The 57,671-nt window shown below is 33.6% G+C and carries 45 protein-coding genes and 1 pseudogene (1 of these 46 running past the window's edge); 28 read left to right on the top strand and 18 right to left on the bottom strand.

Annotated features, from left to right (window positions below; genetic code table 11):
• Positions 1 to 538, top strand: partial view of a hypothetical protein gene (locus C1H87_RS01430; protein WP_102754111.1) — the 3' portion only. 476 nt of this gene lie to the left of the window's left edge; the window shows 538 of its 1,014 coding nt (coding positions 477–1,014); its start codon lies beyond the left edge, outside the window; its stop codon occupies positions 536 to 538.
• 239 nt (positions 539 to 777) lie between these two features.
• On the opposite strand, the gene C1H87_RS01425 is transcribed toward C1H87_RS01430, so the two are convergent.
• Together C1H87_RS01425 and C1H87_RS01420 are read right to left on the bottom strand one after the other, a co-directional pair.
• The gene (locus tag C1H87_RS01425; protein ID WP_102754110.1) at positions 778 to 1,788 is read right to left on the bottom strand and encodes a TlpA family protein disulfide reductase; all 1,011 of its coding nucleotides are present in this window, start codon (positions 1,786 to 1,788) and stop codon (positions 778 to 780) included.
• Positions 1,789 to 1,930: 142 nt separating this feature from the next.
• The gene (locus C1H87_RS01420) at positions 1,931 to 2,533 is read right to left on the bottom strand and encodes a hypothetical protein (protein ID WP_102754109.1); all 603 of its coding nucleotides are present in this window, start codon (positions 2,531 to 2,533) and stop codon (positions 1,931 to 1,933) included.
• Positions 2,534 to 2,718: 185 nt separating this feature from the next.
• Here C1H87_RS01420 and C1H87_RS01415 point away from each other — a divergent pair, with 185 nt between their 5' ends.
• On the top strand, positions 2,719 to 3,027 hold the full coding sequence (locus C1H87_RS01415) for a DUF6520 family protein (protein ID WP_102754108.1): 309 nt from the start codon (positions 2,719 to 2,721) through the stop codon (positions 3,025 to 3,027).
• A gap of 67 nt (positions 3,028 to 3,094) precedes the next feature.
• On the opposite strand, the gene C1H87_RS01410 is transcribed toward C1H87_RS01415, so the two are convergent.
• A complete protein-coding gene (locus C1H87_RS01410) occupies positions 3,095 to 3,649 on the bottom strand; it encodes a hypothetical protein (protein ID WP_102754107.1) in 555 nt (184 codons plus the stop codon).
• Positions 3,650 to 3,870: 221 nt separating this feature from the next.
• The gene (locus tag C1H87_RS01405) at positions 3,871 to 4,473 is read right to left on the bottom strand and encodes a DUF4468 domain-containing protein (RefSeq protein ID WP_102754106.1); all 603 of its coding nucleotides are present in this window, start codon (positions 4,471 to 4,473) and stop codon (positions 3,871 to 3,873) included.
• 236 nt (positions 4,474 to 4,709) lie between these two features.
• Between C1H87_RS01405 and C1H87_RS01400 the strand changes: the two genes are divergently transcribed.
• Positions 4,710 to 5,135: a hypothetical protein gene (locus C1H87_RS01400; protein WP_102754105.1), complete on the top strand. Its 426-nt coding sequence runs from the start codon at positions 4,710 to 4,712 to the stop codon at positions 5,133 to 5,135.
• A gap of 4 nt (positions 5,136 to 5,139) precedes the next feature.
• Complete coding sequence (locus C1H87_RS01395; protein ID WP_102754104.1) at positions 5,140 to 5,931, top strand: hypothetical protein; 792 nt, start codon at positions 5,140 to 5,142, stop codon at positions 5,929 to 5,931.
• A 224-nt stretch (positions 5,932 to 6,155) separates the two neighbouring features.
• On the opposite strand, the gene C1H87_RS01390 is transcribed toward C1H87_RS01395, so the two are convergent.
• The 5 genes from C1H87_RS01390 to C1H87_RS01370 form a co-directional block, all read right to left on the bottom strand.
• Positions 6,156 to 7,010, bottom strand: a complete 855-nt coding sequence (locus tag C1H87_RS01390; protein WP_102754103.1) for a substrate-binding domain-containing protein — start codon at positions 7,008 to 7,010, stop codon at positions 6,156 to 6,158.
• A gap of 212 nt (positions 7,011 to 7,222) precedes the next feature.
• On the bottom strand, positions 7,223 to 8,092 hold the full coding sequence (locus C1H87_RS01385) for a nucleoside phosphorylase (RefSeq protein ID WP_102754102.1): 870 nt from the start codon (positions 8,090 to 8,092) through the stop codon (positions 7,223 to 7,225).
• 1 nt (position 8,093) lies between these two features.
• Positions 8,094 to 9,023: a DUF1835 domain-containing protein gene (locus tag C1H87_RS01380; protein WP_102754101.1), complete on the bottom strand. Its 930-nt coding sequence runs from the start codon at positions 9,021 to 9,023 to the stop codon at positions 8,094 to 8,096.
• Positions 9,024 to 9,026: 3 nt separating this feature from the next.
• A complete protein-coding gene (locus tag C1H87_RS01375) occupies positions 9,027 to 9,359 on the bottom strand; it encodes a translation initiation factor (protein ID WP_102754100.1) in 333 nt (110 codons plus the stop codon).
• Between the two features lie 108 nt (positions 9,360 to 9,467).
• Positions 9,468 to 10,421 carry an isopenicillin N synthase family dioxygenase gene (locus C1H87_RS01370; protein WP_102754099.1) on the bottom strand — a complete coding sequence of 318 codons (954 nt, stop codon included), beginning with the start codon at positions 10,419 to 10,421 and terminating at the stop codon, positions 9,468 to 9,470.
• 160 nt (positions 10,422 to 10,581) lie between these two features.
• Here C1H87_RS01370 and C1H87_RS01365 point away from each other — a divergent pair, with 160 nt between their 5' ends.
• The 7 genes from C1H87_RS01365 to C1H87_RS01335 all read left to right on the top strand — a co-directional run bounded on the left by C1H87_RS01365 (position 10,582) and on the right by C1H87_RS01335 (position 20,838).
• On the top strand, positions 10,582 to 12,558 hold the full coding sequence (locus C1H87_RS01365) for an alpha-ketoacid dehydrogenase subunit alpha/beta (protein ID WP_233783444.1): 1,977 nt from the start codon (positions 10,582 to 10,584) through the stop codon (positions 12,556 to 12,558).
• Between the two features lie 290 nt (positions 12,559 to 12,848).
• Entirely contained in the window at positions 12,849 to 16,106 is a 3,258-nt protein-coding gene (locus C1H87_RS01360; protein ID WP_102754097.1) for a VPS10 domain-containing protein, read from the top strand.
• A 254-nt stretch (positions 16,107 to 16,360) separates the two neighbouring features.
• A complete protein-coding gene (locus tag C1H87_RS01355; RefSeq protein WP_102754096.1) occupies positions 16,361 to 17,581 on the top strand; it encodes a sulfite oxidase in 1,221 nt (406 codons plus the stop codon).
• On the top strand, positions 17,578 to 18,048 hold the full coding sequence (locus C1H87_RS01350) for a monoheme cytochrome C (RefSeq protein ID WP_102754095.1): 471 nt from the start codon (positions 17,578 to 17,580) through the stop codon (positions 18,046 to 18,048). Before C1H87_RS01355 ends, C1H87_RS01350 begins: the two co-directional genes overlap by 4 nt.
• Positions 18,032 to 18,994 carry a sulfurtransferase gene (locus C1H87_RS01345; RefSeq protein WP_102754094.1) on the top strand — a complete coding sequence of 321 codons (963 nt, stop codon included), beginning with the start codon at positions 18,032 to 18,034 and terminating at the stop codon, positions 18,992 to 18,994. The genes C1H87_RS01350 and C1H87_RS01345 overlap by 17 nt, the downstream gene beginning before the upstream one ends.
• 4 nt (positions 18,995 to 18,998) lie before the next feature.
• Complete coding sequence (locus C1H87_RS01340; RefSeq protein ID WP_102754093.1) at positions 18,999 to 19,874, top strand: sterol desaturase family protein; 876 nt, start codon at positions 18,999 to 19,001, stop codon at positions 19,872 to 19,874.
• Positions 19,875 to 20,418: 544 nt separating this feature from the next.
• Positions 20,419 to 20,838, top strand: a complete 420-nt coding sequence (locus C1H87_RS01335; RefSeq protein ID WP_199769321.1) for a 3D domain-containing protein — start codon at positions 20,419 to 20,421, stop codon at positions 20,836 to 20,838.
• Positions 20,839 to 20,908: 70 nt separating this feature from the next.
• Here the strand turns inward: C1H87_RS01335 and C1H87_RS01330 are convergent, their stop codons facing one another.
• On the bottom strand, positions 20,909 to 21,463 hold the full coding sequence (locus C1H87_RS01330) for an ExbD/TolR family protein (protein WP_102754092.1): 555 nt from the start codon (positions 21,461 to 21,463) through the stop codon (positions 20,909 to 20,911).
• Positions 21,464 to 21,637: 174 nt separating this feature from the next.
• On the opposite strand from C1H87_RS01330, the gene C1H87_RS01325 reads away from it, so the two are divergent.
• From C1H87_RS01325 to C1H87_RS01275, 11 genes and pseudogenes are all read left to right on the top strand, one after another.
• A complete protein-coding gene (locus tag C1H87_RS01325) occupies positions 21,638 to 24,922 on the top strand; it encodes a glycosyl hydrolase (RefSeq protein ID WP_102754091.1) in 3,285 nt (1,094 codons plus the stop codon).
• 239 nt (positions 24,923 to 25,161) lie between these two features.
• On the top strand, positions 25,162 to 28,182 hold the full coding sequence (locus tag C1H87_RS01320) for a SpvB/TcaC N-terminal domain-containing protein (RefSeq protein ID WP_102754090.1): 3,021 nt from the start codon (positions 25,162 to 25,164) through the stop codon (positions 28,180 to 28,182).
• A gap of 17 nt (positions 28,183 to 28,199) precedes the next feature.
• Positions 28,200 to 28,652, top strand: a complete 453-nt coding sequence (locus C1H87_RS01315; RefSeq protein ID WP_158655092.1) for a lipocalin family protein — start codon at positions 28,200 to 28,202, stop codon at positions 28,650 to 28,652.
• A gap of 2 nt (positions 28,653 to 28,654) precedes the next feature.
• Entirely contained in the window at positions 28,655 to 33,196 is a 4,542-nt protein-coding gene (locus C1H87_RS01310) for a DUF6443 domain-containing protein (protein WP_102754088.1), read from the top strand.
• A gap of 1 nt (position 33,197) precedes the next feature.
• Positions 33,198 to 33,932 carry a hypothetical protein gene (locus tag C1H87_RS01305; RefSeq protein WP_158655091.1) on the top strand — a complete coding sequence of 245 codons (735 nt, stop codon included), beginning with the start codon at positions 33,198 to 33,200 and terminating at the stop codon, positions 33,930 to 33,932.
• A 69-nt stretch (positions 33,933 to 34,001) separates the two neighbouring features.
• Positions 34,002 to 34,214, top strand: a complete 213-nt coding sequence (locus tag C1H87_RS01300; protein ID WP_102754086.1) for a hypothetical protein — start codon at positions 34,002 to 34,004, stop codon at positions 34,212 to 34,214.
• Between the two features lie 13 nt (positions 34,215 to 34,227).
• A complete protein-coding gene (locus C1H87_RS01295) occupies positions 34,228 to 34,659 on the top strand; it encodes a hypothetical protein (protein ID WP_102754085.1) in 432 nt (143 codons plus the stop codon).
• Positions 34,580 to 35,089 carry a hypothetical protein gene (locus C1H87_RS01290; protein ID WP_158655090.1) on the top strand — a complete coding sequence of 170 codons (510 nt, stop codon included), beginning with the start codon at positions 34,580 to 34,582 and terminating at the stop codon, positions 35,087 to 35,089. Before C1H87_RS01295 ends, C1H87_RS01290 begins: the two co-directional genes overlap by 80 nt.
• A gap of 129 nt (positions 35,090 to 35,218) precedes the next feature.
• Positions 35,219 to 35,776: pseudogene (locus C1H87_RS01285) on the top strand (REP-associated tyrosine transposase).
• Between the two features lie 610 nt (positions 35,777 to 36,386).
• On the top strand, positions 36,387 to 37,268 hold the full coding sequence (locus C1H87_RS01280; protein ID WP_158655089.1) for a hypothetical protein: 882 nt from the start codon (positions 36,387 to 36,389) through the stop codon (positions 37,266 to 37,268).
• Positions 37,265 to 38,236: a hypothetical protein gene (locus tag C1H87_RS01275; protein WP_102754082.1), complete on the top strand. Its 972-nt coding sequence runs from the start codon at positions 37,265 to 37,267 to the stop codon at positions 38,234 to 38,236. The genes C1H87_RS01280 and C1H87_RS01275 overlap by 4 nt, the downstream gene beginning before the upstream one ends.
• Before the next feature lie 154 nt (positions 38,237 to 38,390).
• Here C1H87_RS01275 and C1H87_RS01270 read toward each other — a convergent pair whose 3' ends face one another.
• From C1H87_RS01270 to C1H87_RS23635, 5 genes are all read right to left on the bottom strand, one after another.
• Entirely contained in the window at positions 38,391 to 39,983 is a 1,593-nt protein-coding gene (locus C1H87_RS01270; RefSeq protein ID WP_158655088.1) for a RagB/SusD family nutrient uptake outer membrane protein, read from the bottom strand.
• Between the two features lie 19 nt (positions 39,984 to 40,002).
• Positions 40,003 to 43,533, bottom strand: coding sequence for a TonB-dependent receptor (locus tag C1H87_RS01265; protein WP_102754080.1), 3,531 nt, complete (start codon positions 43,531 to 43,533; stop codon positions 40,003 to 40,005).
• A 145-nt stretch (positions 43,534 to 43,678) separates the two neighbouring features.
• Positions 43,679 to 44,719, bottom strand: coding sequence for a FecR family protein (locus tag C1H87_RS01260; protein WP_102754079.1), 1,041 nt, complete (start codon positions 44,717 to 44,719; stop codon positions 43,679 to 43,681).
• Between the two features lie 294 nt (positions 44,720 to 45,013).
• Positions 45,014 to 45,595 (bottom strand): RNA polymerase sigma factor, encoded by a 582-nt coding sequence (locus C1H87_RS01255; protein WP_102754078.1) that lies wholly within the window; start codon positions 45,593 to 45,595, stop codon positions 45,014 to 45,016.
• Between the two features lie 446 nt (positions 45,596 to 46,041).
• Positions 46,042 to 46,176 carry a hypothetical protein gene (locus tag C1H87_RS23635; RefSeq protein ID WP_262497886.1) on the bottom strand — a complete coding sequence of 45 codons (135 nt, stop codon included), beginning with the start codon at positions 46,174 to 46,176 and terminating at the stop codon, positions 46,042 to 46,044.
• Positions 46,177 to 46,958: 782 nt separating this feature from the next.
• Between C1H87_RS23635 and C1H87_RS01245 the strand changes: the two genes are divergently transcribed.
• A complete protein-coding gene (locus C1H87_RS01245) occupies positions 46,959 to 47,633 on the top strand; it encodes a hypothetical protein (RefSeq protein WP_158655087.1) in 675 nt (224 codons plus the stop codon).
• Positions 47,634 to 47,680: 47 nt separating this feature from the next.
• Positions 47,681 to 48,409, top strand: a complete 729-nt coding sequence (locus tag C1H87_RS01240; RefSeq protein WP_102754075.1) for a T9SS type A sorting domain-containing protein — start codon at positions 47,681 to 47,683, stop codon at positions 48,407 to 48,409.
• 13 nt (positions 48,410 to 48,422) lie between these two features.
• Here the strand turns inward: C1H87_RS01240 and mgrA are convergent, their stop codons facing one another.
• The 3 genes from mgrA to C1H87_RS01225 form a co-directional block, all read right to left on the bottom strand.
• Positions 48,423 to 49,436: an L-glyceraldehyde 3-phosphate reductase gene (gene mgrA / locus C1H87_RS01235; RefSeq protein ID WP_102754074.1), complete on the bottom strand. Its 1,014-nt coding sequence runs from the start codon at positions 49,434 to 49,436 to the stop codon at positions 48,423 to 48,425.
• Between the two features lie 192 nt (positions 49,437 to 49,628).
• Positions 49,629 to 51,935, bottom strand: a complete 2,307-nt coding sequence (locus C1H87_RS01230; RefSeq protein ID WP_102754073.1) for a S9 family peptidase — start codon at positions 51,933 to 51,935, stop codon at positions 49,629 to 49,631.
• 261 nt (positions 51,936 to 52,196) lie between these two features.
• Positions 52,197 to 53,504: a sulfatase-like hydrolase/transferase gene (locus C1H87_RS01225; RefSeq protein ID WP_233783289.1), complete on the bottom strand. Its 1,308-nt coding sequence runs from the start codon at positions 53,502 to 53,504 to the stop codon at positions 52,197 to 52,199.
• 196 nt (positions 53,505 to 53,700) lie between these two features.
• Between C1H87_RS01225 and C1H87_RS01220 the strand changes: the two genes are divergently transcribed.
• The 4 genes from C1H87_RS01220 to C1H87_RS01205 all read left to right on the top strand — a co-directional run bounded on the left by C1H87_RS01220 (position 53,701) and on the right by C1H87_RS01205 (position 57,651).
• Positions 53,701 to 55,254, top strand: a complete 1,554-nt coding sequence (locus tag C1H87_RS01220) for a DEAD/DEAH box helicase (RefSeq protein WP_102754072.1) — start codon at positions 53,701 to 53,703, stop codon at positions 55,252 to 55,254.
• A gap of 130 nt (positions 55,255 to 55,384) precedes the next feature.
• Entirely contained in the window at positions 55,385 to 55,837 is a 453-nt protein-coding gene (locus C1H87_RS01215; RefSeq protein ID WP_102754071.1) for a cold-shock protein, read from the top strand.
• A 61-nt stretch (positions 55,838 to 55,898) separates the two neighbouring features.
• Entirely contained in the window at positions 55,899 to 56,813 is a 915-nt protein-coding gene (locus tag C1H87_RS01210) for an EamA family transporter (RefSeq protein ID WP_102754070.1), read from the top strand.
• 16 nt (positions 56,814 to 56,829) lie between these two features.
• On the top strand, positions 56,830 to 57,651 hold the full coding sequence (locus C1H87_RS01205; protein ID WP_102758132.1) for a DMT family transporter: 822 nt from the start codon (positions 56,830 to 56,832) through the stop codon (positions 57,649 to 57,651).
• The last annotated feature ends 20 nt before the right edge of the window (positions 57,652 to 57,671 follow it).

Below are 57,671 nucleotides of genomic sequence, written 5' to 3'. Positions count from 1 at the left end.
TGATGTTAATTTCAATTGCTCGGGACTAATTAGATATTTCGTACCAGACGGATTGGAACACATCTATATAAGTAAAAATGGAATACCTATTAGTGAAGGTATATGGGCCGTAAAAAATGCTCTGTCAGCATATAATGAGATAAACAATACTGAGTTTACTATGGATCAATTAAGAATTAATCAGGTAAGATTTACATCACCGGGCGGAACCTCTTCTTTTGCATATGGAGCTAACGAAATTAAGAATTATTTTGAAAACTGTGCTTTAAAAGGGGGATATGGCGACTGTATTAATTTTAAATACCCTTTTACAGCAAATAGGGTAAATATTCAAACAGATGAAATTGTACTTGTTACTGTTGCAAATGACGCAGATCTGGATGAATTAACCAATAATGTGGATAATACTACACTTAATTTTCCGATTACTCTGGTTACTTTGAACGATGAAGAAATAGTAGTGGAATCTTATGAAAAACTTGAAGAGGTCTTAAGGAACACAGCGTCTTATTGCAAGAATATCAACGATGATTGGTAAAAACAACACCTATGAAAAAGAAAAATTAGTAAGTAAGTTGGTTATTCATTAATTTGTTTACTAAAAAAAGAGGCTGACTGAAAAGTAGTGTCATTCAGAACGAAGTGAACCTGCCTGCCGGCCGGCAGGGAATCTCTGTTTATTAAGATATTGAGATTTTTCGGCTGAACTCAAAATGACAATTCTAAAACTTTTTAGTCAATCTCTCTTTTGTTTTATAATAGCTTCTTTTACTTAGATTATATCTCTAAAGAAGTAAATAATTCAATTAACTTCGGACTAGAAGGTCTTGGTGCATCTGCATTAACAATGTTTCCAGCCGGATCTATAAGAATAAAACGAGGAATCCCTTGAATTTTATAGTCTTGTACAAATTGCGATTTCCAGTTGTTATCGGCAAATAATTGTACGCCCCCTAAGGCTTTATCGTTAACCATTTCTTTCCATTTACCATGGTCTTTTGGAGTATCTATAGAAATACTAACAAACTCGATGTTTTTTCCGTGGTATTGCTTTTCAACCTTTTTTAGCGAAGGAATTTCCTTTTTACAAGGTCCGCACCAAGTGGCCCATACATCAATATAAACGTATTTTCCTTTTAAGTCTGCCAACGATGTTGTGCCTCCTTTATGGTTTTCGTAATCAACAAATTCAGGAGAAGGCTTACCTATAAACTCAGACATTTGAGTAGTACGCTGTTTTTGTTGGCTATAAGCTCCTAAAAGACCTTCGTTAAGTTTTTCCAAGCCTGCTTTTTCACTAGCATAAATTGCAGAATCGATAGTTTTATTGGCTTCTATAAACTCAGATAGTTTTGTTTCAATTTCAGTCACTTTGTTTTTAAATGCTTCTTCTTCCAAATCGAATAAAGCAGATGTAAACATTTCTTCCTGCATTAAAGCCTTTTTTGCCAGATAATTACTTGTTTCGGCACCAACACCAGTATATTTAACAGTTTCATCAAATCTCTTAGTATCTAAAGTAATATTGATGTCAAATCCGTTTTTAAGAAACATATTAGTAGCTTCTGTTCCATCATAAATATTATACACACCCGCAGCTACTTTTAAGGTATCGCTAAAGGTACCATCTTCATTAACTTTAATGGTTTTTGAATATGTACGTGTTCTAACTACTAAGGAATCACTGTTTTTATCAGTAATTTTACCAGATAAAGTTGCATAGTCCTTAGGGGCGTCCTCACAAGCTATAAAAGCTGTAGTAAGAGCTAAAAAGAGTATTTTTTTCATGTTTTTGGTTTATTATTAATTCAAAATTAAGCTTTTATATAGAAGGTTGATAATTATTAACATTTTGTTAGGTATTCTAGGGCTATATAAAGCTAAGGAATAATGGAATCTAAGCAAGTGGGAATTTCCACAAAAGGTGGTTTTACTTATTCAATCCCACATTGATTGCTGCTAATATTAAAACTATAATAATGGATAGTAAAGATGGACCAATTATTTTTAAGTATTTTTTAGAAATCATACAAAGGAAAATAAAAAATAAAAAAAATGACATTAATTGAAACCAATCAACCCAACTCCAAGGATTAGATTCTCCATTTTTAATTTCAAGAGTTGAATTTAGGGGAGCGAATGCTATACCAAATGCGAATATGATATACATTAAATCATCTGAAGTAAAATCTTTTTCTAATTTATATTTTTTTCTATAGACTTTTCTATAACTGTTTGAAAACCTAAGTATTGGTAAAGTCCAAATGAGTATCGTAGCTGTTATAAAATCAATTGAATTCTGAGAATATATCAAATCAATTGATCTAAAAACTCTTCTCAAAGGAGATGATATGTGTATTCTATAAAAATCTAAACCGTCCTTGATAAACCCCTTCCATTCAAATATAGTATCAGATAAAGAAGTAATAGAGCTAGCTGATATAAATAGCGAAGTACCAAGTACGATTTTTAGCCATAAAGGATACTTTTTAAAATCAGCTATAAATTCATCGAAATCGTTTTTTAAACTCATAGCTAATCTAGTTGTGTAGTCAGGGAGAATATCTGTATAATTATAAACACAAACTTTAAAAATGGGTGGTAACTATCATTAATTCTGTCACTCCAATAAATCCGTTTTGTATGCTTATTAATCCCTCAGATATAATTTTTGTTTCATAATTTAATTAGCTACTGTTAACTTTAAATATTTATATTATGAAAACGAAAATTTTTAAAATCGCTTTACCTTTTTTGGCTTTGATAATGGCTGCTTCTGGTTCGCTGGGTTTTGATTCAAACGGCGTACATCCATATAATGTTGGCTTTTTTGCCAAGTGTCCCAATATAGACTGTATGGCGGTAGTTCCTGATCCAGATACAGAAGAAAATTGTAAACCCTACAATGAAGGCCCTGTTTGCACGATTCGTATATTAGAAAGGAATTGTGACCTTTATTGTGAAGACCCTAATGATAATACTCCTGGTGAGAAGTGTGACTTATTGTTAAAGAGACCTCTTGAATAAGGCTTGAAATTATTAGAAAAAGCGTTCTCAAGTCGGATGCTTTTTTATGACTGATGCTCTATAGTCCCTAATTAACTATAGCTGCTTTTGATGGCTTATCTTTTTTTTGAAATTCTATATTGTCAAGTAACTTGTTTATGATTAAAGTAGAAATGTCTGATGTTGGATGACCTGGCAATGGGTTTTTTACTTTTTTGTTCGTACCTAGGAATGTGTTATTCGTATCAAATAGAAAAGCATTTTCGGTAAGAGACTTTCTAACCTCAGTTTGATACCCTGTCTCAGTGTTGTTTCCTGCAACTCGTATACGTAAAAACCCAATATGGAGATGTTCATATTTTGCAGTTTCTTTCAAATGGAATCGATAAATTGACATTAGTACCCCAAAAACCATCATTACAAACCCTGCAGCTATATATAGCCAAGAAGAATCTAATACTATTTGGATATCTATACCAGAAAATACAATCAAAACATAGTTTGTAGCAATCAATAATATTAAGAATGAAGACACAGAATACAATATTAATTTACTTTGGGATCTATGATTTAGGACTATCTCTTTACATTCCTTAATAGCATTATCTAAACTGTTCGCTTTTTCATCGTTTTTTCTTTCCATGTAATTCTAATTTAAGTCCAACGAAGGGATATGGTACTGATAAATTTAAATGTATTACGTTTATTAAAATAGGTTAGATTAATTAGGAAAGAGAGCGTTAATGTAATAAATAAACCAATTATACCCAACCAAGTAGCAACATACACGGCATTTTCACTCTGGAATAGCTCTACTATAAATGATTCGCTTATTGTGGGGAGGAGGTGCATTAAAACTTGATTTTACCAGTCGTCTTGTTCACTGTTAAATGTATTACCTTCTTTTAGTGCTTTTTCTATAGCCAATAGTGTAGCCTCGGCTCTTTTATGGGATTTGTAAAATGCTTGTGCAAACTGGTTTTTTGTATGGCCTTTTTGTGTAACGGGATAATTTGAGCTTATAGGAATTGTATTCTTTACATCTGGAGTGCTACCACCCGAAACAGTATAATTATAATTTGTTAAACTCAGTAGAATGCGTGCTCTATTTTCTTTAATGTCAATCCTTAAAACATGCCATGTGTCGAATATATAAGTTACCAAAGAAATCCCAACATGTGCTTTTTCATATAACCCTTTAGCTACTATAGTTCCTTTTTCTTTATCTTGAACTTGAACCACAGAATCACCATCACCGTAATTATATGTAAAGTAAGCTAATGCCCTAGTGTAAATCTCATCTTTAGACAAGTTGATACCTTCTATAATTTTGGTGTAAGTTACATTGTTGTTATCATCAAGTTTCCAGAGACCTACTATCTCTTGTATTAATTTTTTATTTTTTTTTGATTGAGAGAAAGTTGCTGCTGTGCAAACCAACAAAAGTAATATCACAAATTTTTTCATAAAGTGTTGAAATTGTGTTCTTAGGAGGAACCAAATATCCAAAACATAAAAGGTTTCTTCTTACTGAATACCATATCTACAGGTATTTTTGAATAAGTCAAGTTATATTTTTGGGAAGGGTTCAAATGTAGAAAATAAATCACGCATCAAATCTGAATAATCTTACCTTTTGTCGAATAGTTCAGATATATAGGGGTGAAGTCTCTATTTTCGGGGGTGATAATGAATTGACTTATATGGAATTAGGTAAAATATTGGATTTTAGAGATATTGGATCAGAAGAATATGGAATAAGATATCAAATTACAATTATTGAAAAAGATGGTAGCGAGATACTATTCCAATTGAATAAAGAAGATTTTGTTGGACTTGAAAGTGAAACTATTAATCCAGGGGATACAGTATTTTACGAAAACCCAAGTAAAAATGTCTATCGTGTAATAGCACTAAACTCCTTAAAAGCTCAATACAGCGATTCCTTAGATATAGCTGATAAACTTACAGGAAAGGAATATTTAGAGGTACATATTGATCCAGGAACGGCAACTTCAGAAGAAATAGCCTCATATTTAATTGAATTAAAAAAGTTATATATGATGATGGGAGGGTCTGGCATCACATATAACCCTGATAATGTTAAAGTATTAGAAAAAAGTTATTAAGGTTATGTCAGGAGAAAAAGAACAATCACAATATACAGGTAATTTTGATGCTACGCCTGAAAATCGAGATAAACCCAATGAATCACTATTTTGGAGAATTTTTAATACAGTTGTTAAACAGAAAATACCATTTTTGTATAACGGTCTAAAGAAATTCGGTAAGAACATCTATACTGCAAACAATGAGGTTATAAAAGCGGAAGCTGATATAAAAAGAGCCAAGGCACAGAAAAAACTTGCTGAGGCAGCTATATTAGCGAACCAAGCTAAAGGAGTTGATATAGATAATTTAAAGAAAATGAATGATAATATTGTGAATATTCATTCAAATGAAAAATTACCAGATGATATTAAGACACTCTTAACAATCGCATCTATTTCAAAAGATCCAGCTATTTTGGAACAAATCCAAAAACTCAATGACATGGGCAATGTATTAGGAGCGGTTCGATTTACTTCTATTAATTTGAAAATTAAAGAGGATAATAACATTGAAGAGATTAAAAGCGAACAGATAGAACCCCTTTCTCTTGATGATTTTAAGTTTCCAGATACTTATGAGGAGTTTTTGAAGCTTCGTGTCAGTGAATTACCATATAGTAAAAAAAGGGAAAAATCAATTTTTGATCATTGGGATACTGTGGATAGATTAATAGAATTAATAAATATAATCATAATTAGAGGGGAATCTATTTCGGCATTACTAAGAGATGAATATTACTCTATTGTTAAAGCGGCGGAAAAGGTTTATCAGGTTAAGATATTAAAAGATTTCAATAATCCGGATTCAGAATAAATATAACACTAACACACTTTCTTATTAGAACATTCAAAAATAGCGCTTTCTACTTTGTAGCATACTTTAATTGGACTGCTTTCTAAAATCTATGATTCCTTTGAGAAATTTTTTAAGAAATTAATCAAGGATATTGTCAAGGACGTCTTAAAAGAGAAGAATAAAAAGAAAGGTAAAAGTAAAATTTTTTAAATAACTTTCGCTTACAGATTTTTTTTTAGACTTTATAACCTATAAATCAAATTCTCATAACCAACCACCTCAGGTATAATATCCAAAGCAAACAATTGCTTTTGCACATTAACAATCGTAGGCTTATCAATTAAACTTTGAGACCATTCGGTAAGGCTTAACCATTCCTGTACATCTTCAAGTTGTTGTTCGTAACGATTGGCAATAGTTTTGTCGATACTTGGTATCTCTTTAAACTGGCAGGTGGCATTATTAATAATGTTCAAGATAGTTTCTAAATCGTCTTTATTAGATGCGATAAAATCTTCACGTACCGCAATGACAAAACAAGGCCATGGTGACGGACAATTCCCTATACGTCTAAACGTACCATCATCCACCAATGGTTTTGTGGTAAACTTTTCCCATAAAAAATAATCGGCTTTACCATTAGTTAGTCCTTCTACAGCGCCATCCAGATTTTTTATAATTTCAAAATCCAGATCTTTTTCCAGGTCCCATTTATGGTTCTCAGCATTAATATAAGCCATTAAATGTGAGCCGGAGCCATACCTACTTATGGCAGCTTTGGTGCCTTTTAAATCTTCAATGGTTTGGTAAGGTGAATCATGGGCGACATGAATACCCCAGATTAAAGGTGTTTGCACAAAAGTTTGTACAATTTTACTCGGGTTACCATTTATGATATCCCTAATAATCCCTTCGGTAAGAATAACGGCGATGTCGATTTCCTTATTTCGAAGTGCTTTGCACATAGCACCAGTTCCGCCATAGTAATCATGCCATCTTAAATTAATCTGTTCTTTTTTGTAGTCGCCATTTTTTAGGGTAAGATACCAAGCCAAATTAAAATGCTCCGGTACGCCACCAATATTTACTTTCTTCATTAAATCAATGGGTTGTTAATCTAAATAATTCCCCGATGGCTCTGCCTCGGGGTCTCCGATTTCACCTCTCCTTTGAGGAGGTCGGAATTGTTTTTTTCAATTCCGGGTGGGGCAAAATACAAAATTTCGGTTACAGACCCTAAAGTCATAATCTATTGCTCAGATCAAAGTAGAAGGTTTTACCTTGGGCATAGCTTGTTTGCAGAAATTTTTTATTGAGTAATTTTGTCGAGTGTATAAGTTATAAGTTTTTCAATAGTCAAAGCAGGGTTTTTACTAAAAGTTCCAGAAGCTCTATTCGCAATGATAGCGTTTAGGGATACGGCATGATGTCCCAGTAATTTAGCCAATCCGTATATAGCCGATGTTTCCATTTCGAAATTGGTAATAGTAGTTCCTTTAAAATTAAAGTTGTCCATTTTATGGTTTAAATCGGCATCCTGAACGGGTAAACGCAAAACACGTCCCTGAGGACCGTAAAACCCACCTGCGGTTGCCGTTAATCCTTTATGTGTTTTATCACTTTCTAATCGCGCTTCAAGCACAGGACTATTTTCTATAACAATAGGCCTAGCTTTATAGTCGTGCCAATTGGTATGCGCTATAAAAGCTTCTTCTATGCCCGGGTTATTAATACCATTTATTTGATAAGCGTGTAGCATACCATTAAGATCTAAACCATGAGTACTTAAAACAAATGCGTCTACAGGGATGTCTTCTTGTAAAGAGCCAGAGGTGCCAATCCTAATAAAATTGAGTGGGGTAATAGTCTGTTTGGGTATTTTGGTGCTTAAATCTATATTAAAAAGTGCATCCAGTTCGTTAAGTACAATGTCTATATTGTCCGGACCAATTCCGGTAGAAAGCACTGTAAGTCGCTTGCCTTTATAAAGTCCGGTATGGGTTTTAAATTCACGTTTTTGAGTTGAAAATTCAATACTGTCAAAATGCTTCGATACTTTTTCAACACGGTTTTGATCACCTACTAAAATAATGGTATCCGAAACGTTTTCGGGTTTCAAGTTTAAATGATACACACTACCATCTGGATTCAATATTAATTCCGATTCTTTAATAGGCATCTTATACGGTTTTTACAAGTTTGTTTTGTTTCTTGTTGAATTGATAATCGAGTCTTTTAACACCTCCATAAACCATATTATTATCAATTTTGGTCGCTAAGTTATACTGGCCTAATAGTGCTTCATGGCCTTTTCTGTTAAGCGCCAAGAATTGGTCTTCCTCTGTAAAGAATATATTGAGTTTTTCTATAACCCTTGAAATTTGAAGATCTCCAAACCCATAATAGCCTTGATAATTAAGCGCATAGCCCAATAAATGATGTTTGGATTTTATAGTGTTGTTTTTAACGATCTCTAGTATATTCTTTTCCATCACATTTAAGCCATATACCGAATCTGGAAAACGCTCTAAATGCGCTTTTAAACAATTGCTTAAATACTTAAATGAAGATTCTTTTGTAACATATGGCTTTAGTAGGTTGTGGTCTTTGCCACAATAAATATTCCAGATGGTTTTAGCCAGATCTAAATCTTCTGAGTTTAACGTTACCCTTTTTTTATAATGATCGATTAATTGCTCCGGGTTTAATTCTGCTAACCCCTTCAAGGTTTTACTACCTTCAATTCTACCGCTACAAACAAGAGAAATTGGAAGCTCGATTTTCTTTTGTGAAATCAATTGGATCACAGCAATCATATTAATGTGACAAAATAAATCGTATTCAAACCATAGTATAATTTCAGAATACTTTTCGAAATCATCCAGCTTATTTAACTCCGATTTAATTTTGTGAACATCTAAATCAATATCATAATACGAGCTTAAAAATGCTTTTCTGGTATCTAAAAATGTTTCAGAACCAATCTCCACAACAGTAGAGCCTTCACAAAGCATTTCCTGCCAGGTAAGTGTTTCACCAATAATGTCTAATTCACTCAGATAGTTGGTTAGTACATCTCCATTGGTAATATTGAGAGGTTGTTTGCTCATGGGTTATCCTCCAACACGTTTTGCATTAAAGCCTTTGTCTTCGAGCATTTTCATTATTTTATCACGATAATCCCCTTGAATAATAATCTTGTCATCTTTAAAACTGCCACCAACACTTAGTTTGGTTTTAATGTCTTTGGCTAAAGCCTTAAAGTCTTCGTTAGCACCCGTATAACCTTCTAATATGGTAATGGGTTTGCCTTTACGTTTTTCGTATTTGCAAATAATAGGATCGTCCTGCATCCATATTTTCGAACCTTCGGTTTTGTTTTCAACAGGATCTTCTGTTGGTACATGATCTGGAAACAGGTTTTTTAATTGGTCTTGTAAATCCATTTGTTCTGTAATTCAGTGTTCAGTTGGCGATGATCAGTATTCAGTGTTCAGTCGGCAGTAAAAAAGAGTAGAGTAAGAATCTGCAAACTGAACACTGGTCACTGGATATTATTTTTTCTTAATTAAACCTAGTTCAATGAGTCTTTCGTTTAAAAACTCTCCGGCGGTAATGTCATCAAACGATTTAGGGTTTTTATCGTCTATACAATTTTCCAATACATCTAATTTCATATCACTTATAGGGTGCATAAAAAACGGAATAGAGTAGCGCGATGTGCCCCAAAGCTCTTTAGGCGGGTTTATAACGCGGTGTATTGTAGATTTCAATTTGTTATTAGTATGTCTAGAAAGCATGTCTCCAACATTAATCATAAGCTCATCAGGTTGCGCAATGGCATCAATCCATTCACCTTTATGATTCTGCACTTGTAAGCCACGGCCTTGCGCTCCCATTAATAATGTGATTAGGTTAATATCGCCATGTGCGGCAGCACGAATGGCTTCTTTAGGTTCTGTGGTAATAGGCGGGTAATGAATGGGTCTTAAAATAGAATTTCCATTATGAATAAAAGCATCAAAATACGTTTCTTCCAATCCTAAATGTAAAGCTAGTGCGCGTAACACGTATTGCGCTGTTTTTTCCAGCATCTTGTAAGCTTCCTTACCTGTGGTATTAAAATCAGGAAGTTCATCAACAATAACATTTTCAGGGTATTCAGCTTTAAGTTCTGCATTGTCTTCAACATACTGTCCAAAATGCCAAAATTCTTTTAAGTCGCCTTCCTTTTTACCTTTGGCGCTTTCTTTTCCGAAGGATACATAACCACGTTGTCCGCCAATTTCCGGATCTTCATAACGTTGTTTCGTTTCAATAGGTAAATCGAAAAAATTCTTAACTTCTTTATATAACTTCTCTACCAGAGCATCATCTAAAAAATGACCTTTTAAGGCCACAAAACCAATTTCTTCGTATGCTTTTCCAATAGCATCGACAAATTTTTGTTTTGTAGCAGGATTATCAGAAATAAAATCATTTAAATCTACACTCGGTATACTAGTCATGAGTTATTGTGTTAATGTGGATGTATTACAAATGTACAAAAACATTGGAAAGTTTGACGCACTACGTTTTATTTAACTTTTATATAATTTATGTCTTTTTATGGTATATTTGATGAAGTAAAATACACATTTTATGACTAAGGAAATCACTTCGATAGCTATGGAATATCATATTGAAAATCTTGATAAAGATCTATTAATACAGCTATATAAAGGCATATTAAAGCCAAGAATGATAGAAGAGAAGATGCTTATTCTGTTGCGTCAAGGAAAAATTAGCAAATGGTTTTCTGGAATAGGACAAGAGGCCATAGCAGTTGGCGTGACCATGGCTTTAAATAAGGAAGAGTATATTTTACCAATGCACAGAAATTTAGGAGTGTTTACTACGCGTGAGATTCCGTTACATAGGTTGTTCGGACAATGGCAAGGTAAGGCTTCCGGTTTTACAAAAGGACGAGATAGATCGTTTCATTTTGGAACCCAAGATTATAAAATAGTTGGCATGATTTCTCATTTAGGGCCGCAATTGGGTGTAGCAGATGGTATTGCACTAGCTTCTAAGTTAAAAAACAAAAATGAGGTTACGGCTGTTTTTACAGGAGAAGGCGGTACGAGCGAAGGCGATTTTCATGAAGCATTAAATGTGGCATCCGTTTGGCAATTACCCGTACTGTTTTGTGTTGAAAACAATGGCTACGGATTGTCTACCCCAACGAAAGAGCAATACAATTGCGAAAATATTGCCGATAGAGGTTTGGGATATGGTATGGAGTCGCATATTATAGACGGCAATAACATTGTTGAAGTTTATAAAAAAGTTGATGAATTAGCGCAAAGTGTACGTGAAAATCCAAGACCCATTTTATTAGAATTTAAAACTTTTAGAATGCGTGGTCATGAAGAGGCGAGTGGTGTAAAATATGTTCCGAAGGAACTTATGGAAGCTTGGGCTGTAAAAGATCCGGTTTTAAACTTTGAAACCTTTTTAATAGAAAATGATCTATTGAGCAATTCTGAAAACACGACGATTAAAGCTGAAATTATAACAGAAATTAACAAAGGTTTGGATATAGCTTTTGCTGAAGAACCTGTAATTCCTGATGAAACAAATGAATTAAATGATGTGTATCAAGAATTTGAATATGAGGGTGTTGATGGTTTGGAAAAATATGATGATATTCGTTTTGTTGATGCCGTATCCGACGCTATAAAGCAAAGTATGCAACAACACGACGACCTGGTTATTATGGGACAGGATATTGCAGAATATGGTGGTGCGTTTAAGATAACAAAAGGGTTTGTTGAGCAGTTTGGAAAAGATCGTGTGCGTAATACACCCATTTGTGAATCTGCTATAGTTGAGGCTGCCATGGGATTATCGATAGCTGGAATAAAAAGCATTGTAGAAATGCAGTTTGCAGATTTTGTAACTTCAGGATTTAACCCGGTTGTTAATTATTTGGCAAAGTCACATTACAGATGGGGACAGCAAGCCGATGTGGTTATTAGAATGCCTTGTGGAGGCGGTGTGGCTGCCGGACCTTTTCACTCACAAACTAATGAAGCCTGGTTTACAAAAACCCCTGGTTTAAAGGTTGTTTATCCTGCGTTTCCTTACGATGCTAAAGGGTTACTAACGACTGCAATTAACGATCCGAATCCTGTTTTGTTTTTTGAGCACAAGGGTTTGTACAGAAGTATTCGGCAAGAAGTACCCGCAGATTATTTTACTTTACCTTTTGGAAAAGCTTCTGTGATTAGGGAAGGACAAGATGTCACCATTATTAGTTACGGCGCTGCTGTGCATTGGGCTTTAGAAACATTAAATAACAACACCGAAATTTCGGCAGATTTAATAGATTTAAGGACACTTCAACCCCTGGATGTAGAAACCATATACCAATCGGTTAGAAAAACAGGAAAAGCCATTGTTTTACAAGAAGATTCCTTATTTGGCGGTATTGCCAGCGATATTTCTGCATTAATCATGGAACATTGTTTTGAATCTCTTGATGCTCCGGTAAAACGTGTTGCCAGTATGGAAACCCCTATACCGTTTGCAAGTCAGTTAGAAGAACAATACTTATCTAAAAATAGATTTGAAACTGTGTTGAAGGAGCTTTTGGAGTATTGATCGTAAACTAGTGATCTGTATTTAGTTTTTAGGCATAAGGGGTAAGTCATAAGTTATTAGTATTCAGTCGCAGTCCTTGTTTCTTTGCGTCCTCGAGCCTCAGCGAGCATTAACTTTAATCTTTAGCGAGAACCAATTTAATCACATTTATTTGTAAACAGTATTTACTAATTAGTAAAACCTATTCAATTAGTATTGTGCTTTTTTCACATTTATTTGTGATTTTTAATGATTTATTTTTTTGGGAAATTGATTAACTTGCTTTAAACAGTGACTAAATTCAAAAATAAATGATTAATTTAACTAAAATTGTATGGACCTGGCTATGCCTTGTCTGTATGTTATCCTCAGCATCTGCTCAAAAAAAAATCACTAAAGATTCTTTACTTAACGGACTTAAATTTAGAAGTATAGGTCCAGCATTTAATTCAGGACGCATTGCCGATATAGCGATACATCCGGAAAATGAAAATATCTGGTATGTAGGCGTGGGATCCGGTGGCGTATGGAAAACCATAAACTCGGGTACGACTTGGACTCCGATATTTGACGAACAAACCAGTTATTCTATAGGATGTATAACTATAGATCCCAATAATTCCCATACCATTTGGGTAGGCACGGGAGAAAATGTTGGAGGCCGACATGTTGGCTTTGGAGATGGTATTTATGTAAGTTATGATGATGGTAAAACTTGGGAGAATAAAGGATTGAAGAAATCTGAACACATTTCAAAAATCATTATTCATCCAGAAGACCCTAATACCATTTGGGTAGCCGCTCAAGGACCTTTATGGAAAGATGGGGGAGAGCGTGGCGTTTATAAATCCACCGATGGAGGAAGCTCATGGGTTAAAACTTTGGGTGATAACCAATGGACAGGAGCAACCGATTTAATTATTGATCCGGAAAATGCTAATACGCTATATGCTGCAACCTGGCAAAGACATAGAACTGTGGCTGCCTATTTGGGAGGCGGACCAGGTTCTGGAATCCATAAAAGTACAGATGGCGGATTAACCTGGAAAAAACTAACAACAGGAATCCCTAAATCGAATCTCGGAAAAATAGGGCTAGCTTTATCGCCATTTAATTCCGATGTCGTTTATGCAGCCATCGAAATGGATAGGCGTAAAGGAGGCGTGTTTATGTCTTCAAACAAAGGAGAATCGTGGGTAAAACAGTCTGATGCTGTCTCTGGTGGTACGGGACCTCATTACTATCAGGAATTGTACGCTTCACCACATCAAGAAGGAAAACTTTATTTAATGAGCAATTATGTTCAGGAATCCGACGATCATGGGAAGACGTTTAAATCGATGAACGAAAAGAAGAAACACGTCGATAGTCATGCCTTGGTATTTAAGAAAAGTGATGAAAACTATTTAATGTTTGGAACCGATGGCGGGCTTTATGAAACGTTCGATAAAACCAAAACCTGGAGGTTTATAAATAACTTACCTATAACACAGTACTACAAACTTGCGGTAGACGATACGGCACCGTTTTACAATATTTATGGTGGTACTCAAGATAACGGATCGCATGGAGGACCATCCAGAACTTTAAGTAGTCAAGGTATAACCAGTGCAGATTGGTGGAATACTTTAGGTGCTGATGGGCATCAATCGGCCATAGAACCGGGGAACCCAAACATTACTTATGGTGAGTATCAAGAAGGCTGGTTGTTTAGAATTGACCAAACAACAGGAGAAACTGTTTTTATACAGCCACAACCCAAAGAAGGTGAACCTTATGAACGGTTTAATTGGGATTCACCAATATTGGTAAGTCCGCATAAACCAACGCGATTGTATTTTGCATCACAACGTGTGTGGAAATCGGAAAATAGAGGAGATGAATGGACGCCAATTTCTACAGACCTTACTAGAAACCAAAACCGAATCGAGCTTCCAATTATGGGTAAACAACAGAGTTGGGATAATGCTTGGGACGTGTTAGCAATGTCTAATTATAACACCATTACATCTTTGGCGGAATCGCCTAAACAAGAAGGACTTATTTATGCCGGAACAGACGATGGTATTATTCAAATAACAGAAAATGGAGGCGAAACGTGGCGTAAATTGGAATTAGGTTCTATAAAAGGGATTCCAAGCACTGCTTTTGTAAATGATGTTCGTGCAGATTTATTTGACGCATCTACGGTGTATGTAGCACTCGATAATCATAAATATGGAGATTTTAAACCGTATTTAGTTAAGAGTACCGATAAAGGAAAAACATGGCGTTCTATTACCGGAGATTTGCCAGGCAGACTCGTTACATGGCGCTTGGTGCAAGACCATGTTAAAAAAGAACTTTTGTTCGTGGCTACAGAGTTTGGGGTTTATTTTACTTCCAATGGTGGTGCGAATTGGGTTAAACTTAGTAATGGCATTCCAACAATTTCTGTTAGAGATATTACCATTCAAAGACGAGAAGATGACTTGGTAGCAGCTACATTTGGTCGTGGGTTTTATATTTTAGATGATATAAGCGCATTAAGGTCGTTTAATACCAATACGAAAAAAGCAGAAGCCTCTTTATTTAAAGTAAAACCAGCTTATTGGTATATTCAAAAGCAAGGGATGTATGGACAAGGGAATTCACATTATGTGGCAGACAATCCACCGTTTGGAGCTGTGTTTACATATTATTTGCCAGAAAAAACAAAGACCTTAAAAGCCAAACGTAAAACAAATGAAAAGCTAAAGGATAAAGAAAATGAAGGTATTGATTTCCCAGGTTGGGAGGCTTTGGAAAAAGAAAAACAACAGGAAAAACCAGTTATACTTTTAACTGTAAAAGATAGCGAAGGGAATTTAATAAAAACCATTAAAGGCACTAATTCAAAAGGATTTAATCGAGCGAGTTGGGATTTAAGTTACCCAGATCGCAAAGGTGAAAAGTTAAAGCCTGTAAAAAAAGAGCATTCTTGGGGTAATAATAAAGTTTTAGTTGCGCCCGGTAACTATACCGTAACACTTTATAAAAGAGTAGATGGCAAAACAGATCAAATTGGTGCTCCTCAGGAGTTTAAAGTCGTTCAACTAAAAGAAGGTACGCTTAAAGGAGCTTCCCACGATAAAATAAAAGCTTTCTCTGAAGATTTTCAAGTCTTTCAAAAAGACCTTAACGTTACAAGTTTAGTTTTGTCTAAGCAATTGTTGTTAATAGGAGCTATGAAGCGTGCTGCAGATAAAGCTATAAACCCATCTAACACCCTGGTAAGTAAAATTAATAGTACCAGACTAAAGTTATTAAATCTGGATAAGCAACTTTCTGGAGATAAAACTAAAGATGAAATAGGCGAGAAATTTAATCCAACACCTAAAGATGGTGAAACGATTGGCTTATTTGTGGCAAAAACAACTTATGGTCCTACTGCTACGCATATTGCAGCTATTAACCGAGCTAAAAGCCAGTTGAAACAAATTAAATCTAAATTGAATTCAATTATTCAAGATGATTTAAGCCAGATTGAAAAGGATTTGAAAAATGCTGGAGCACCTTGGCTTGAAGGACAAGGGCTGATTAATGATTAATGAAGCAACAGCTTATTAATTTCCTTGATATATAACAAAGCACCACATGAATTATTCTCATGTGGTGTTTTGTTTTAACAAGGTTATTTTGGTTTTCCGTTTTTTTAACAAGAAGAGCGAATACCCAAATTGAAACTGGGGAAAATTATTATCTAAATCTTCTAATGTGTTGATTTAAAATAGTATAATGTAACTTTTGTTACAATCATTGAAAGTTATTAATTGTAATTTTTACAAAAATTAATAACCCTTTCATGAAAAGACGGAAGTTTATCAGGAATACATTTCTGGGTGCCGCCGCATCAGTCATAGGTACAGAAATCGTGTTTTCTTCTTCAATGCCTAAAAACTATACTTTAATTGGATTGCAAGATCCAGACCCTTATATGCTATTCAGCAAGCATAAGGAGATGACTGTATTAAATGATAAGCCTTGGAATATAGAAGCGAAAGCTCATTTACTAGATGATAAAATTACACCAAATAAATGCATGTTTATTAGGAATAATGGCATCATACCTCAAAATATAGATATCGCAAGTTGGAAATTAACTATTGATGGAGAATCTGTTTCTAAACCAAAAACATACACGCTTCAGGATTTAAAAAGTAAGTTTAAAAACTACACCTATCAGTTAACATTAGAGTGCGGGGGTAATGGTAGAAGTGAATTTAATCCACCGGCCAAAGGCAATCAATGGACTGTAGGGGCTGTTTCCTGTGCAGAATGGACAGGTGTTAGATTAAAAGATGTGCTTGAAGATGTGGGTATTAAAAATGATGCTGTTTACATTGGTTATCACGGAGCTGATACGCATTTAAGTGGTGATCCGGAAAAGGAACCCATATCAAGAGGGGTTCCAATACATAAAGCACTTCAGGAAGAAACATTACTGGCTTTTAAAATGAATGGTAAGGACATCCCCATAGCGCATGGTTATCCGTTACGATTAGTTGCAGGCGGCTGGCCTGCGTCTGCATCCGGGAAATGGATACATGGCATAAGTGTTAGAAATAAAGTGCATGATGGTACAAAAATGAAAGCGCCAGCATATAGGGTACCATGTAAACCAGTAGCACCGGGAGAAAAGGTAAAAGAAGAAAATATGTGTATCATCGAGAGTATGCCTGTAAAATCTTTAATTACATACCCCAAATCCGGAGCTATGCTTGATGAAGGGGAAACTCTAAAGATTAGAGGACATGCATGGGCCGGAGAGTTACAAGTTGAAAAGATGGAGTATTCTATAGATTTTGGGGCGACATGGCATAATTGTCAACTGGAAAAACCTATAAACCGTTTGGCTTGGCAACATTTTAAGACATCAATTAAATTCCCGAAAAAAGGTTATTATGAAATTTGGGCAAGAGCTACAGATAATACCGGAGTTAGTCAACCTATGCTATTACCAGGTTGGAACCCAAAAGGATATTTAAATAATGCCAGTCATAGAATAGCCATTAAAGTTAAATGATGAACGATCAGGAATTTAGAAATACTGTAAGGCGTATTTATTTAGGAGTAGTACTCTTTTTTGGATTAATACTTATGGGGGCAGGAGCATTAACTTATAAGTTGATAAACCCTTCATTTCTTGTATTTGATAAAGAAGACACAACAGAAACTTATGTTGAAGCAGACGATTTCGATAAAATAGAAAACGGTATTCATCTAGCTACAGGTTTTAAAAATGATGAAGGGCTTCAAATCGTTATAGCAAGTTGCACACCTTGTCATTCAGCAAAATTAGTAACCCAAAACAGGGCAAATAAAGAAGGCTGGGTAAGTATTATTCGGTGGATGCAGGAAACTCAAAACCTTTGGGATTTAGGAAAAAATGAGGCTATTATAGTTGACTACTTAGCTAAAAACTATGCATCGGAAGAAACTGGAAGACGTACAAACCTGGAAAACATAGAATGGTATGACTTGGAGAATTAAGATGCTATCCCTACTAATTTGCTTCGTGTCCTGCAAAAAAAGAACCAAACCTCATTACGATGTTTTAAAAAAGCCCGTAACTACACCACTAGGTTATTACAGCACAAAACATCTCATAGAAAGTGAGGACTTAAAAGTTTTAAATACATCTTCAAATATTAAAATAATAGATTTTAGAAAACCCGAAGCGTTTTTAAAAGCGCATTTGGATCATGCTATAAATATTTGGAGAACTGATATTGAAGATGATACGTTCCCATATAAAGGCATCATGGCCAGCAGAGCTAAAATTGAGGCGCTTTTTAGTAAATTAGGAATTAAAAATGAAGATGAGCTTATTATTTATGATGAGAATGGCGCTTGTGATGCATCTCGTTTATGGTGGATTTTGAAAAACTATGGCTTCGATAATGTCAAAATTTTGAATGGTGGATTAACTGCATGGGAACATAAGGGAGGCGCATTGACTTCCGATATTATGAGTTATAACACTTCAAGTTTTAGACTTCCATCCAACGAGAACATGTCTTTATATGCTGATTTAAAGGATATAAAATCCCTTGTCGTGGACGATAATACTATTCTTTTGGATACAAGAACAGGCAATGAGTTTTCAGGCAAACGTCAAAAAAGAGGAGCAAGTAGAGGAGGACGTATTCCCAATAGCGTATTGTTGGATTGGGCTGAAGCTATAGAATTTAACACAACTAAAAAGTTTAAGTCTTATAAAGACTTGTTAGATTTGTACGAATCTAAAGGAATTACAAAGGAAAAGAAGGTTTATGTCTATTGTCATTCCGGTGTACGATCGGCTCATACAACGTTTGTGTTAACAGAGTTGTTGGGATATAAAAACGTAAAAAACTATGATGGATCCTGGATAGAGTGGAGTTATAATAAAGATTTACCTATTGAGCAGGACACTATAACAACCTTATTTAAATAAAACTATGAATACTTATATAGAAGCTTTTATAAATGCATTTTTAGGAACTCTGGATTGGACATGGAAATCTATATGTTTCGAGGTACCTTGGTATACTAATTATTTCTGGGGTTTGGTAGCAATATCTCTGGCCGTATGGCTTTTAGAAATCGTATTTCCATGGCGAAAAGAACAGGCTATATTTCGAAAGGATTTTTGGATAGATGCTGTTTATATGTTTTTCAATTTTTTTGTCTTCACAATTGTTATCAGTGGTATCTATGCCATTCTGGAACGGTTGTTTTTAGGCATTGGAATTTCCATGGATTCTATAGCACTGGTAAATCTAAAAGGACTTCCGGTATGGAGTCAATTATTAATATTCTTTTTATTGTCGGATTTTGTGCAATGGTTTACCCATGTATTGTTGCATAGGTTTAACTTTTTGTGGCGGTTTCACAAAGTACACCATTCGGTAAAAGAAATGGGGTTTGCAGCCCATTTACGTTACCATTGGATGGAAAATATTTTGTACAAACCTCTTAAGATATTCGCTGTTATGCTTCTAGGTGGTTTTGAGCCAGAACAAGCGTTTATTGTTCATTTTATAGCTATAACCATAGGGCATTTAAATCATGCTAACGTTAGGCTTACCTATGGTCCTTTAAAATATATTTTTAACAATCCGGTTATGCATCTGTATCATCATGCCTATGCTTTGCCTGAAGATCGTAGGTATGGGGTTAATTTTGGGATTAGCTTAAGCCTTTGGGATTATATTTTTAAAACAAACTATATCCCTGAAACTAGCGGAACATTAACATTGGGGTATTCAGGAGATACTAAAATGCCCAAAAACTTCTTTGCACAATTGCTTTATGGGTTTAGAGGTAAAGATTAGTTTATAAATAATTAAATCGAGTTTACTTTATATTATATATCGATCATTTTATTTAAAAGTAACATTACTATTTTATTCGTGAAAATTGGTGCTATTCTTGTCATTCCGAATGAGGCACGAAGAGCCTGCCTGTCGACAGACAGGGAATCTTAACTCCCTGCCTTTCGGCAGCTACGGTGTATCCACATCTTTTTAATCAAGCCACGAATTACACAGATTTACACGAATAAAACCTCAATATGATGGATAGCTCTCTATACTATTCATAATCACGAATCAGACTTTCAGTTTGTTTTTACAATCTAAACCCGATTTAATTCTATTATATTTCCGTACTTTAACTTATAAATAAGTAAACTAATTTTACTTATTTGTAAATAATTTATATTTAGAACCATTTGTGATAATTCGTGAAATTAAAGTGTTATTTCCCTGTTTTGATTTATCCAGAGCTCATATCAATTAAATAGGTTCAATAGGTGAAATGATAACTTTTTTAAAATCTTTACGTTAACATTATATAATTAACCTACACATATGTTTTATGATCAACAACGGATTTTTAATACCAATCCTTTTTATTATCTTTTTAAACTGTAAGGAAAGGAACATTAAGGAAAAAGATACTGATGTTTACAAATGGCATACCATAGAGGTAACGGCATCTGCTTATAATTCATTAAAATATCAAACAAATTCCAATCCAAGTATAGCGGCTTTCGGAGATACTTTAAAGCCCGGAATGTATTGTATTGCTGTTTCCAGAGATTTACTTAAACTAGGAATTAAACACAATACTCCCATTAAAATTGAAGGTTTTGATAGCATTTATTTAGTGAAAGACAAAATGAATGCACGTTGGGAAAAACATATAGATATTTATATGGGAACCGACATAAAAGCGGCAAGAAATTGGGGCAGAAAAAAGGTGACTATTAGTTATGGGCTTCTTAAGGAAAAATAGGAGTTATTTTTAAAAAGCCACGAATAATACAAACCATCAATAATTTGCATTATTCGTACCTAATCTTGTTTTATTTAGTTTCAGCTTCAGAAATAATAAAAGGGTAGGCATCCTTAACTTGCTTTAGCTCTTCTTTCGTTAGCTTATCAGCAGGTTTTTTGAGTACATTCAAACTATAGGTGTTTCTTAATTCGTAATACGATTTTGTCAGCTCATTTTGCACAGCTATAAATTGTTTATAAGAAGTATGTCTACCATTCTGTAATGATACTACTGCCTTTTTAGGATTATCGGAGGCATTAGCACTTTTAACACCATTACAATAATGGCAAGAACCATCACCATTATTATCTAAAAAGGTTTTGGCGATCTCTTTTAGCTCGGTAATAGCAACCACATTATTATTGACCATGATTTTGTCATCGTTGTTTATTAAAATACGAAGTATGTTGCGTTCATAAATGGGGCTTGTACAATCATTAGTAGGGCAATCTTTTGGGAGTAACCTGTTTATACCTTCATCTGAAGATATGGTGGCTGTTACAAGAAAAAAGATAAGTAATAAAAATGCAATGTCTGCCATGGAACCTGCATTTACTTCAGGCATAAATTTAGATCGTCTCATAATTATAGTTTTAAATGTTAATATGTTAACGAAATCACAAAAACAATACCACATTATTGCATATAGCCTAACAGACTAAGCTTTTACAGATTGTTAAATAAATGTTATTAAAAAGTGTGTTCTTTCCATAATTTATAACCTTGCAATCGATTTATAACTATAACCAATACTCTAATGAAAAAAATCTACATTATTGCTGTTTTTTTGTTTGCATTGTTCGCTACAAACTTCAGTAATGCACAAAGAAAAAGTAAAGAAGAGAAGCAACCTTTAGATGAAATAAGTTTACAGGGATTAAAATGGCGTAATATTGGACCGGCCGTTAATTCCGGAAGAATATCTGAAATAGCTGTAAACCCAAATAACCCATTTGAATACTATGTTGCTACGGCATCTGGTGGTGTTTGGAAAACAACCAATGCCGGAGTAGATTACCAACCTATTTTCGATAGCCAAGGCGCATACTCTATAGGTTTTATAACTATAGATCCTAATAACTCTAATGTTATTTGGGTTGGAACAGGAGAAAATAACGGCCAACGTTCTGTAGCTTACGGAGATGGTGTTTATAAGTCTATAGATGGTGGAGCGAGCTGGAAAAATGTAGGTTTAAAAAACTCTGAGCATATAGGGAAAATTATTGTAGACCCTAATAATTCAGATATTGTTTATGTAGCAGCTATCGGTCCTTTATGGAATAAGGGAGGCGAAAGAGGATTATACAAGACAACAGATGGCGGAAACACTTGGAACCGTGTTTTACATGTTGATGAACATACAGGAGTTAGTGATATTATAATGGATCCTAGAGATTCTAATGTTATCTATGCAGCAACGCACCAAAGAAGACGACATGTTTACACCTATGTAAGTGGTGGACCCGGTTCTGGAATACAGAAGAGTGTAGATGGTGGTGCTACTTGGGAAAAGATAAATAAAGGATTACCAGATGTAGAACTGGGAAGAATAGGTTTGTCTATATCTCAATCCAACCCCGAAGTACTTTACGCAATAGTGGAAGCTTCAAATAAAAAAGGAGGCTTTTTCAGATCTACAAACCGCGGTGCCAGTTGGGAAAAGAGAAGTAGTTATGTAACTAGCGGAAACTATTATCAGGAAATCATGACAGACCCATTAGATTCTGAAACGGTTTTTGCCATGGATACTTGGCTACATGTAAGTCGTGATGGCGGAAAGACCTTTAAGAAAACAGGCGAGGTCTATAAACATGTAGATAATCATTCCATATGGATTGATCCTAGAAATACAGATCACTGGTTAGTGGGAACAGACGGTGGTATTTTTGAAACGTTTGATGCTGCAAAACACTGGGATTTTAAAGAAAACCTACCGATAACACAGTTTTATAAAGTATCTGTAGACAATGAAGCGCCTTTTTACAATGTATATGGCGGAACACAAGACAATTCAACATTAGGAGGACCTTCTCGCGTTATTACCAACCACGGTATAACCAATCAAGATTGGATCATTACTACAGGGGGAGATGGTTTTGAAACTCAGGTAGATCCATCTAATCCTAACATAGTATACTCGCAGTCTCAGCATGGTGGTTTGGTAAGATATGACAAGGTTAGCGGTGAGCGTGTTGGAATTAAACCCGTAGAACGAGAAAATGAAAATAAATATACATGGAACTGGGATTCGCCGTTGGTAATTAGCAGACATAGTAAAAGATTATATTTTGCTGCCAATAAGGTTTTTAAATCTGATGATTACGGAAACAGTTGGGAGGTTATTAGCGATGATTTAACTCGACAATTAGACAGAAATAAGCTTAAGGTTTACGATCGTGTAGTGAGTATAGATGCAGTAGCAAAAAATGCGTCAACGTCTATTTACGGATCTGTAGTAGCGTTATCGGAATCTCCAATTAATGAAAATTTATTAATAGCTGGTACCGACGATGGATTAATCCAAATAACAAACAATGGAGGTGAGTCCTGGAGAACAATCGATAACATTCCTGGAGCTCCAAAACAGTCATATGTTAATAGCGTTTACTTATCTCAACATGATGAGAATGTGATTTATGTGGCGTTTAACCATCACAAATATGGCGATTTTAAACCTTATATTTTCAAGTCTAGCGATCAAGGGAAAACATGGAAATCTATTAGTAATAACTTACCAGTAAGAGGAAGTGTTTATTCTATTGAAGAGGATCATGTAGATAAAGATTTGATCTTTTGCGGTACGGAATTCGGTGTTTATTTTTCTCCAAATTCGGGAACTCGTTGGAAAAAATTGGCAAATGGTTTACCAACTATCGCAGTAAGGGATATTGCTATTCAAAGAAGAGAAAACGATTTGGTTTTAGGAACTTTTGGTAGAGGCTTTTATATTTTAGATGATTACTCGTCGTTACGACAAATTGAAAACGCTAAACCAGCAGAAACTGCGGTAATATATCCAATACGAGATGCTTTAATGTGGGAAGAAAGTAATCCTTTAGGACTTACAGAGAAATCGTTTATGGGACATAACTTTTTTAGTGCAGAAAATCTAGGTCCGGTATTAACACTTACTTATTTTTATAATGATACTTATAAATCTTTAAAAGATAAGCGTCAGGAAAAAGAAAAAGAATTAATTAAAGATTTTAAAGACACTCCATATCCGAGTTATGAGGTTTTGAAAGCAGAGGAAAACGAAATAGCTCCTAAATTGGTTTTTGTTATAAAAGATGTTGCAGGGAAAACAGTGAAAAAAATATTTAAGACTCCAAAAGAAGGGGTGCAACGTTTAAGCTGGAACTTACGCTATGATTATGACAAACCAGTTCGTTTGAATAAATCAAAAGAGTATAACCCATGGGCAGGAAAAGAAATAGCTACTTTGGTTAATCTGGGTACATACTCTGTAGAAATGCATTTGTTGGTTAATGGGGATATGAGTTTATTGGTTGCGCCACAAAACTTTAAAATAAAAGCATTAAACAATACAATAATGCCTGCAGAAGATAGAGCAGCTAAAGTTGCTTTTCAAAGAGAAGTGAATGCATTGCATACCGAATTGACTATAAGCGGCAACAAAATAAGTCAAATAGAAAATAAGTTAAAGCACATAAAAGAAGCTATTAAAATAGCAGATTACCCTATTGATGAATTAACCAAATCTGTTTTAGATATTGAAAATCAATTAAAAGCGGTGCGTGTTTTACTTTACGGCGATCCACTTAAAAACCGTTTGGATATAGATCAAAAGTTACCAACCTCAAGCCGATTAGGATCTATCGCTTATCAACAAAAGTATTCAACGGCTTCGCCAACCAAAACACATTTAAATAGTTTTAAAATAGCGAAGTCTCAGTTTGAAGGCATAAAGCCAAAGGTGGATAAGCTTTACGAAGTTGATATTAAAGCATTGGAAAAACTATTAAAAGAAATAGGAGCTCCTTATACTCCGGGACGTTTAATGGAAATGCCTAAGGAATAACATATAGGTTATAATCAAACTATTGTAAAAGGGATGTAATTTTATTACATCCCTTTTTTTATGTAAAAACTAAGGTTTTCCCTTATTGAAAGTAAGGAGTAATGGTTGAAAATACTCAATGCTAGCAGTTTAGCCTTAGAAAAAAAAGTGTTTTCCCTTACTAATCCTAAGGCAAACCTTAGCAGGATTTAGAGTTTCCTTGATAATTTTATACGAAAGAAAACTTTAATTATCTTCTTATGAAAAAACGATCTGTTTATTTAGTATTCTCTTTTGTGTTTTTGAGCATTTTAATAGCGCAGGCACAACTGTCTAACCCAGCAACTATTCCGCCTTCACCACAGTCAGAGGCCTTTATGAAATACGGTGAGTATAGTATCAATTACTCAACAGGTGTTCCCGATATTTCTGTACCGCTTCATGAAATTGATCATCATGGGTTTAAAATACCAGTATCTCTAAGCTATTATTACCAAGGAGTAAAACCAGGCTATAATATTGATGTTTTTGGTTTAGGTTGGGGGGTAAACCCAACAGGTAAAATTTCAAGAGAAATTAGATATATGGCAGATGAAAAAAATGACTTTGTTGTAGATGTTCGTGATCCTTTTCTCTATACACATATAATGAATACTGATTTTTATAATGAACCGAGATCATTTAACCATTCGGCAGATTTGTTTCACGTATCCTTGCCTACAGGTTTATCTTTTGATTTTACAATTGTTAAGTCAACAAGTGGGGACTATAATGTATATATATCCAATAAAGAGCCAGCCATTATAAAACATACAACTTTTGGGGTTAATAATGAATTGTCATGGGAAATAATAGATAAAAATGGTATAAAGTATACCTTTTCAGGAGACGATGGGGAAAAAGTTTTATATGGTGGTAATAATGATGTAATAACAACATGGAATTTAAGTAGCATTAAGCTTCCAAATAGCAATGAGCTTATAACATATAACTATAGAGAAGGAATTTTAAATGGATTTACAGAAGACAACGTAACAGCATCGGTAACTAATTTATTCGATGCTAATCACTGTAATGATATACCAAAACCATTAGAGTATCAAACAGATTTGTTGGATCGTATAGAGTATGGTAACACTTACATAAACTTTACTTATAATACTAATCTTAGCCACCAATATGTAGATCACAATTTTATTAAATCTATAAGCATTGGTGAAACGGGAGGAAAGCTAATTAAAAAGATTACATTCAATATGTCAGATCAAGGCAATAAAATCCCCCTCTATTCTATTCCTCTGATGCGACTAAATTCTATCGCTATTTCTGGTTCGCCACAAATTACACCAATTTTACCTCCAAAAATTTATAATTTTTCATATGGACCTATGACAACTTTTAGCACAAGAAATACAGACCATTGGGGCTATTTAAATAATGAAGGTAATTCCCCCTCTGGAAGTAATTTCCCCGAATTTTCTATATACCTATTTGGAGTAAATACGTCATGTTATACTGGTGCAACCGAAATAACTCCTGGCCACCATGATCCCAACATAAAAGAATATAAACTAGGAGACGCTATAAAACAATCTGGTGGTCAGCATGGTACGCTAAACAAGATTATCTATCCAACAGGAGGATATACAGAGTTTACTTTTGAAAAAAATTACTTTGGGTGGAGAACGCCGTCAGATTTTACTTCTCTAAATTCTAATCATCAAGGCGCAGGTTTTAGAATAGCACAAATAGCCAATTACGATTCGGGAGATACACTTTTGTCAAACAAAATATATAAATATGGAGCATTAGTAAACCCAGATTCGTTTTTTGACCCAATACATACAGATATGGGTGTTGCCCCAGTAGAACCTAATGCTCTTAGTTATTTAAACTATAAAACTTTTGAATTTGATTATACATCACATCATAAATTTTTAAAAGAATGGCCGCAAACTGGAAGCCCCACGACACATATTAGTGTATTACTAGGACCTGGCGATTTTGAACATATTTTTAATAATTCGGTGTTTAAATCTATTCTTAATGGAAGGCCGTCGGTTGTATATCCTGAAGTTACAGTTTATACTGGAGAATTTGGAAGTGCGACTTTGGATAAAACACTTGGTAAAACGGTATACAAATACGATTATTTTGACGAACAAGGAGATTTTATTGAACCTTGGGTTTTATTAAAAGATGGTCAGTCTTACTATATCCCTAAAACGCATCGCTATAATAAGCTATTGGAACAAATTGATTATAAACGAGAGGATATAACCACAGGGAATCCAACCCATCCAATACGATCAGTGTATACACCCGTGAGAAAAATAGAGAATAAATGGATAGAGTTGCCGGGAGATATTTTTATAGTAAATAAGTTTTTAAAAGTTGTACCAAATATGGTTCCACATGATCCTGGTTATACCAATCCCTATTTTTATTCAAATCATACTATTTATAAAGAGTTGTATTTTACTAACCTTAGTGAAACGATAACTACTAATTATATAAGTAGCACAGACTCAATTCAGACGAAAGAAAAAATGACTTATTCGGGAAATTTTTTAATTCGTCGAGAAACAACGAACAGTGATAATAAAAAAAACATACAGAGTTATAGATATGTTGCTCATGAAGTAAGCCCTCCTGTTATTGAAACCATGCGTAGTGATGCAATTCATATGATTTCACCAATAATTGAGAGTATTACTCGCTTAAAAGAAGGAACTAATGCTGAAATATTAATTTCTGGAACAAAAACAGATTATAAAGAATTTACCGTAGGAGGTAACCCTCTTTTTGTGCCAGAAAAACAAGTCCTTATAGATAAATCTAATGTAGAAACCACCGAATTGACCATACTTAGCTATACCGCAAATGGTAAACCCAAAGAAGTACAGGGAAAAGATGGTATAATTACAAGTTATCTCTGGGGCTATAATGACAGATACCCTGTAGCTAAGGTAGAAAATGCAACAATATCTACTGTAGAAGGGCAACTAACTGCTACTGAACTGGCTGGTGTTAAAAACGGCACCTATGATCGTGCTAATATGGTCAGTACTTTGAATAAAATTAGAACAGGATTAGGTTTAGGTAACTTTTATATGGTAACCACTTACACCTACGACCCTTTAATAGGAATGACAAGCATGACCGATCCCAAAGGAGAAACTATTTATTATGACTATGACCATTTTGGAAGATTGAAAGATGTTAAAGATGCTGCTGGAAAAATATTGAGTCATACAAATTACCATTATAAAAACCAATAATAAAAGAAAACATACCTATGAAACCACAATATTATATCATTGTATTGATTACTATCATATTTAGTTTACCAGTGCGGTCGCAAACACTAGCAATAAGTTCGAAACAGCTTACAGGGAGTTGGGTGTTTGATTATAATACCTCATTAGCGAAAATGAGCACTAACTCCAAAAGAAATTTTGATGCTATGAACCCAGAAAACAAGACTAGGTTTAAGACGATTTATAGAGGAAGAAAACTCACTTTTAAAACTAACGGCACCTTTTTACAAGAGTTATCAAACGGAAAAAACACTTTAGGTATTTGGAGTTTGGAAAACAACAACCTTGTTCTTAAGCCCGAAAAAGGCAGTGTATGGATCTTTAAAATATATAAGTTGTCCGATACACGGTTGATCTTGAAACTCGAAAACAAAGGAAGCAACATCACGATCATGCCAAAATGGATTTTTACAAAATTTAAACATAATTAGTCATGAGTAAATATAATCTCAATAATTTAACCTACCTTTTTTCAATCGTGTTAACTATGATGGTTGGTATAATTGATGGAAATTCACAAAACGTGTCCATTGTAGGATTGCCTACGGCAAACTTTGGAGAAACAAAGCACTACACTTTAAACGACCCGAACTCACAGATAGATATGGCCTTCCCGCCCAAGTGGACTACTAACGGTACCCTAATGAGCCAAAGTCAGGATGTTTTATATGCAGATGTTTTATGGAATACTGTATCAGGCTCAAATAGTGAAGTTGAATTTAAGTATTACGATTCAATGGATGTTTTATGGAGTACCAAATTTACAGTGAATGTCTCAAACTTACCATCCACTCCAGTACCAACACTTAGTGCAGTTATGCAACCTACTTGTTCAACAGCTTTAGGAAGTTTTACTATTACTAATTATGATGCTTCTTATAGCTATACAGCAACCCCATCTTTAGGAGTGACTTTTACAGGTGCTGTGGTTACGGCTCCCGAAGGTAGTTATACTATAACGGCAACCTCAGGAGGGGTTAGTTCTCCTGTATCAGAAACCAGAGTGATAAATGGGCAACCATCTTGCTTGGGGCTTAGTAACGAAAACTATGTACATACAATAGCGCCTAGAATAAGAACAACAGATATTGCTTCTTTAACCACTATCCAAAAAACAGAATCTGTAAACTATTTTGATGGACTTGGAAGACCCATACAAAGCATAGGCATAAACGCAGGAGGCAACGAAGAAGATATTATTACACATATTGATTATGATGAATATGGTAGGCAAGATAAAGAGTATTTGCCCTACGCTTTAAACGGTAATAAAGGCTTGTACCGGACTGATGCTCTAATATCAACAAGTAATTTTTATAATACAGCTAAATATGAAAATACGCCCAATCCATACTCAGAAAAACATTTTGAAAACTCTCCTCTTAGCCGTGTTTTTGAGCAGGGAGCCCCAGGAGTAGATTGGGGCTTAGATAAGGTGAATGATACAGATCACACCATTAAGTTTGACTACCTTACTAATACAGATGCTGATTATGTACGTAATTTTGCAGTATCATTTGTTGGAGGTAACACAGAAGCCCCCCAATTAAAAGACAATGGTCTTTATCCAGCTTCAGTATTGTATAAAACGATCATAAAAGACGAAAACTGGCAGCCAAACCAAATAAATCCATCAGACCATACTACAGAGGAGTATAAGGATAAACAAGGAAGAGTTCTTTTAAAACGGACATATAATAAAGGTTTATGGCACGATACATATTATGTATATGATGATTATGGAAACCTTACTTATGTACTGCCTCCAAAAGTTAGAAATTATGGATCTATTGTGCAGGCATACAAAGATTTAAAGGTTAATATGAAAGTTGTAGATAATCCAAATCTTGGCTATTATTATTCGAATAATATGCAAGGTGAAGGTTTTTTTAATGCTTCTACATATAATGGAACCGTGTTAAATATTTTTATAGGGGAAACTAATGCCCCTAACTCGGCTTTAAAAACTGGTAAAGTTTTAGATTTAGACTTTATCACACCACAGTTACCGGACATGTCTTTAGGTAATGTTTATTACGATGAGTTTGTTAACCAATCCCCAGTAATAGTAGGTACAGCGCATATATTAAACGGTGGTTTGTATTTCAATTCAAATGGCACAGTTCTGTCTAACTATGGCGATTTATATTGTTCAGGAAATCTTACGCAATCTACATTTCCCCTCAATACAGTATCACAGTCTGATTTAGATAACTTATGCTATCAATACAAGTATGATAATAGAAATAGGCTGATAAAAAAGAAAATACCGGGCAAAGACTGGGAATATATAGTTTATGATAATTTAGACAGACCTGTTATGACCCAGGATGCTAATTTAAGAGCAGCTAACAATTCCAATCTTACAACAGATCAATGGTTGTATACAAAATATGATACATTTGGCAGGATCGCCTACACAGGGATTTATACAAGTAACGAGACGCAAGCACAGTTACAGGCCATTTTTAATAATAAGTTGCCTCACCGAAATTATGAAGATATAGATATGGCCGGAGTTAACAATTTATTTTATGAAGATGTCGATTTTCCCAATACCAATACAGAGGTTCTAACGGTCAACTATTATGACAATTATAATGCCCAATTTGCTACACACCAAAGTCCCGTGTCCTTTGGTGTAACAAGTATCGATTACCCAAAAGGCTTATTAACACATAATAGAGTGAAAATACTAGGAGCCGCCAACGATTGGATAACTACACATACCTATTATGATGACAAAGGACGTATCATATATGTAAAAAGCATAAACGATTACTTGGGAACTACAGATATTGTAGAGAATGAACTTGATTTTGTAGGTAAGCCTCTTAAAACCAAAAAAAGCCACACTCGAAATAGTACAACCATTACAACCTTGGAAAATTATACCTACGATCATGTTGGACGCTTAATAACACAAACTCAATGTATAGGAGATGAGACCATGGGCTATGTATGCCCTAGTAGTAGTGCTACTGTTGCAAATTTAGCTCTAACAGGTACTATTAACACCGATCAGGTGGCAAGTAATAGCATTACTATAACCAACGGAACAATTTTGCCAAATACAAGATTATGGATTAGCCCAGAACAGCAAGAAATGATTGTTAATAATACTTATGATGATTTAGGCCAACTTGAAAGCAAAGGGGTCGGTGGCAAAATGTCAAACAGCAATAGATTGCAAATAGTCGATTATACTTATAATATAAGAGGCTGGTTAAAGCAAATAAACAATCCAACAACATTAGGAACCGACCTGTTTGCATTTAAAATAGGCTATAATGAAGGTACTAATGCTCTATATAATGGTAATATAGCATTAACCCAATGGAAAACAGCTAATACAGATAGTGGATTAAAAAACTATAACTATCAATATGATGCTCTAAATAGAATCACAACGGCAAATAGTCATAATGGATATTTTACACTTAGTAATATTGTTTACGATAAGAATGGAAATATACTAGGTTTGAGACGAACGGGAAAAAATCATGCTACTAATAATACCTATGGGAATATTGATAATTTAACATATGGTTATGAAACTAATAGTAATAAACTTAAGAGTGTTACAGATTCCTATGGACTTTCTTATGCTGGATCTGAAGGTTTTAAAGATGGAAACACTTTAGGAGACGATTATCGATACGACAAAAACGGTAATATGGTCATGGATTTAAATAAGGGTATCGGAACCACTACTACAGATGGTATTACCTACAACCATTTAAACCTCCCAACTTTGGTAAATATTAACGATGGTGGAAGTAATAACGGAACAATTTCTTATATTTACGATGCCACTGGTGTAAAACTTAAAAAGGTAGTAAGCACAGGTACAACAACAGAGTATGCAGGTAATTATGTGTATGAAAACAGTTCTTTGAAATTCTTTAATCACCCTGAGGGATATGTCGATGTGAATGGTAGCAGCTATAATTATGTATATCAATACAAAGATCATTTAGGAAATGTGAGGTTATCATATATGGATAGTAACAATAGTGGCAATGTTACTTCTTCTGAAATACTGGAGGAGAACAATTACTATCCTTTTGGGTTGAAACATAAAGGGTATAATACGGTGGTCAATTCTACCAATCCAGCACTTAAGTATAAGTACAATGGCAAGGAACTAAATGAAGAGTTTGGGTTGGATTTGTATGATTATGGTGCTAGGAATTATGATGCTGTTTTAGGGAGATTTATGAACATAGACCCATTAGCTGAAATTTCTTTCGAGTATTCTCCTTTTAATTATGTAAAGAATAACCCACTAAATCTAGTTGACCCTACAGGGATGATTTGGAAAGACCCAAAAGAAGCTGAAAAGTTAAAAGATAAAGCTAGGGATAGAAAAAAATCTATTGCAAAGAGTAAGGTTAGAGACCAAGAAAGATTAAAAGACATTAGTATTTCTGATAGAAAAAAGAATAGAATAGAAAAAAGAATTAAGGATTATGACTCCAGAACTAAAAGTTTAAATAATACCATTAAAAACATTGATGCTTTAGGGGCAGATAAAGATCATACTTTTGATTTGGTAAGTGGTAGTGACGGAAAGAATCACGTTGTTATGGGAGAAGATGGAGTTATAAATATTCAAGGGCCAAACGATGCCTTGAAAATACATGAACTAACACACGCTGCTGTTTCGCTAAAAAACCCTAAAGGATTGAGATTTGATAAGAATGGAAAGCTTCTGGCAAATTATCCAGGAGGGCTACTCGACGAAATATTAGGATATTCTGCTCAGTATGGTTTTGACCCTTCTTCTTTACCTTCAAGCGCTAGTTCAATGGATGAAATTGACATGGTGTTTTTAGCATCAATTAAGGATGACAATAACAGGCCTGTGTACAAAGTGCTTTATAATAAGTATAGAGAGCAAATAAATGCTAGAAGAAAGAAACAGAGAGAAGAGAAGAGACAGGTTAGACAAGAAAAGAACAAAACTAACTAGTATGAAAAAAGCAATAGTGTTTTTAGTTTTAATAATTAATTCATTTCATTTTTCATGTAAGTCAGCTAAGAACAACTTTAATAGTTTAAGCGGGGATTTTATAAATTCCAAAGATAATTTAAAGCTGACTCTAATTAATAATAATTATTTTTTGCAAAATATTAGTAGTGAATCAGATATTGCTAACTATAAATGTTGCGACACTATTTCATATGGATATTATTCTTTTGATACAAAAACGAGGTTTGTTACACTTAACAGTTCTAGAGATTTTGACGTTAATGATTTGAATTTTAATGTTAAGGAATCAATTAATAAAAATCAAGATTCTTTAGTGTTCAAATTTTTAAATCCAATTGAAAATCATTACATAAAATTTAAGGAAAAATCTAGAGAAATTAATTATTCTATACAAATTTTGGGAAGTAAACCGCTCTATATTTCTTCCGATAAAAACCCATTAGTAGTGAATAATATTGAAAGAATTGATGAAGTTCAATTTTTTATTCGCCCTAAAAATGATATTCCTCTTAAAAATTTAGGGATGAATGAATTAGTAACCCAATCATATAGGCTTGTTAATCCAAATTCAAATCAGTTTGATATTGATTTTCCTGGTTTAGATTATGAATTTATCAATTTTAAGAGGTTGAATCATGAGTACATCAAAGTTGTAAATGAGAATCTATTGATATGGGATGGGATTGAATATTATAAGAAAAACAAAACTCTCTGAGCATAATGTATGTTAGTTCCCAAGCTAGTTCCCTAGCTAGCGCTCGTTTGTAACGAGTGCGCTACAGGAATGGAAGGAAACTATAGTGGGTACTCAGCAGGTCTTGGTGTTTCTGGAGAATACCAGTGGTCTAATGAAGATAATGCTAGAGGAGAATTATATCCTGGTCAAAAAAGTACAACAAGCTGGGAAACAAATACTGTTGGTTCAGGTTATGGAGGAGGAGAGGTAGGAGCCAAAATATTTTGGGGAAAATCAAAAATTTTAAAGCAATTAAATTAATTATTTGTACAAAGTGAAAAATAATAAATTGTATAAGTACCGGTATTTACTGGTACTTATATTTTTGTTTGGAAGTTTTTTAATTTTAAAGGAGATTAAAAAAAGGAATAATGTAAAACTAAAAATAAACGAAATTAAAGAGAAGTTTGAAGGAGTTATAGTTGAGAAATTTTCAGTTAGAAATACACCTCCGACACATTTAAGAATTAAAAACGAGTATGGTTTTATTGAAATCAGTCCAAATCAAGAAATTGTTTTAAAAGCTAATACTGGTGATAGTATTATCAAGATGGAAAATGAAAACTTTGTTTATTTAATCACAAAACAAGGTGCGAAAACTAAATATTTTTATACAAGATTATCAAATGAGACAAGAAACAGTAAATATTTCCCAAAAGAATGGAAAAAACTATGGTATGAATCAAGTAAATGGGATAATGACTAGTTTTATTAAAATATCATTATCAATTGTAATTTTCTTATTTACTTTTAGTACACAAGCTCAGAAATTTAAAAGAGGTACAATTACCGAAATAATTGATACAAATAGATTTATGATAGAAAATTTAGCCGATGGAGTAGTTTTTTTAGCTTGTATGCATGAAACTAAATCTATTGACAATAATAGTGAAAATTATGTTTCCGCTATTAAATATCTAAAGGAGAAGATACTAAATAAAAATATATTTTATGTTATTGAAAATGATGATTCAAATGTAAATGAAGTTTCTATTATTTATGATTGCGTTCCTAACGATAACAAATTACTCGAAAGTGATATGCCATGTTTAAGTGCTAGTTATTTAAATATTGAATTTATTAAAAACAAATACGTTATATATACTGGGAATAATAAAGTTTTGAAGAAGCTTTAAAACAGCCCCCGCTCGGGTACAGTATGTCCCTAGCTAGCGCTCGTTTGTAACGAGTGCCGTTAAGAGTATAAATTATAAAACAAAAAGCTGTTCTAAAGTAATAGATCAGCTTTTTGTATTTTGTAAAACATGAGTAGAAAATATAAGTTTTATAATAAATCAGGGCTATATTTTGTGTCTTTTGCTACCGTATATTGGTTGGATGTATTTACTAGGCAAATATATTATGACATATTAACAGAAAGTATTGATTATTGTAGAGCAGAAAAGGGAATGGAACTATATGCCTATTGTTTTATGCCAAGTCATATTCACTTTATATTTAGATAGAGCGATGAAAAACCAATGGAATTGATACAATCCTTTAAAAAACATACAGCTAAAAAAGTAATTAAAGCAATAGAGAATAATCCTCAAGAGAGTAGAAAAGAGTGGCTGTTATGGATGTTTGAAAGAGCTGGTAAAAAACAGAGCAACATTTCTAAACATCAATTTTGGCAACATCACAATAAACCAATTGAGTTGTGGACTGAGAAAGTAATCAAACAGAAAATAGATTATATTCACAACAATCCGGTAGAAGCAGGTTTTGTAACCGATCCAATTGACTGGAAATATTCTAGTGCGAGAAACTTTCAGGAAGACAATACTGTTTTAGAGATTGATTCTGCAGGGTTTTTGGGGTAGGGTTATACAAGTGCGGCGCTCGTTACAAACGAGCGCTAGCGGGGGTAGGGTTATACAAGTACGGCACTCGTTACAAACGAGCGCTAGCGAGGAGAGTAGCATTGTTTTTTCTCGATACTAATAAAGTAATACAGAATATTTATGACTTAGATTTTAATTTGGATTAACATAACCGTCAAAACTAGTTGATAATCAGGTAATATTTAATAAAATAATTTAAAGAAATGATATTCTTTCTAGCGAATTAAGTAAATAAACAAAAGCTATTTTAAAAAATTACCCGCTCCCGCTAAACTATCCGTAGTAAGCAAATAAAATTGATAAATAATAAATTAAAAAGCTTTTGCAATCATGCAGAAGCTTTTTTGCATTTTTATGTTTATGAGTTCTAACCGATTTATCAAACTAAGGTTTTTCCTTATTTAGAATAAGGAAAAATAGTTTAAAATCTATAAAAGTTTTAATTATCCCTTATTAAAAAAAGTGGTTTGCCTTACCAATTATAAGGGAAACCTTAACAAGGTTTTCAAGAACATATCCTAATTTTAATGTCAGCACATTGTGGTTATTTTATGTGTTAAAAAAATCAAACTATTTTAAAAACCTTATCATGAATAAAAAAATCAAAATAAATGCTAGAGAAATTTTCCTCTTTTTAATTGTATCATTTTCAAGTTTTAGTGTGTTTTCTCAAAGCTTTACCTTACCGAGTGATGGCAAATGGTATTTAATAGCAACTATAGGAGGGAGGCATGCTTATATAGATTATGTATATGACCATACAACGGCACATAATCCTTCAATAGCAAAAGGCGAAATTCAATTTATTAATGCCAAAACATATATAATTCAAAGGCATCAAACCATGGGGTATGGATCACATAATCAGCCACAATTTGCTGTAATAAACAAAGGAGGTACTTCAGAATTATGGATCAAATCTACTGTAGGGACGAACGCTGGCACTTTTCAGGTAATTAACTCAAAATATGCAACATTAAATTTAGGAGCTACTAGTGACTTAGATTTATCCGACAATGGAGGTTATCTTAAAATATATGATAAATTGCCCAACTATAGTCACCTTTATACTGGAAATTTAAATGTTCTGGATGGTAATATTGGAATAGGAACAACTAATTCAGGCTCATGGAAACTAGCTGTTAATGGGAAAATTAGAGCTAAAGAAATAAAAGTAGAAACAGGTTGGTCGGATTTTGTTTTCTATGACGATTATAAATTACCAACTCTTCAAGAAGTAGAAAATCATATTAAAGAAAAAGGACATTTAAAAGATATTCCAAGCGCAGAAGAAGTGGAAGAAAATGGCATTTTTCTAGGAGAAATGGATTCGAAATTGCTTCAAAAAATAGAAGAATTAACACTTTATACCATTCAACAGGAAAAAGAAATTCAAAAGTTGAAAAAGCAAGAAAGAGAGATCTCTGAATTGAAGATATTGGTTGAAGAATTATTAAAATCTAAAAAATGAAAAAAATAGCACTATTAATTACGATCACATTTATTTTTAACTTATCATCATTTGCACAATGGAATGATAATGGAACTAATTTAACGACTACTGATAATGTTGGTATAGGAATTACTTATCCTTCAGAAAAGCTAGATATAGATGGGGCAATAAGAGTTAGAAATGGCTCAGATTCATGGAGATTTGTTACTAATTCATCAGGGAGTTTTTCTATAAAAGAAACAGGTTTTTCAGGGGCGCTTAATATTTATAAATCTGGCTCAGTAAATACAAATTTGTTAAACTTATTAAATGGAAACGTAGGAATAGGTACAGTTTCTCCAAAAGCAAAACTGGATATAGAAGGTGGAGATTTTTATTTAGGAGAGGAAGTCTCTAAAAATGGTGAGAGAAGACAAATACGAGTATATGGTTATGATAATAGCAGTCAATTTTATGGAAGTATCCATTCGAATTGGGAAGATGCTAAAAGAACTTTTGATATTTATACGAGTAGTTTGACAAATCAACTCAAAATTGATGCATCTGCTAACTCAAGTGGAAGAATAGTTATTCTACCTGGTGAAAATACAGGAGTAGGAATAGGAACAATAAACCCTGGTTCTTGGAAATTAGCAGTAAATGGAAAGATTAGAGCTAAAGAAATCAAAGTAGAAACTAGTTGGTCGGATTTTGTTTTCTATAACGATTACAAATTACCAACCCTTCAAGAAGTGGAAAACCATATTAAAGAAAAGGGACATTTAAAAGATATTCCAAGTGCAGAAGAAGTGGGTGAAAATGGAATTTTCCTTGGAGAAATGGATTCGAAATTACTTCAAAAAATAGAAGAGTTAACACTTTACACCATCCAACAGGAAAAAGAAATTCAAAAATTGAAAACGCAGAATACTCGAATAGATAAACAAGAAAAGGAAATTTTTAAATTGAAGTTGTTGGTCAAAAAGTTACTTAAATCTAAAAAGTAAGTTTGTATTAATTGACTAATAGCAAAGGCATAATACATAAACAGAGTAATACCAAAATAAAATCCCTCAACAAAATATGGTTTGTTGAGGGGTTTAATAATTTAATCCTAAATAAAAGCTGTAACGGTTACTTTAGGACTAATCAATCTAAATATTATCTCGGATATCCAGGATTTTGCTCTAAATTAGGGTTAGATTCCAAATCTCTTTGTGGATAAGGGAATAATAGCCTATGTGGTTCAATATCTTGAATGTCGAAAGAATTTGGATAATTGTTTTGATTAGGGTTATAAAAGCCTACTAGTTTTGACTTTGTATACTCTAAACCTCTTCTACGCATATCAAATAACATATTATGTTCAAAAGTAAGCTCTAAATCTCGCTCTAAAAACACGGCATCTCTAAAATCCTCTTTAGACAATCCTCCTAAAAGTGGTAAGCCAGCTCTTTCTCTAACGGCATTAATTCCTGAATAGTCTGGAGTATCTAACTCATTAGTAACTTCAGAATGTAATAATAAAATGTCTGCATATCGTAATACTGGAAAGTTATTCGGGTTATTGAAATTCCCTGTAAGTTCAGCTCCTCGAGCTCTCCATTTTCCTACATGTCCTTGTGCATCAGGCCCTGCATCGTATCTAAGTATTTCACCAGCGTTAAATCCGTTTATATCTTCTTGTAAAACATATTCAGTAACAATACTCCATTGGAATCTTGGTCCAGAATCATGAGAAGCATACCAATCTACAAATTCTGGAGGTACGCCATCAAGACCAGCTCCTTTGGAAAATTTGTCACCCTCTCCGCTAGTCCATATTCCAGAAGTAGCATGTTTAGGTGTGAAATATCCAAATATTCCTCTATAATTTTGGGATGGGCCTTCTTTCTGGATGGCATATAAAAACTCTTCGTTATTGTCGTTTTGCCAATCAAAAAGTAACTCATAAGGGTTTGATGCTCCTACACCAACCAAGCTATACTCACCTGAGTTGATTACTTCTTCCAATAACGTCCTTGCTTCTGTTAAATTAGAATTATCTTCTAATGGTTTCCCAGCCATCGTTATGTAAGCTTTAGCCAAAGTGCCTTTGGCAGCTCCTTTAGTTATATGCCCCAAAGGAATGCCTCTAGAAATATATTCACTTCTAGTAGGTAAATCAACAATAGCTTCCTTTAAATCTTTAGTTAAGAACGCATAGGTCTCTGTGGTAGTGGCTCTTTTGGGGTACAAATCGTCGCTAAGTCCTTGTGGTTTGTCTATAATGGGCATGCCACCCCAAAGTCTAACCGCATAAAAGTAACACATAGCTCTTATAAATTTAGCTTCAGCAATAATTTCTGCTTGCCTTTTGGTGTCTTTCATTTCAATATCGGGAACTTTGTCAATTATTTCGTTTGAAGACCTGACTGCATCCCACATAAATTCTAATATATCAAAATAAGCAGGGTCTGTTCGGGTTGTATTCCATGTCCATGATGACAGGTTGTTTCTTTGATGTACCTGGCGGTACCTGTAATGTAAAGATGGTGTAGGAAACCCAACAGCCCAATGCATCCAATTGGCATTTAATACGGCTTTACCTATATCACTGTGTGCTGTATTTAATATCGTTTCAACTGTTGCCTCTGTTGGAAAATTTCCTTCTCCATACGTATCGTGAAGTTCTTCTTCTAAGTAGCTATCGCAACCAACTATTGGGAGAACAACTATAAGCATTAAAAAAAGGTTATAAATATATTTTTTCATTTCTCTTAAGATTTTTTTGTTAAAAATTAGCATTTAAACCAAAAGTAAATGTCTTAGCTTTTGGATATACTCCTGTGTCAAAACCTTGACTAAATGGTACTGTACCACCAGAACTTACATCGGGATCATATCCTTTATATCCTGTAATTGTAAATAAATTAGATATATTCATGTATAGGTTAAGACCGCTTAAAAAACTAATGGATTTAGTTGGAACTGTATACCCCAATCGTACATTTTTTAAACGCAGGTAGTTTCCGTTTTGCACATCTCTACTATGAAATCTATTGTGTCTAAAGCCATTATCACCTCTTCTTGCTACTTGCGCATCTTGATTTTCTGGTGTCCAAAAATCTGAATAAAATGGATCATCTGAATCACCTGGATAAAACATGACAACTTTTCCTCCTGTGGTTCCTTGAAAAAATAGTGATAAATCTAAAGCTTTATATTTAAGACGATGGGTAAAACCAAAAATCATTTTTGGCTGGCCAGTACCTAGAGATTGTTGATCGTCATCTGTAATAATACCATCTCCATTAATGTCTTTATATATCCAATATCCTGCTTTATTATTATTTCTATTAGAATCCATATCTACCGGCCAATTATCTGCTTGTTCTTGATTATCAAAAACACCTTCGGTAACGAAACCATAAATTTGTCCTGCAGGTTTTCCTTCATAAAGTCTTAATCCACCTCTTCTTTGCCATTCTGAAACTTCAATATATGGCTCATTAGTATTTGGATCTATAGTAGTACCTTCTCCTACATCTGTAGCCTCACTACTCATAAATGTTGCATTGGCGTTTACATCCCAACTAAAATTTTTGCTCCTAAATACAGCATAATCTGCAGCAAGTTCAACTCCTGAATTTCTTAGTGCTCCAAGATTTTGCCTTGATGACTTAAAACCTGAACTTTTAGGTATAACTACATCCAATATTAAATCATCTGTGTCCTTTAAATAATAATCAAAAGTAAGCCCTAGTTTACCATTAAGAAATCTGGCATCAAAACCAATATTATATTGAGTTGTTGTTTCCCATTTTAAGTTGTCATTTTGAATACGAGACAAACTTGCCCCATTTACTAACTCTCCGTTGCCATAACTATATCTATTGGGACCAATTGACCATACTCCTAATGAACTATATGCATCTATATTTCCATTACCAGTCTGACCAATACTTCCTCTTATTTTAAAATCTGAAATAACATTCTGATTTTGTAGAAAATTTTCTTTTGTAGGTTTCCATGCTAATGCAAGTGATGGGAAAAATGCCCACTTATTATTTTTTCCAAATACCGAGGATCCATCATATCTTGCGTTAAGACTTATATAATATTTACCTTGATAATCGTAATTTAAACGCCCAAAATACCCTTCTGTTTGCCATTGGCGCTTACCATTACTTGCTCCAAGAAGCTCAGAATTTCCACCTCCAATATTATCTGTTCTTAAGTCATCTGCTAAAAAATCGGATATAGAAACATTTAAAAACTCATTAACCTGTTTAACTCTTTCTACACCAACAATTCCATTTAAATTATGCTCACCAAAAGATTGATTGTAAGTTAGGTAGGTATTGGCATTAGTTCTAGTAGATATAACATTATTAATTCTAGCAGTACCATTGTTATTAGGGGTTCCTGAGAATGTTAATGTTCTATCAATATAAGTATCTCTTGTAGCATTTGAATAATCTATACCATAACTTCCTGTTAACTTCAATGTTTTATGAAGTTTTAAGTCCATTTGAACATTTCCCAAAAGACGATTGGTTGCAATCTCATCGTGTATTCCTTCAATTATCCTAAGGGGGTTGGTATAAACATTTGGCCCAGATGTTTTTGGATCTGTGTACCAAAGCCCAGCAGCATCATTAAACCAATCTGGGTTAATGGCTGGAGAAAAACTTAAAGCTTCTCTAACTACATTATAATTGAATCCTGCTCCTGCGGGAACTCTATTATTAATATTGTGACTCACCAAAAAGTTACTCTTTAGGTTAAGAAAACCTACTTCTTGATCTAGGTTGAATCTCGCTTGCATGTCCTCATAGTTAGACCCTACCATGATACCTTCAGCATCATAATATTTTCCAGATAAAAAATATTTGGTTTTATCTGTTCCTCCAGAAAAAGTCACTGAAACATCTTGTATTAATGCTGTTCTATATAAAATGTCTTGCCAATTATGGGTTTCGGCATTTTGTGCTAATGGATGAAACTCGTCAGAACCGTTATACCTTACATCTGCAGGAGCTATATTGTTGTTAATTTCTGCCTCTGTTAATCCTGCTACCCAAGCTGGTCCATCTAATGTGGTAATTTTTTTAATAACAGTTTGGGCACCTGTAGAATAATTAACGCTTACTTTTGTTTTACCAATAGCGCCTCCTTTAGTAGTAATAAGTACAACACCATTAGACCCCCTGCTACCATAAATAGCTGTGGCTGCGGCGTCTTTTAATATTTCAATGGATTCTATATCGGCAGGGTTTATAAAAGATAATGCATTTGCACGTACTTTATTATCATCTCCTCCTTCATTAAAACCACCACCTACATAAAGGTCATCGTTATCACTATTAACAGGAAATCCATCTATTATATACAAAGGTTCTGTAGATCCAGTGATGGTACTATTTCCCCTAATTCTAATATTGATTCCTCCTCCGGGTGCTCCATCACCAGTGGTTACTTGTACTCCTGCGGCTCTACCTTGTAGCAAATTACTAATCGTATTCGTTGGGATCTCCTGAATGTCTTTTTGAGTTACAGATGAAACGGAACCTGTTAAATCACTCCTTTTAACACCTCCATAACCCACAACAACAATTTCTTCTAATTTTGCTATGTCTTCAATTAAAGAGATATTTACTAATGTTTTATTGGCAATTTCTACTTCTTGCGTCTTAAAACCTAAATAAGAAAAAACCAATATAGTAGAATCACTAGGCACATTTAAAGAGTAATCTCCATCAAAGTCAGTTTGTGCTCCTATACTGGTTCCCTTTACTATAACATTAACACCTGGAAGTGCCACACCATTGGCATCTGTGACCTTACCTCTAATTTTATTTTGAACAGTTTTTATGTTTACAAGAGATGTTTCTAAATTCACAGAAAGGTCACTAGTTGTTACCCCTTGATTAGTAACACCTTTCATTTTTTGAAGCTCACGTTTTATGAAAACAATCTGCTTATCCTGAATGACGTATTCAATTTTGTTCTTATTTAATAATAGATCTAAAATATTGCTTATTTTAGTCTTTGTTACATTAATGCTAACAATGCTGTTTTCGTCGATAAGGTCTTTATTGATAAGAAAATAAAATTCACTCTTTTCTTCAATAGCATCTAGTACAGATCCCAGTTTTACATTCGTCATGTTTAAGGTCATTTTTTTATTCTGGGAATAAGAACCATTTGCAAAAACACTTGTAACTGTAACTAAAAACAGGAATACCGATATTTTCATAATTCTCAAGATATTTCTAATACGGCGCGATTGTAGATCACACCGCTCTGCTTTTTTTTTCATATTTTTGTTATTTAGTAGTTTTTTAATTTGTTAATTCTGCTAATAATTTTTAACAGGGATGTATTGCAACTACATTCCTGTTCTTTTTTATCTCAAATTCACATAGGCATATATTTATATTTAGTTAGTTGTTTTTGTATATTTTTCATTCAACTTTAATTACTATTTTACGTTTACTGAATTGATTATTTTCGTCTTTCTCTCTCGATTCTATTTTATAATCAATAGGGAAGCTCATCTTTAATAAACGTAGCACTTCTTCAATATCTTCATCTACAAATGTTGCTCTTAACCGTAAATCTTTATCATTTTTATTCTCGATATCAACCGATACATTGTACCACCTACTTAATCTTTTTGCGACTTCATTAATGGGGTCGTTTCTAAAAATAAGTTTACCTTCTTTCCAACTAGAATACTTATAGGCTTCTTCTAGTTTTGTTTTATCTACGCTATTATCTTCGGTATTTATTACAACTCTATCTTGTGGATCCATTTCCAACTCTTCACTAGTATTTAGCTGTTTTAACTTCACTTTTCCAGTTTCTAAAACAACATCTACTTTTTCATTTTGATAGGCTGAAACATTGAATTGCGTTCCTAAAACAGAGATGTTAACATTAGAGGCATATACATTAAAAGGTTTGCTCGCATTTTTTTTAACATCAAACCAAGCCTCACCAGTTAATTCAACATCTCTGGTTTTACCAAACTTTGCCGGGTATTTAATTTTAGAACCACTATTTAACCAACCCATACTACTATCTGGAAGTGTGAATTGAACCCTAGAACCTAAAGGCGCGCTAACTTCTACATAAGAATCTTCATTTGTATATTCTTCTTGTACTACATTAAAATAAATCATGCACATAAATGCTATAGGTAGTATTAATATAGCGGCTATGCGAGCATAAGCTTTCCATACTTTAATGAAGATATTTTTTTGTGAGTTACTTTGCTCTTTTTGATTTATTTCCTCATAAAGTCTAAGTAATATATGATCTAAGTCGTGGTCTGGTATATCATATTGGTTATGAGATTCATTCCAATTTTGCTCAAGAAATGCTTTCAATTCTTCTTCTACTTCTGTATTTGAAAACAATTTTTCTATATATAAACTATCTTTTTGGTCATAATTGCCAGAGAAATAGTTTTTTATTCTTTTCCTATCAATGTTTTGTTTCATCAAAAAAATGTTATTTATGAGGGCAAACAAAATGCTTGGTGGTAATATCCTTAAACTAAAGAGTTCCCCTACTAACCTAAATAAGTTTATTATGTTAATTAAGACGCATTGACCTTACGGTAATAGGACTGACACTCATTTTAAGGCTGAAAGTTTGTAAAGAGAAATACCGAAATATAAAAGACTAGAGATTGTAAAACTTAATTAGTACGAATTCATATAATTCGAGCCAAATGTTTTTAGAAGTTTAAAGTGAAATGTACTAAAGTAAATAGTTTTTGATACTAATAAGCTCTATACTATTTGTGCTTTTTCTTGAGGTTCGTTAAAATCCCAATTGAGCTTGATAAACCTTAGGGCAGAAGTAATTTGGTTTTCTACAGTTTTAGGGCTAACATTCATTTCTTTAGCTATTTCTTTTACAGACAGTCCATCAAAACGGCTTTTTATAAATGTTTCTCGCCTGCGATCCGGCATTTTAGAAACCAATTCCATAACTCGTTTCATCATAAAATTATAATCAATTTGACTTAAAGTGGATTGATCAAAATCAATGACCTTTTCTTTTGAATTTAAATAGGTTCGAATTTTATTTCTTTTAATAAATATTTTTTTTATCAAGTTTAATGCTATGGTAAAAATGTAAGATTTGAAACTATGTTCTGGTTTTAAATCAGCTCTTTTTTCCCAAACTTTTGAAAAGACATCCTGCACAACACCTTCTGCTTCTACAGGAGACTTTAAATATCCTAAAGCAAAACCATATAGGTTCTTACTATATTTATTAAATAACTTTTCAAATGCTTTTATTTTTCCTTCTTTAAGACTTTCCACTAAAGCTCTATCACTATTTAGAATAAACAAGTCTTTTTTCATAAAAGGGCTTTACTTTAAGTTAATTTTGAATGACTTTTAGTCGTGGGGGCAATCAAAATTAGTCAATAAACCAAGGAAGTAAAGTGGGTAAATTATTCAAAATGGTTAATGAATTGTTCGAACAACTTAGTTTTTCAAATACTTTAAATGTGAGTGTAGCAGTAAGCCTTACAAAATTATAACTACTTGTATTTCTAAAAGTTATACGAATTGATCTCGTTAGGCTATAGTATGCTGCTACTGTTCGTTTTTTAAGAGTCTCTAAAAGACATAATAAAAAGAAAACTAGCTAATCTAGGCTATAATTAGTGAATAAAATAAGAGTAATTCATTTTGTCATTTAAAGCCTTTCGACTTTAGTTGATGCTGAGCTTAATAGAAGTACTTAAGATAAGCTAAAGCGAAGAGCCTTATTAACTTGTAAATTAAAAGGTTATAAAGTTAATTTAGTAAGCATAGTGTTTTAACCGTCTCCAGTCATCTTCATACGAATAGCTAAGATTTGGTACGATTCTATTGGTCAGTAAATTTTCTTGAGTGATAGTATTTATGTATTTAGATATTTTGACTGTTGATTTCATTTTTGATTGATTTTTGATAGTGAAATGCTGAAACAAGTTCTGTACGGGCGAGTTCGGCATAGATTGATTGATGAATTTTTTTGTCTTAAAGACGTTACTTATCTGTAACGTCTTTTACTATTCCAGTTGTAGCTTTTTGTATGGGGTAGGGTATTGGTTAATTGATTAGTGTTTAATGTTCTCATGATTTCTGTTTGATTTTTGATTGATTAGTGGGGATTGAGCATAGTCGAAATCCCTGAAGTCATTTTTGATTTTCAATTATCTAAAACGTCTTTTTTTATTCCATTGGCTACTTTTAGTACCAATTAAAGTTCCACTTATTTGATTGTCGTTTAATGTTCTCATAATTTCTGTTTGATTTTTGATTGATTAGTGGGGATTGAGCATAGTCTAAATCCCTGAAGTCATTTTTGATTTTCAATTATCTAAAACGTCTTTTTTTATTCCATTGGTTACTTTTAGTACCAGTTAAAGTTCCACTTATTTGATTGTTGTTTAAAGTTCTCATAATAGTTATTTAATTTGATTATACTAGATAGACGACAATAAATGTAAATTGTTACAGTACTATGTATAACAAAGTAATAAATTAACATATTTTAACTATTTTGGTAGGGTATTGGTAAGTAATAACTCATTTTTTAGACCTTTTAAGCCTTTTAGGAATGATTATTGTGTTAAATGAATACAAAAAATTGCATCGGAGTGAGTATGTTTTTAGATAAAAAAATATCTTTGGATCGTATTATGCCCATAAACTCAATGAATAAGTAAAACAAATGAGACTTTATATTTCATTTTTTATTCTTTTCCTTTTCTCGTTATCAACGTATGCCCAGGTTGATTCGAAAAAGAAATCTATAGCTATTCCTGCTATAAAAAGTAATAAGGACTCGTTAGATTCTAAATCCTTACTGCCATCCAAACCCATTAATAACAATACAGGTATAAATAATATAAATACACCTCGTACATATAAGAATCTTAATATGCCAAAAAAGAAGTTTTCCATGTTTCCGCAAGAAGAGTTTGGCAATCCGGGAGAACTCTATGAAGAACAAATAAAGAGAAAGGTTAATGCTATTAAAGAAGAGCAGGGGCTAGGTACAAAAGGAAGTAAGGTAGATTTGTATTTTGGAGATATTAAAACAAAATCTAAATATGTTTATGTTCAATACAGGGATTATGGTCAAGTTGATGGCGATTTAATTCGAGTTTCAGTAAATGACGAAATTGTTGAATATCGTGTTTCATTATCAGGCGGATTTGGTGGTTTTAAATTGACTTTAAAAGAAGGGTTTAATAAAATAGACTTTTTAGCTTTACATGAGGGATACACCTTACCTAATACAGCACATTTTAGAATAATAGATGACCAAAATAATATTTTAGCTTCAGATTTATGGGCACTTTCTATTGATGTTAAAGCTACTATTATTGTTGTTAAAGAGTAATGTTTTTGATACCTTAGGGGTTCTATATTTGTAGTTTATCATATTCCATGAAGTATATCATTCCTCTTTTTATTTTTATTGTATCATATAGCAGTTTTTCACAAAGTCCCATAATCAAAGACGGTACATGGTATTTACATAATTTGATTATTAATAGTGAAGAACATCCTTTTCCTATTAACAGTGCTAATAGAGTAATTGATGGCACTTTTTCTACTTTGGCCAATGACAAGAAAGGTTTTAATACATGGGTATGCGACACTATGGAATGTAGTCTAGATTTTGATTCAGAAAACCCTAGTTTTTCAATAATAAGCAAAGGTATTACTTTAGGTGGCTGCACATTTGATGCAAATATAGTTTCACCTCAGTTGGTAACGGATTTTGAAATAAAATGGTATAACTTTTTTAACTATGGTAATATTTATAGTTATGAAATAATTGAAGAAACTTCAACGACTTCACAAACTTTAATTATTACAGATGCTAATGGTAATAAGGCTATTTTCAATAATGCTGTGTTATCGACTAATGAATTTTCAAATTTAGATTTCTCAATTTACCCAATTCCCGCAAAAGAAGAATTAAATATTTCGTCTACAATCAACTTAGAAAATTTGAAATTTACAATTTTTGATCTTAGTGGAAAAGTAATTGCAAAAGAACAAAAAGTAAAATCTAAACCGATCAATATTGAAAACCTATCTAAAGGTGTTTATTTTCTTCAAATTAAGAGTAACATTGGAAATGTAGTAACTAAGAGGTTTGTAAAATAATTCCAAAAGGAAATTAAATAACAATCTTATCAATCAACTCTAATTCCTCTTCAGTAAAGTTTAGATTATCAATAGCCTTTACGTTTTCTTTTAATTGATTAGGCGAGCTTGCTCCAATTAAAACCGATGCCACCTGTGGTTGGCGTAAAATCCAGGCAATAGCCATTTGCGACAGTTTTTGTCCACGTTCTTGGGCAATGGCATTTAAGTGCTGAATTTTTTCAATATTACTAGTTACGGTATTTTCATCTAAATAAGTAAGGTTTTTTGCTGCCCTGGAACCTTCTGGAATGCCTTTTAAATACTTATCAGTCAACATCCCTTGAGCCAATGGTGAAAATGCAATACAGCCCACACCGTTTTGCTCTAAAGTGGTTAAAAGTCCATTTTCAACCCAACGATCAAACATAGAATATCTCGCTTGGTGTAAAATAAAAGGAACATTTAAGTTTTTAAGAATCTCGGCAGCTTTTTGAGTGTCTTCAGGTTGGTAATTCGAAATACCAACATATAATGCCTTACCTTGTCGTACAATGTCTGCCAGCGCTCCCATGGTTTCATCCAATGGTGTTTCGGGGTCTGGTCTATGGTGATAAAAAATATCCACATAATCTAAGCCCATACGCTTTAAACTTTGGTCTAGACTAGATATTAAATACTTTCTTGAGCCTAAGTTACCATATGGTCCCGGCCACATATCGTAACCCGCTTTTGTGGCTATAAATAATTCATCCCTATACGATTTAAAATCCTTTTTAAGGATGGTACCAAAGTTTTCTTCGGCAGATCCATATGGAGGGCCGTAATTATTCGCTAAATCTAAATGTGTGATACCCAGATCGAATGCGCATCTAATAATATCCCTTCCATTTTGGATATTATCGACAAACCCAAAATTATGCCACAGTCCCAATGAGATAGCAGGTAAAAGCACACCGCTTTTTCCTGATCTATTATACGTCATGGTATCGTATCTCTGGTTTGATGCTTGGTAACTTGTCGTTCCGGATTTATCGTTGATTTGCATATTCTAGGTAACTAATTATAAAACGTAAATGTATAAATTAGTTTTTAGATTTGGTTGTGAATAAAAAGGAAATAGTAAAGGTAAAATACGATGTCATTACGAGGAGAGAAGCGACGTGGTAATCTATTCAATTTTAGTTTTGATTAAACAGATTGCCACAGTCGTGTCTCCTTCGCAATGACACTATATTATTTAATCTTTCAATGGTTGCGTAATTTCCTTTTTTAAGTGTTTGGCATAAAAGCCCATCATAGACTTATAAAGGGCAATTCTGTTTTCTTCTTTACCAAATCCGTGACCTTCATCGTATTTAACCATATAAGGTACATCGAAACCTTTAGCCCGTAAGGCACTTACAATTTGGTCGGACTCATCTATATTAACCCTTGGGTCGTTAGCGCCTTGAACTACGAATAGAGGCTTTTTAATTTTGTCTATCTGAAATACTGGAGACACTTCTTCCATAATGACTTTTTCTTCTGCAACATCTTCGTCATACCAAATTTCCTTGATAATTTTTAAATATGGTTTCCAGTATGGTGGAATGGTTTTCATAAAAGAGAATAGATTAGAAACACCAACATAATCCACCCCGCATGCGTATAAATCTGGTGTTTTTGTTAAGCCACGAAGTACAGCATATCCACCGTGACTGCCCCCATAAATGGCTGCATTGTCTTTATCTACCCAGCCTTGATCTACCACATATTGCAAACCATCTTCAACATCGTCCATGGCTTTTCTACCAATTTGCTTAAAGCCAGATTCTAAAAATTCCTTTCCGTAACCTCCCGAAATTCTAAAGTTTACCTGTAATGTGGCGTAACCGCGACTTGCAAATAGTTGCGCTTCTGGGTTAAAGCCCCAAGAGTCTCGTATACCTTGCGGACCTCCATGTGGGTTTACAACAACCGGAACCTTTTTTCCATTAAGAGCTTCTTTAGGGAGTGTAATATAACCATGAATTGTTTTACCATCTCTACTTGTAAAAGTTATAGGGCGCATTTCTGCCATATCTTTTTCAATGAGGTTTGGCATGAGATTATAAAGCAATTTAAATACCTCTGTTTTGGCATCATAGGAATAATAGGTACCGTATAACTTATCGCTTTGTAAAAAAATTAAATATTTACTCTCATCGTCTGTTGCATCTGCTATGGTATAATTATAGCCTGAAAACTTAGTAACTATTTTATCATGTAACTTTTTATAATAGTCACTTACTGGAACAATATGTCTTTTTTCACCTTCATAATGAAAATAGTCTAATTCGTAACCTCTATTTCTAGATAACCCTAATCCAGAAACATCGTAATTCTCATTAGAAAACAGTTTTTTAACGATTTTGTCTTCCTTAAGGTCGTATAAATAAATCTGGGTTTTATCACTGTCTAGATTAGATGTTACGTAAGCATCATGAGGGTTATCGGATGCATAATTGAACGAAGCTATATTAAAGTTGTCTTTCCAGTTTAATTGTTTCTTTAACTCATAGTTTTCACCATCTACATTGTAATACAGGTCAATGTGTACACCATCACGTAGCTTAGCAAACCCACGTAATTTACCGTCTTTATCAAATACATAACTATTAATTGGATTCGCAGCATCTTCATTTTTATATAATTGTTCTAAAGCACCGGTTTCAATATTGATTTTGTAAGGCTCGAATATTTGAGGGTTGTTTTGATTCATAGAAATAATCATATGATCTTTATCCTCCTTAAGAATCTCCAGGATATTAACTTTTACACCTTCGAAAGGTGTTAACTCTTTGGAATTGCTGCCATCTACGTTAACGGCAAATAAATGATAATCTTCGTTACCACCTTTATCCATAACATATACAAGTCGTTCTTCATTAGCCCAACCAAAACCACGAATAAGCTCGTCTTTTTCTTCAATAACTTTCGTAACTTTATTTGTTTCTAGATTTTTTACATATACATGATTTTTGGCATTTTCGTCTTTTTCGCGATATGATAAATAGGTGCCATTAGGCGAAAAACTAAAAGATCTGGCTTTTGGTCTTGCAAAATAATCTTCAACAGAATATTTATAATTTGTAGGATTCCAATTGGCTAATTTTTCCAAGTCTTCGTCAGAAGTTGGTAAAGCCGTGTTACCGGGAAGTGTTTTTACCGTTTTCGATAGCGTAAGCGGGAACTCACCACCACCTTGGTAAAATGTACCTGATAAGGCATTTTCTTTTAAAGTTGCAACATATTTTATACCTGCTTGATTATACTTTATTGTAAGCGTACCATTTTCATAAAGTGTTTTGTCCATGGGGATGCCTGTAGCACCTTGAGAAGGACTATCCATGGTTGATGTATAGCCGTTTTCGTCAGTTTTAATATCAAATAGTAGCGGGACTTCTGTGCCTTGAACAGATAATTTTCCTTTCCAAGAACCAACAATGTCTTGGGCATTTGTTTGAATAGCTGTACACAAGTAAAGCACCAATGCACCGCTTAGTTTTAAAATAGTAGTTTTCATTTGATTGATATAGATTAAAAAATGATTATTCTGATGTGAATTAATTTAAAGTTTGCTTTTTACCATGGCATGTAGGGTAGAGCCTTCTGGCTGTATTCAAGGTAGATAAATAATGATATTAGTGGTGCTTATTCTAAATTGAATTCACATTATTTCAAATAACGAATTACCGCACTACAAGGTACAGATATTTAGTTAGAAGAAAAAGATTAGAGTTTGTTACAGATTTATTGAAAAAAAATAAATTTTCTTACGAAATAGCTAATTTCTAATCTCTGCTAGTTTAGTGGTTAAAGCATCTTTCATAGTATTATCGGTAGCACTTAATGGCAGTTGATTGGCATTTAAGAGGTTTGGTTTTTCTAGAGGATTGTCGCTTAAATTAAATAAAGCTTCGGTGCCATCATTGAAATAAATGTATTTATGCGTTGCATTTCTAATGGTGAAATCTTCACTCTCGGTATATACGTAATCTCTCTTATTAATATTATCTGTGCTGCTAAGTAACGTTTTAAAGCTTTTACTATCATGTATTTCGGTAGTAGATGTACCAGCTATATTGGCTATTGTAGCAAAAAGGTCTGTAGTATTTATTAGCGCATCTTCGGTAACATTCACGCGAGTAACATCTTTTCCGGAAATAATCATGGGGACATTAACACCCCCTTGATATACACTACCTTTAGCTCTTATAGACTGGTGTACTTGAACCACTTGATTTGGAGTACCATTATCTCCTATAAAAATGATAATTGTATTATCTCTTTCTTCTTGAGACATTGTATTAATCAATCTGCCCATTTCGCTATCCAGAGCTTCAAGAGCAGCCATATAATAGGGGAGTGGATTACTATTTATACTTGCTTCATCTGATGGTAAAGCACCTTGCGAGTGTAAATGGTCTGGAGGTAAATGAAATGGTGTATGGGGTGCATTATAGGCCAACCATAAAAACCAAGGGCTTGTTTGTTCGTTAATCCAATTTATCGCCAAATCGGTAAACTTGGATGTTGTGTATTCTGTTGAACTTGTCGTGGTTCCGTTTATTGTTAAGTTCCAGTTCCAATACGATTGCACACTGCCATTTAAAAGCCCTGCAAAATGGTTTATCCCCATCGTATTAGGGTGTGTGGCGTTATTTGATAAGTGCCACTTTCCAATTACTGCATGATTGTATGTGGTGCTGGAATTGGTATCGATATATGTTTGCAAGGCCATTTCGGATGTAGATAGTATATCGCTAGCCGTAAGTACACCTGTTCTAAAGCCATACTTCCCAGTTAAAATGGTAGCCCGCGTAGGGGAACATGTTGGGTTGGCCCATAGGTTTGTAAACTTAATACCAGAATTTGTTAAACTTTCCAGGGTTGGCATATTTGGTTTAATACTTCCAATATTGTATCCCGGAGTAGCATCTAAACCCATATCGTCTGCTATAACCAACAAAATATTTGGAGCAGTGTTTTTGGTGTTATCTGTATCTTTTTCATTAAAATCGATCACTTCTGTTGTATTATCGCAAGCGAAAAATAACAATATAAAAATGCAAAAAAATATATAACGAATCATAGATTGTAAGTTTTTAACTATAAGGTGAAAAGCACTATGTTTTATAGGCTAAGACTAAAAATAAACAAAAAGGTTTAATGCCTTTTAATACATTCATTTTCAATAAAAATAAAAATCATTTATAATTTTCACGTTAAACATTCGTCATAAACCCATTAAAGATGTTATTTTTGCACGTCACAAAATTAATTTAGGAATGTCGATTTCAGTAACAGAGCTAGAAGAAAGGAAAACTGGTAAAGACTTATATAGTTATCAAAAAGGAGCTATAGATAAAATTTTTAAAAGTTTTGAAGAGTCTCCACAAGATTATCATTTGTTGTATCAACTTCCAACTGGAGGTGGTAAAACCGTTATTTTTTCTGAAATTGTTAGACAATACCTTAAACACCATCAGAAAAAGGTATTGGTAATGACTCACCGTATAGAATTGTGTAAGCAAACGTCTCATATGCTTACGGAATTTGGTGTGAATAACAAGGTAGTGGATAGTAAGGCCGATTTAAGCGACCAGGCAGATTATAGCTGTTTTGTTGCTATGGTTGAAACCTTGAATAACAGGTTGAATGATGATAAATTGGACATTTCTGATATTGGTTTGGTTATTATCGATGAGGCGCATTATAATTCATTTACAAAACTTTTTAAGTTTTTTAGCCAATCCTTTATACTTGGCGTAACGGCCACACCTTTAAGTTCTAGTATAGAATTACCAATGACGGATAATTATGATGAACTCATTGTTGGTGAAAGTATTGAATCTTTAATTGAAAACGGCTTTTTGGCACGTGCCGAAATGTTTTCTTATAATGTGGGCTTAACATCGTTAGTAGTAGGTGCTAATGGTGATTATACTGTAAAATCTTCTGAAGATTTATATACAGATAACGATATGCTTAGTAAGCTGTTACAAGCATACGAGGAACGTTCGAAAGGAAAAAAAACATTGATTTTTAATAACGGAATTAACACGTCGTTACATGTTTACGATACGTTTAGAAGAGCAGGATATCCTATTGCACATTTAGATAATACGAATACTAAAAAGGAACGTGCACTTATTTTAAAATGGTTTAAAAATACACCCGATGCTATTTTAACTTCGGTAAGTATTTTAACTACTGGGTTTGATGAGCCAACGGTTGAAAGTATCATTTTAAATAGAGCTACTAAATCATTAACGTTGTACTATCAAATGATAGGTCGTGGTTCACGTATTTTAAAGGATAAAAGTACCTTTAGTGTTATCGATTTAGGAAATAACTTCCATCGTTTCGGACCTTGGGGCGATAATTTAGACTGGCAGCGTATTTTTAAATCGCCTAATTATTATTTAGATTCTATTTTAAGTGATGAGGAATTAGAGAGCAATTTTAGGTATGAAATGCCAGATGAATTGCGCAAGGAATTCGCAAACTCCAAAGATGTTTATTTCGATGTACAAAGAACGTATGTAGAATCTATAAGAAATGGAGAATCTTCTAAAGTTGTTTTGGAGCGTTCTATAGAACACCATGCCAAGATTTGTATTGAAAATAGCGAAGATGTTTATGATGCTCTAGGATTAGCAAAAATGCTTGGTGATGATATCGATTTTAGAATACAACGGTATACCAAGTGTATAAGTAAGAGTACCTATAATTTTGTAGAGTGGCTAAAAGGTGATTATAGAAAAAAGCTAAATTCTTATTTGCGAACAAATTTTGATGATGTTTTTGAAGCCATACACGGTCATCCACCAGAAGATTAATCCCTATTATTTAGAAGTTTATAAACTCTTTTGTTATTTTACTGCTATATAATTATAACAACCTTAAAATAAGGCTTATCTTTGTGCTTTACTATTCTCAACTAAACAAACAAGTACAGTAATATAAACTATGGCAAAGTCTCAAGTAACTTTTAACAAAATTGAAAAAGAAAAAAAACGCTTAAAGAAAAGAGAAGAAAAGCAAAAAAGAAAAGAAGCTCGTAAAGCAGAAGCTAAAGAAAACCCAAAAGGTATTCAGTTTGCTTACGTAGACTTTAATGGCAATTTAACAGATACACCACCAGATCCAGCGCTGCGTGAAAAAGTTCAAGCCGAAAGTATCGAGTTAGGAATTCCTAAAAAAGAAGATAGAGTAGAAGAGGAACCTGTAGCCAAAGAAGGAAAGGTTTCATTTTTCGACAATTCTAAAGGTTTCGGTTTTATCATTGACAGTTCAAATCAAGAGAAATACTTCGTACACGTAAGTGGTTTACTTGAACCTATTGCAGAAAACGACAAGGTAACTTACGAGTTAGAGCGTGGGGCAAAAGGTATGAATGCCGTTCAGGTTAAAAAGATTTAATAGCCTCTAAATTTTCAAGAAAGTATATTTATACTTCGTATTCGTTAAAACTTAAGCATAGATGAGTATATCGCGAAAAACGATTCTTATTATTTTAGCGTTTTTTGCCATTTATGTTATTTGGGGTTCTACATATTTATGCAATAAAATTGCTGTAACCGAATTACCACCATTTTTCGTGGCTGCCATACGTTTTACCTCTGCCGGATTTATCATGTTTATAATTGCTAAGTCTATAAAACTTAGACTATCTATTAACAAAAAGCAATTTATTAATTGTGCCATTGCTGGCTTTTTATTTTTAGTTTACGGTAATGGTGTTTTTATTTGGGCTATGCGATATGTAGACAGTGGTTTTGCTGCTCTAGAAGCTTCTACACAACCACTTTTTGTGTTATTACTAATGAGACTTATAGATGGTAAAAAGATGCAACCTAGATCCTTAATTGGTGTTGCATTGGGTATGATTGGTATGTATCTTTTAGTAAGCCAAAAAGAGCTAATTACAAATGATGAAACATTGTTGGGTATGTTCATGATTCTTACCTGTGTTTTAAGCTGGAGTTATGCCAGCGTTTTTGTTGCTAAGGCAGATTTACCACCAAATTATTTTGTGAGTACGGCATATCAAATGACAATTTCGGGAGCCTTGTTAATAATAATAAGCTTGTTTATAGACGAAAAATGGGTTATGCCTATTAATTGGTCACAAGATGTACAATGGTCTTTACTGTTTTTAATTCTATTTGGGGGTGTTATAGCGTTCACGGCTTTTAATTATTTACTTAAAGTTGTTTCTACAGAGAAGACATCTACTTCGGCTTATGTTAATCCAGTTGTAGCCATTATACTGGGTTGGTATATACTTGATGAAACTGTTACTACACAAACTATTATTGCTGCTTGTATCCTTTTAACTGGCGTCTTTTTTATTACTTCACGCAAAAAAATAAAAACAAGAACTATTGGAAGTTAAACAAGCGATAAAATTTATGCTTATTAGTACATTAGCATTTGCATGTATGAATGCTATTGTTAAACATCTTGTACATATTAATGCCTTCGAAATTGTATTCTTCAGGTCTGTAAGTTCTCTGGTGTTTACTTTTACCTTTTTAATAAAAAACAAGATTCCATTTGGCGGAAACAAGAAAAAACTCTTAGTTATAAGAGGATTGGTAGGGGTGACTTCTATGGCATTTTTCTTTATGTCTACAAAACATTTGCCTATAGGTACTGCTGTTTCATTACGTTATATGGCACCCATTTTTGCTGCTATTTTTGCAGTGTTTTTATTAAGTGAAAAGGTAAAACCTGTACAATGGCTCTTTTTTGCCATGGCCTTTGGCGGTGTGGTGGTTTTAAAAGGTCTAGATACCGAGATTAATACTTATGGTTTGTTGCTTGCATTTATTTCCGCCATTTTTAGCGGGCTGGTATACATTACCATCAGTAAAATAGGTAAGAATGATCATCCGGTGGTAATTGTTAATTATTTCATGATTATTTCAACAATTGTTGGAGGTCTTTTATCTATAAAAGGTTGGGTAACACCTGTAGGACTTGAATGGCTAATGCTTTTTGGCTTAGGGGTTTTTGGTTATTTTGGACAGCTGTTCATGACCAAAGCTTTTCAGGTTGCATCTACAAATCAGGTAGCACCACTTAAATATTTAGAAGTGCTTTACACTGTGTTATTTGGTGTTTTTATTTTTAGTGAAAACTATACATTTTGGAGTTTATTAGGTATTGCATTAATTGTAACAGGATTGATACTTAATATCATTTACAAAGGGAGATCACAAAGAAAATAACAAGCGTAATTTCATTGTTA

The organism is Flavivirga eckloniae, assembly GCF_002886045.1.
Lineage (GTDB): Bacteria > Bacteroidota > Bacteroidia > Flavobacteriales > Flavobacteriaceae > Flavivirga > Flavivirga eckloniae.
This window is presented reverse-complemented; position numbering and strand designations above follow the sequence as displayed.

Coding starts and splice junctions, on each gene's coding strand:
- C1H87_RS01425 (WP_102754110.1), bottom strand. CDS start 1,788: ATGAAAAAAATACTCTTTTTAGCTCTTACTACAGCTTTTATAGCTTGT.
- C1H87_RS01420 (WP_102754109.1), bottom strand. CDS start 2,533: ATGAGTTTAAAAAACGATTTCGATGAATTTATAGCTGATTTTAAAAAG.
- C1H87_RS01415 (WP_102754108.1), top strand. CDS start 2,719: ATGAAAACGAAAATTTTTAAAATCGCTTTACCTTTTTTGGCTTTGATA.
- C1H87_RS01410 (WP_102754107.1), bottom strand. CDS start 3,649: ATGGAAAGAAAAAACGATGAAAAAGCGAACAGTTTAGATAATGCTATT.
- C1H87_RS01405 (WP_102754106.1), bottom strand. CDS start 4,473: ATGAAAAAATTTGTGATATTACTTTTGTTGGTTTGCACAGCAGCAACT.
- C1H87_RS01400 (WP_102754105.1), top strand. CDS start 4,710: ATGGAATTAGGTAAAATATTGGATTTTAGAGATATTGGATCAGAAGAA.
- C1H87_RS01395 (WP_102754104.1), top strand. CDS start 5,140: ATGTCAGGAGAAAAAGAACAATCACAATATACAGGTAATTTTGATGCT.
- C1H87_RS01390 (WP_102754103.1), bottom strand. CDS start 7,010: ATGAAGAAAGTAAATATTGGTGGCGTACCGGAGCATTTTAATTTGGCT.
- C1H87_RS01385 (WP_102754102.1), bottom strand. CDS start 8,092: ATGCCTATTAAAGAATCGGAATTAATATTGAATCCAGATGGTAGTGTG.
- C1H87_RS01380 (WP_102754101.1), bottom strand. CDS start 9,023: ATGAGCAAACAACCTCTCAATATTACCAATGGAGATGTACTAACCAAC.
- C1H87_RS01375 (WP_102754100.1), bottom strand. CDS start 9,359: ATGGATTTACAAGACCAATTAAAAAACCTGTTTCCAGATCATGTACCA.
- C1H87_RS01370 (WP_102754099.1), bottom strand. CDS start 10,421: ATGACTAGTATACCGAGTGTAGATTTAAATGATTTTATTTCTGATAAT.
- C1H87_RS01365 (WP_233783444.1), top strand. CDS start 10,582: ATGGAATATCATATTGAAAATCTTGATAAAGATCTATTAATACAGCTA.
- C1H87_RS01360 (WP_102754097.1), top strand. CDS start 12,849: ATGATTAATTTAACTAAAATTGTATGGACCTGGCTATGCCTTGTCTGT.
- C1H87_RS01355 (WP_102754096.1), top strand. CDS start 16,361: ATGAAAAGACGGAAGTTTATCAGGAATACATTTCTGGGTGCCGCCGCA.
- C1H87_RS01350 (WP_102754095.1), top strand. CDS start 17,578: ATGATGAACGATCAGGAATTTAGAAATACTGTAAGGCGTATTTATTTA.
- C1H87_RS01345 (WP_102754094.1), top strand. CDS start 18,032: ATGACTTGGAGAATTAAGATGCTATCCCTACTAATTTGCTTCGTGTCC.
- C1H87_RS01340 (WP_102754093.1), top strand. CDS start 18,999: ATGAATACTTATATAGAAGCTTTTATAAATGCATTTTTAGGAACTCTG.
- C1H87_RS01335 (WP_199769321.1), top strand. CDS start 20,419: ATGATCAACAACGGATTTTTAATACCAATCCTTTTTATTATCTTTTTA.
- C1H87_RS01330 (WP_102754092.1), bottom strand. CDS start 21,463: ATGAGACGATCTAAATTTATGCCTGAAGTAAATGCAGGTTCCATGGCA.
- C1H87_RS01325 (WP_102754091.1), top strand. CDS start 21,638: ATGAAAAAAATCTACATTATTGCTGTTTTTTTGTTTGCATTGTTCGCT.
- C1H87_RS01320 (WP_102754090.1), top strand. CDS start 25,162: ATGAAAAAACGATCTGTTTATTTAGTATTCTCTTTTGTGTTTTTGAGC.
- C1H87_RS01315 (WP_158655092.1), top strand. CDS start 28,200: ATGAAACCACAATATTATATCATTGTATTGATTACTATCATATTTAGT.
- C1H87_RS01310 (WP_102754088.1), top strand. CDS start 28,655: ATGAGTAAATATAATCTCAATAATTTAACCTACCTTTTTTCAATCGTG.
- C1H87_RS01305 (WP_158655091.1), top strand. CDS start 33,198: ATGAAAAAAGCAATAGTGTTTTTAGTTTTAATAATTAATTCATTTCAT.
- C1H87_RS01300 (WP_102754086.1), top strand. CDS start 34,002: ATGGAAGGAAACTATAGTGGGTACTCAGCAGGTCTTGGTGTTTCTGGA.
- C1H87_RS01290 (WP_158655090.1), top strand. CDS start 34,580: ATGAGACAAGAAACAGTAAATATTTCCCAAAAGAATGGAAAAAACTAT.
- C1H87_RS01280 (WP_158655089.1), top strand. CDS start 36,387: ATGAATAAAAAAATCAAAATAAATGCTAGAGAAATTTTCCTCTTTTTA.
- C1H87_RS01275 (WP_102754082.1), top strand. CDS start 37,265: ATGAAAAAAATAGCACTATTAATTACGATCACATTTATTTTTAACTTA.
- C1H87_RS01270 (WP_158655088.1), bottom strand. CDS start 39,983: ATGAAAAAATATATTTATAACCTTTTTTTAATGCTTATAGTTGTTCTC.
- C1H87_RS01265 (WP_102754080.1), bottom strand. CDS start 43,533: ATGAAAAAAAAAGCAGAGCGGTGTGATCTACAATCGCGCCGTATTAGA.
- C1H87_RS01260 (WP_102754079.1), bottom strand. CDS start 44,719: ATGAAACAAAACATTGATAGGAAAAGAATAAAAAACTATTTCTCTGGC.
- C1H87_RS01255 (WP_102754078.1), bottom strand. CDS start 45,595: ATGAAAAAAGACTTGTTTATTCTAAATAGTGATAGAGCTTTAGTGGAA.
- C1H87_RS23635 (WP_262497886.1), bottom strand. CDS start 46,176: ATGAAATCAACAGTCAAAATATCTAAATACATAAATACTATCACTCAA.
- C1H87_RS01245 (WP_158655087.1), top strand. CDS start 46,959: ATGAGACTTTATATTTCATTTTTTATTCTTTTCCTTTTCTCGTTATCA.
- C1H87_RS01240 (WP_102754075.1), top strand. CDS start 47,681: ATGAAGTATATCATTCCTCTTTTTATTTTTATTGTATCATATAGCAGT.
- mgrA (WP_102754074.1), bottom strand. CDS start 49,436: ATGCAAATCAACGATAAATCCGGAACGACAAGTTACCAAGCATCAAAC.
- C1H87_RS01230 (WP_102754073.1), bottom strand. CDS start 51,935: ATGAAAACTACTATTTTAAAACTAAGCGGTGCATTGGTGCTTTACTTG.
- C1H87_RS01225 (WP_233783289.1), bottom strand. CDS start 53,504: ATGATTCGTTATATATTTTTTTGCATTTTTATATTGTTATTTTTCGCT.
- C1H87_RS01220 (WP_102754072.1), top strand. CDS start 53,701: ATGTCGATTTCAGTAACAGAGCTAGAAGAAAGGAAAACTGGTAAAGAC.
- C1H87_RS01215 (WP_102754071.1), top strand. CDS start 55,385: ATGGCAAAGTCTCAAGTAACTTTTAACAAAATTGAAAAAGAAAAAAAA.
- C1H87_RS01210 (WP_102754070.1), top strand. CDS start 55,899: ATGAGTATATCGCGAAAAACGATTCTTATTATTTTAGCGTTTTTTGCC.
- C1H87_RS01205 (WP_102758132.1), top strand. CDS start 56,830: ATGCTTATTAGTACATTAGCATTTGCATGTATGAATGCTATTGTTAAA.